Source organism: Blastococcus sp. SYSU D00868 (assembly GCF_054050575.1).
In genome coordinates this window covers 1-56,694 of record NZ_JBJGZO010000024.1, presented here as the reverse complement: position 1 = coordinate 56,694, position 56,694 = coordinate 1, and the positions used below count along the sequence as shown (strand labels likewise).

The following is a 56,694-nucleotide window of genomic DNA, read 5'->3' as shown; positions in this document are numbered from 1 at the left end:
GTCGGCTCGCGGCCGAGGTCCTGGAGCAGCTCGCGCTGGATGCGGCCGAGCTTGTTGATGACCTCGACCATGTGCACCGGGATGCGGATGGTGCGGGCCTGGTCGGCCATGGCGCGGGTGATGGCCTGGCGGATCCACCACGTGGCGTAGGTGGAGAACTTGTAGCCCTTGGTGTAGTCGAACTTCTCGACCGCGCGGATCAGGCCGAGGTTGCCCTCCTGGATGAGGTCCAGGAACGCCATGCCGCGGCCGGTGTAGCGCTTGGCGAGGGAGACCACCAGGCGGAGGTTGGCCTCCAGCAGGTGGTTCTTGGCGCGCTCGCCGTCGCGGACGATCCAGTTGAGGTCGCGGCGCATCTGCGGGGAGAGCTTCTGGCCCTCCTCCTCGACCTGGCGCAGCCGCTCGGCGGCGTAGAGCCCGGCCTCGATCCGCTTGGCGAGGTCGACCTCCTCCTCGGCGTTGAGGAGGGCGACCTTGCCGATCTGCTTGAGGTAGGCACGGACCGAGTCCGCCGAGGCGGTCATCTCGGCGTCCTTGCGCGCCTGGCGCAGCGCCTCGGACTCCTCCTCGTCGTCCCACTCGAAGTCGCCGCCCTCGGCGGTCTCCTCGGCGGCCGGCTCGTTGTCCGGGCCGTCGGGGCCGGCGACGACGGTCTCGTCGATGCTGAGACCCTCCCCGGCGTCGACGACCGCGACGGCCGACTCCTCGGTCGCGACCGCGGTCAGCACGGCGCCACCCTCGCCCGCGCCGGGCGACGGGGCGATGCTGGGCTTGGTGCGGCTCTTCGTGCCGGTCTTCGCCGGGGCCTTCTTGCTGCGGGCCGCCGCGGGGGCGGCCTTGCCGGCGGCCGTCCTCGCGCGACTGGCGGCGGTGGCGGTGTCCGGTGCGGGCGTTTCGGCGGGCACTCAGGGTTCCTTCCCGTGCTGGGTCCCGTTCCCCGGGGAACCGATCGGTCCCCGGGTAGCGGCCTCGACCGCCGTCGGTGAGCGCTGAGCGGGACCCCGGGGCCCGGCGCGTCGTTTGACCGGCGCGCGGCTGGGGGATGCCTCTCGGCTGGGAGCGACGGGGCGGGGCTCCTCCATTGTAACGACGCCTCGGCGTGGTTCCACCGTGTTCGCGGGCGCGACCTCGCCCGGACGGGGCGCACGGCGACGCCGAACGGTCACCGGTGCGGGTGACCAGGGTCCGAGGACCCGGTTCAGCGGCCGATGCCCTCCGCGGCCGCGAGCGCCGCGCCGACGATCCCGGCGTCGTTGAGCAGCTGGGCCGGCACGACCGGCGTGCGGGTGGACAGCAGGGGCACCCACTTGTCCGCCTTCTTGCTCACCCCGCCGCCCACGATGATCAGGTCGGGCCACACCCCGGCCTCGAGGACGTCGAGGTAGCGGTCGACCCGCTTGGCCCACTGCGGGTAGCTGAGGTCCTCCCGCTCGCGGGCGGCCGCGGAGGCGCTCTTCTCGCCGTCCTCGCCGTCGACCTGGATGTGCCCGAACTCGGTGTTGGGCACGAGGACGCCGTCGGTGAACAGGGCGCTGCCGATGCCGGTGCCGAACGTGAGCATGAGCACCACGCCGTCGTGGCCGCGGCCGGCGCCGTAGCGCATCTCGGCGATGCCGGCGGCGTCGGCGTCGTTGAGGCTCTGCACCGTGCCCGGGATGCGTTCCTCGACCCCCTCGGCCAGGTGCGTCCCCAGCCAGCTCTTGTCCACGTTGGCCGCGGTGTGGGCGATGCCCTTCTTGAGGACGCCGGGGAACGTGACGCCGATCCGCTCGGTCCAGCCGAACTGCCCGACGATCTGGGCGACGGTGTCGAACACCGGCTCGGGCAGGGAGGGCTGCGGCGTCGGGATGCGCACCCGCTCGCCGAGCAGCTCACCGCGCTCGAGGTCGACCACGCACCCCTTGATCCCGCTGCCGCCGATGTCCACGCCGAAGCCCTGCACGGCGTCACCCTAAGAGGCCCGCCGCGCCGCGCGCGCCCCGCGGGCCCGCGGCAGGCCCCGGAAGGGTGGGACCGGTCCGGCGGGGCAGGATCGCGGGGTGACCGCGCCCCCGCCGCCCGCCGCCCTGCTCGACCTGGCCGTCGCCACGGCCGCCGAGGCCGCCGCGCTCATCGCCCGGGAACGGGCGGGCGCGGCGGCGCAGGTGGACACGAAGTCCAGCCCGACCGACGTGGTCACCGCCGTGGACCGGGCCGCGGAGGAGCTGATCACCGGCCGGCTGCTCGGCGCCCGGCCCGCCGACGGGCTGCTGGGGGAGGAGGGCGGCGAGCGGCCCGGCACCACCGGCGTGCGCTGGGTGGTCGACCCCGTCGACGGCACGGTGAACCTGCTGTACGGCCTGCCGGCCTTCGCCGTGTCGATCGCGGCCGAGGTCGACGGGCAGGTGGTCGCCGGCGTGGTGCACAACGTGCTGACCGGGGAGCGCTACACGGCCACGGCCGGCGGCGGCGCCTTCGAGACCTCTCCGGCCCGGCCGGAGCCCGTCCGGCTGGGGGCGAGCAGCCCGGCGTCGCTGGAGCAGACCCTCGTCCTCACCGGCTTCGGCTACCGGGTGGAGCAGCGGCGCGTGCAGGGCGCGGTCGTCGCCGAGCTGCTGCCGCAGGTGCGCGACATCCGCCGGCACGGCTCCTCGGCCCTGGACCTGTGCACCGTGGCGGCCGGCCGTGCGGACGCCTATTACGAGACCGGTCTCAAGCCCTGGGACCACGCCGCCGGGGCGCTGGTGGCCGCGGAGGCGGGCGCGGTGGTCACCGGCCTGCCGGGCCGGCCGTTCGCGGAGCCGATGGCGATCGCGGTGGCCCCGTCGGTGGCCGGGCCGTTCGTCGACCTGGTGACCCGCCTGCACGCCTGACCGGCGTCCTCCCTCACCGCAGCGCGTCCTCCCTCACGCCAGCGCGTCCTCCCTCACCGCAGACCGTGAGGGAGGACGCGCCACGATCAGGGGACCTGATCGTGGCGCGGGGTCGGGCGGGGTCAGCCGGCGACGGCCTGGTCGCACTCCGCCGCGGCGCTCGACGCCGGGTTGAGCACGGCGGCGACCTCCTCCGGCGTCCGCAGCCCGGCGAACTCCGGGCCGATGACGACGTCGACGAGGTCGGTGGCGCGGGTGTCCAGCCAGTCGCCGGCGCCCTCGAGGTACACGGCCATGTAGGAGGCGACCTCGGTGCCGGGGTGGCCGTGCCGGATCTCGCCGACCCCGGTGACCTCGCGGTCGGTCGGGTCGTTGGCGATCTCCTCCACGGTGAACCCGCGGCCCTGCAGGTCGGCGGCGACCTGCTGGGCGAGCCCGGCGGTGTCGGTGGCGTTGAACACGCGCAGCCGCACCGTGGAGGGGTCCAGCTGCGGCGGGGCGGTGGAGGCGACCGCGCAGGCGGCGTCCTCCCGCTCCTCCTCGGCGGCGGCGTCCCCGAACACCTTCCACCACACGCCGAGCGCGGCGATGGCCAGCACCAGCAGGAAGATGATCGGGGGGAGGGGACGGCGTCCGCTGCGCGGGCGGACCGCCGGACGGTCGGTGGTCGTGCTCACCGCTGCTCCAGTCCCACGGCGCGGGAGTCTAGGGGCGGCCGCTCGCCCTAGATCGCATCGTCGTCCAGCGCGGCGCGTCCTCGCTCCACGCAGCCGTCGATGCGCTCGGCGAAGCCGCTGGTGTCCTTGCCGGCCATGGCGCCGGCCGCGGAGCGGGCGACGATCCCCGCCACGATCGCCGCGAACTTGAAGTAGGCGAAGCCGACGTACCAGGACAGGTCGGACAGGTCCATGCCGCTGCGCTGCGCGTACCGCTCGGCGATGTCCCGGCGGGTGGGGAAGCCGGGCAGCGCGGTGACCGCGGTCTGCACCGCCGGGGGCACCTCGCCGGGCTCGGGCCAGTAGATGAACAGCATGCCGATGTCGGTCAGCGGGTCGCCGAGCGTGGACATCTCCCAGTCCAGCACCGCGCGGATCCGGCCCGGCGTGCCCGGGTCGAGCAGGCAGTTGTCCAGCCGGTAGTCGCCGTGGACGACCCCGGACCGCTGGGTCGCCGGCACGGTCTCGGTCAGCCGGGCGGCCAGGGCGTCCATCTCCGGCCGCTCGCGGTCGCGGGTGGCGTCCCACTGCTTGGCCCAGCGCCGCACCTGGCGGGCGGTGAAGCCCTCCGGGCGGCCGAAGTCGCCCAGCCCGACCGCCGCCGGGTCGACCGCGTGCAGGTCGGCCAGCACGTCGACCAGCCCGTCGCCGATCGCCCGCCGCTGGGCCGGCTCGTCCGCGTAGCCGGGGGGCAGCGCGTCCACGACGTGCACCCCGTCGACCTTCTCCATCACGTAGAAGGGCGCCCCGAGGACGGCGGTGTCGGTGCACAGGTGCAGCGTCCGCGGCACCGGGACGGCGGTCCCGCCCAGCGCGGAGATCACCCGGTGCTCCCGCGCCATGTCGTGCGCGGTGGCCAGCACGGCGCCGGTGGGCGGCCGGCGCAGGATCACCGCGTCGTCCGCGGAACCGCCCTCGGGCGTGACCACGTACGTGAGGTTGGACATGCCCGCGGCGATCAGGTCGACGGTGACCCGCCGCCAGCGCTCGTCGCCCAGCGCGGTGGCGAGGTAGGGGCCCACGACGGCCGGATCAGCACCCACAGGAGTCGACACGGCCGCAGGGTAACCTCTGGCGCTCCGCGGCCCCCCGGGCCCGATCCGGCGCGGATGTGTCGGACGCGACCAGCCGGGCACAAACCGGGGCCGCACGGCGTTGGGGGGCCTGCCGGTCCTCCGCCGCCAGGCCCGCGAGCCGGGAACGGGGTGGCCCGGCGGCGGATCCCCAGCGCCCGGCGAGACGTGCCGGGCGCCGGGACCGACCACCCGGTCGCCCCGTGCGACCGGCCAGGACGGTGGCCCCCGGGCCACCGTCGACGAGGCGGGCGAGAGCCCGACAGCACCCCGGAGGAGGGGCACATCCCATGGCCACCGACTACGACGCCCCGCGCCGCAACGAGGCGGACGAGCTCGGCGAGGACTCGCTCGAGGAACTCAAGGCGCGGCGCGCGGAGGCACAGTCCTCGTCCGTCGACGTGGACGAGACCGACTTCAACGAGAACCTCGAGCTGCCCGGCGCCGACCTGAGCAACGAGGAGCTCACCGTCCGCGTGCTGCCCAAGCAGGAGGACGAGTTCACCTGCTCGCGCTGCTTCCTGGTGCAGCACCGCAGCCGGCTCGCCTCGACCCGCGGCGACCAGCTGTTCTGCCGGGACTGCGCTGCCTGAGGTCCGCCCGTGACGCACTCCTCCCGAACCGGCCCCGCGCGGGACGTGCCGCCACCGCGGCCCGTCCCCGCGCCGGGCGGCCCGACCCCGGACGCGCCCGAGGGCGGCGCCGCCCGGGCGGCCCGGCTGCTCGCCGACGCCGTCTCCGGTCTGCTCGGCGACCCGGGCCGCGCGACGGCGACCGACGGGACGACCGGCGGGACCGCCGGCGGCGCCCGCGCGGTGGGCAGCACGCTGCGCGACGTGGCGGCGGCGGTCACCGCGGTGCTGGGCGCCGGCCGGGCGCGCGGCGGGGCCGGGCCGTCGGCCGCCCCGGACGACGAGCGGGGGCCCGCGGGGCCGCTGGGCGGCCTGCTGGCCGCCGCCGCCCCGCGGCTGCCGATCCGCGATGCGGCCCGGCTGCGGGCCGCCCACCCCGGCGCCTCGGACGAGGAGATCGCCGACGCGCTGGTCGCCCGCGCCGGCCGGCTCACCGCCGCGGTGGGCGCGGCGACCGGCGGCCTGTCGGCGGCGCACTGGTTCGCGCCGCCGTCCCTCCTCGCGCTGCCCCTGGAGCTCGCCGCCGAGACGGTCCTGGTCGCGGCGGTGGAGGTCGTGCTGCTCGGCGAGCTGCACGAGCTGCACGGCCGGGCGCCGCACGGCGACGCCCGCGAGCGGGCCGCGGCCTACCTGGCCAGCTGGTCGGCGCAGCACGCCGTCGACCGGGCCGGCACGGCCGGGCTCGGCACGGTGCTCGGCAGCGCCGGCTTCCGGGCCCTGCGCCGCCGCCTCGGGCGCCGCCTGGCCCGCAGCGCCCCCGCCGCCGCCCCCTTCCTGCTGGGCGCCGCCCTGGGGGGCCGCGGCAACCGCAAGGCCACCGAGACGCTGGCCCGCCGGATCCTCACCGACCTGCGCCGGTCGCCGCGCTGAGCCGCGGCGGCCTCCGGTGGCCGCGGGGCGGTCCTCCTAGGATCGGGCCCGTGCTGCATCCCCCCGTCGCCGCCGGTCCCGCCGAGGTGGAGGTGCCGGTGCGGCTGTCCGGGCCGGAGGCCGTCCCGCCCCGCTACGCCCTCCCGGGCGACGCCGGCGCCGACCTGTCGGTGACCGAGGACGTCGAGCTCGCCCCGCTGCAGCGGGCCCTGGTCGGCACCGGGGTGGCCGTGGCGATCCCGGAGGGGTACGCCGGTTTCGTGCACCCGCGCTCGGGCCTGGCGCACCGGCTCGGGCTGAGCCTGGTCAACGCGCCGGGGACCATCGACGCCGGCTACCGGGGGGAGATCAAGGTGAACCTGGTGAACCTGGACCCGACGACGCCGCTGACCCTGCGGCGCGGTGACCGGGTGGCCCAGCTGGTGGTGCAGCCGGTGGTGCGCGCCCGGTTCGTGCCGGTCGAGCAGCTGCCGGGCACCGAGCGGGGCGACGGCGGGCACGGCTCCACCGGCGTGGGCGGGGAGGCCTGAGATGCCGTTCGGACGCCGGCGCAACCGGATCGACCGCAGCCTGCGGGAGAAGGGCGTCCCGCCCGAGCCGCAGATCCGGATCCGCGAGGTCGAGGAGACCACCGGCCCCTACGACGCGGCCGACGCCCCCGACGACGGGCGGAGCCGCATCGACCTCGGCTCGCTGCGGCTGCCCGCGGTGGGTGGCATGGAGCTGCGGGTCGACGTCAACCAGCAGCAGAAGGTCATCGGCGCCACCCTGCGCTACGGCGACTCGCTGCTGCAGGTGTCGGCGTTCGCCGCGCCCCGGGCCACCGGCATCTGGGACGACGTCCGCGCCGACCTCGCGCGCAGCGCCTCGGGCCAGGGCGGCAGCCTCAAGGAGGTCGACGGCCCGTTCGGGCCCGAGCTCGCCGGGCACGTCCGGGTGACGCCCGCCGCGCCGCAGGGCCAGGCCGCGCCGGCCCCGGTGCGCCGGGCCACCCGCTTCCTCGGCGTCGACGGCCCGCGCTGGTTCCTACGCGGGATGATCAGCGGCCCCGCCGCCGAGGACCCCGGCGCCGCCGCCCCGCTCGAGGACGTCTTCCGCGGGATCGTCGTCGTCCGCGGGACCGACCCCATGCCGGTGCGCGAGCAGCTCCCGCTCACCCTGCCGCCGCAGGCCGCCGCCCAGGTGGCGGCCCAGCAGGCCGCGCGGCAGCAGGCCCGGCAGCAGCCGGGACCGGACGCCGCCCGCCCGGCCACCCCGCCGCAGGCTTGAGCACGACCGTCGCCTACGGGCCGCACCCCGACCAGTTCCTCGAGCTGACGCTCCCCGGCGCCGCCCCGGCCGGCCCCGCGCCGGTGGTCGTCGTGCTGCACGGCGGCTTCTGGCGGTCCGCCTACGGCGTGGAGCTGGCCCGCCCGCTGGCCGCCGACCTGGCCGCGGCCGGCTTCGCCGCGGTCGCGGTCGAGTACCGCCGGGTCGGCGCGGGCGGGGGCTGGCCGGCGACCGTGGCGGACGTCGCCGCCGCCCTGGACACCCTGCCCGGCCTGGCGGAGGAGCACGGGCTCGACCTCGGCGACGTCGCCGTGGTCGGCCACTCCGCCGGCGGTCACCTCGCCGCCTGGGCCGCCGGCCGCGCGCTGCTGCCCGCCGGGTCGCCGGGCGCCGGCCCGCGGGTGCGGGTCGCCGCCGCGGTCCTGCAGGCCGGGGTGCTCGACCTCGGGCGGGCCGACGCGCAGGGCCTGGGCCGCGGCGCGGTGCGCGAGTTCCTCGGCGGGCCGCCCACCCCGGAGCTGCTCGCCCTCGCCGACCCGGTGCGGCTGCTGCCCACCGGCGCCGACGTCCTGTGCGTGCACGGCACCGGCGACGACGTCGTCCCGCCCGAGCAGAGCGAGCGCTACGCGGCGGCCGCCGCGCAGGCCGGGGACCGGGTGCAGGTGCGGCCGGTGCCCGGCGACCACATGGTGCTGATCGACCCGGCCGGCCCGGCCTGGGCGACGGCCCGGGACTGGCTGCGGACCCGCCGCGACCGGCGCGCCGGCGGGACTACCCTGGAGCCGTGACAGAGACCCGGCCGGCCGGCTGGTTCACCCGGACCCTCCAGCGGCTCACCGCCGACGACCAGACCCGCGACGCGGAACTGCTGCGCGAGGAGGTGGCCAACACCGGCTGCGAGGCCGTCAGCGCCTGCCGCAAGGGCGCGGTGGTCACCGTGACCGGCCGGCTGAAGTCGGTCGTCTACACCCCGCGCGAGACCGTGCCCACGCTCGAGGCGGAGCTGTTCGACGGCTCCGGCTCGGTGACGCTGGTGTGGCTGGGCCGCCGGCGGATCCCCGGCATCGAGCCCGGGCGCACGCTCACCGCGCGGGGCCGGTTCGGCTCCTTCGAGGGGCGTGAGGTCATCTACAACCCCTGGTACGAGCTGGGCCTCGGGTGACGGCTGCGGCCGGCAGCGAGCGCCCCGCGGAGGGCGCGGCGGGGGAGGAGCGGCCCGGTCCGGAGGAGGCGGTCGCCGCCACGCGGGCCGGCGTGTTCGACCGGCACCTGGTGCTCGACCAGCTGGGCGGCTGGCGCGGCATGGTCGACGCCACCCTGCCGACGGTGGCGTTCATCGTCGCCAACTCGCTCGGCGGGCTGCGGGTCGGCATCTGGAGCGCGATCGGCGCCGCCGTCCTGGTCTTCCTGCTCCGCCTGGTGCGGCGGGAGAGCGTGCAGCAGGCCTTCAGCGGGCTGTTCGCCGTCGGCATCGCCGTGGCGATCGCGGCCTACTCCGGGCAGGCCCGCGACTTCTACGTCATCGGGATCATCCGCAACGCGGCCATCGGGGTCGTGCTGCTGGGGTCGGTCGTCGTCCGCTGGCCCCTGGTCGGCGTGATCGCCGAGTTCCTGGCGCCCAGCCACCTGGGCGCGATGGCCGCGCACGCGGCGCACCCGCCGGGGCTGCGCGGCCGCCTGCACCGTGCCTCGGCGGCGCTGCGGCCCGGCGAGCGCGACCCGCACACCGGCGAGCGCGCCGCCGACCCCGAGGCGGAGTGCCACTGGCGCGACGACCCCCGCCTGGTCCGTGCCTACGGCTGGCTGACCGTGCTGTGGGGCGTCGTCTTCCTGGTCCGGGCGGCGATCACCGGCCCGCTGTACTTCCAGAGCGAGGACGGCGACGCCACGGTGCTCGGCGTCGTGTCGCTGCTCCTGGGCATCCCGGTGACCGTCGTCGAGGTCGCGGTGACCCTGTGGGTCGTCGCCCGGCTGCACCGCCACCGCTCGGCGCCGGCGCAGCCCCCGGCGGCCGGACCGGGGCCGGCGGTCCGGGAGACGGGCTCGGCCTCCTAGACGGGGCGGGCCGCGGAGAGGACCTCCTGCAGCTGCTCCTCGACGTCGGCGTGGGTGACGAACAGCAGCTCGTCACCGGCCTCCAGCGGCTCGTCCGGGCTGGGCGTGATGACCCGGTCGCCGCGCAGCACGGCTGTCAGCACCGTCTCGCGGGGCAGCGGCACGTCGCGCAGCGGCCGGCCGACCCACGGGGTGTCCTCGGCCAGGGTGATCTCCACCAGGTTGGCCGCGCCCTTGCGGAAGGACATCAGCCGGACGACGTCGCCCACGGTCACGGCCTCCTCGACCAGGGCGGCCAGCACCCGCGGGGTGGAGACGGCGACGTCCACGCCCCACGCCTCGGTGTAGAGCCACTCGTTGCGCGGGTCCTTGACCCGGGCGACGACGCGGTTGACCGCGAACTCGGTCTTGGCCAGCAGCGAGACGACCAGGTTGGCCTTGTCGTCGCCGGTGGCCGCGACCACCACGTCGCAGGTGGCCAGCTGCGCCTCCTCCAGCGAGGAGACCTCGCAGGCGTCGGCCTGCACCCACTCGGCGCCCGGCACCGCCCGGGTGCGCACCTTGCGCGGGTCCTTCTCGATGAGCATCACGGTGTGCCCGTTGCTCAGCAGCTCGCCGGCGATGGAGCGACCCACGGCGCCGGCGCCGACGATGGCGACGCGCATCAGTCCTGCCCTCCCTCGGGCCCGCGCTCGACGATCTCGTGCACCTTCGGCGTGATCGCGTCGGTCGCGGCGAGGACGAGCTGGTCGCCGTCCTGCAGGACCGTGCCGAACGTGGCCAGCTGCGCCTGCCCGAACCGGACCAGCCAGGCCGCCCGCGCGCCGGTGGCCTTCTCCAGCTCGACGAGCTTGTGGCCCACCCACGCGTCGGTGACGGTCACCCGCAGCATCAGCACCTGGCCGGTGGGCTCGCGCCACAGCTCGTTGACCTTGACCGAGAGCAGCTCGCGCAGGAGGCGGTTCACCGTCCACGGCACGGTGGCCACGCTGGGGATGCCCATCCGTTCGTAGACCTCGGCGCGCTTGGAGTCGTAGATGCGGGCGACGACGTGCTGCACGCCGAACGTCTCGCGGGCGACCCGGGCGCTGATGATGTTGGAGTTGTCGCCGCTGCTCACCGCGGCGAAGGCGCCGGCGGAGTCGATGCCGGCGTCGAGCAGCGTCTGCCGGTCGAAGCCGAGCCCGGTGACCTGCCGGCCGGCGAAGTCGGGACCGAGGCGGCGGAACGCCTCCGGGTCCTGGTCGATCACCGCGACGCTGTGGCCGACCTCCTCCAGCCGCCGCGCGATGGCCGAGCCGACGCGGCCGCAGCCCATGACGACCACGTGCACGTTGTCGCTCCCCGGATCTCGCCGTGCGGGCCCTCGCCCGTACCGCGCGCGAAGCTACACCCGCGCGGGGCGTCGGGGCGGCCCGTCGAGGTGTCCTCCCTCTCACGGGCGGTGTCGGGGCACGGCGGGCCCCGCGCTCCGTACCATCGCCGCCGTGCCATCGCTGTCCGACCTCGGACAACTCCCGAAACGGCTCGTCCTGGGGCGGCCGGTCCGCAGCGACCGCGCCGGCGAGTCGCTGCTGCCGAAGTACCTGGCGCTGCCGATCTTCGCCAGCGACCCGCTGTCCTCCGTGGCCTACGCCACGCAGGAGGTGCTGATCGTCCTCACCCTGGCCGGGACGGCGTTCCTGTTCCTCGCCCCGTGGCTGGCCGTCGGCGTCGTCGTCCTGCTGGCGACCGTGGTGCTGTCCTACCGCCAGGTGGTGCGCGCCTACCCGTCCGGCGGCGGCGACTACGAGGTTGCGATGAAGAACCACGGGCAGTTCGCGGGGCTCACGGTGGCCAGCGCCCTGCTCGTGGACTACGTGCTCACCGTCGCCGTGTCGGTCTCCGCCGGCACCGACAACATCATCTCGGCGTTCCCGGCGCTCGACGAGCACCGGGTCGCGATCGCGCTGGGCCTGGTGGCGGTCCTGGCGGCGGCGAACCTGCGCGGCGTGCGGGAGTCGGGCAAGACCTTCGCCGTCCCCACGTACCTGTTCGTCGCCGGGATCATGGTCATGATCGTCACCGGCCTGATCCGCGACTTCTTCACCGACGACCCGGTGCGCGCCGAGAGCGCCGCGTGGTCGATCACCCCGGAGCCCGGCTACGAGAACGTGGCCGGCCTGGCGCTGGTGTTCTTCGCGCTGCGCGCCTTCGCGTCCGGCTGCACCGCCCTGACCGGGGTGGAGGCCATCGCCAACGGCGTCCCCGCGTTCAAGCCGCCGAAGAGCCGGAACGCCGCCACCACGCTCGCCCTGATGGGCGGGATCGCCGCGACCATGTTCGCCGGGGTGACGGCGCTGGCGCTGCTGGCCGACGTCAAGTACGCCGAGAACGCCTGCGACCTCGAGGGCTTCGCGAACTGCGACACCGAGCCGCAGCGCACCGTCATCGCGCAGCTGGCCGCGGCCACCTTCGGCGGGGACACCTCGGTCGGCTTCTTCTACGTGCAGGCGTTCACCGCCCTGGTGCTCATCCTGGCGGCCAACACCGCCTTCAACGGCTTCCCGCTGCTGGGCTCGGTGCTCGCGCAGGACCGCTTCATGCCGCGCCAGCTGCACACCCGCGGCGACAAGCTCGTCTACAGCAACGGCATCCTGCTGCTGGCCGGGTTCGCGGCGCTGCTGATCGTGGCGTTCGAGGCCGACCCGAACCGGCTGATCCAGATGTACATCGTCGGCGTCTTCACCAGCTTCAGCATCGGCCAGTGGGGCATGGTGCGGCACTGGAACCGCGAGCTGCGGACGACGACCGACGCGGCCGAGCGCCGGCGGATCCGCCGGTCGCAGACGATCAACACGATCGGCGGCACGCTGACCACCGTCGTCCTGCTGATCATCATCGTCACCAAGTTCACCCGCGGCGCGTACCTGGTCCTGCTGGTGATGCCGGTGCTGTTCGTGCTCATGCGGGCGATCAACCGGCACTACTCGCACGTCTCCGAGCAGCTCGTCCCGGACACCGACTCGCGGCTGCTGCCCAGCCGCGTGCACGCCATCGTGCTGGTCTCCAAGGTGCACAAGCCGACGCTGCGGGCGCTCGCCTTCGCCCGGGCCACCCGCCCGGACGTGCTGACCGCGCTCACGGTCAACGTGGACGACGCCGAGCTGCGCGGCCTGCAGGCGGACTGGGAGCGCTACGACATCCCGGTGCCGCTGACGGTGCTGGAGTCGCCCTTCCGGGAGATCACCCGGCCGGTCGTCGACTACGTGAAGGCCGTGCGCCGCAAGAGCCCGCGCGAGCTGGTGGTGGTGTTCGTCCCGCAGTACGTCGTCGGCCACTGGTGGGAGAACCTGCTGCACAACCAGAGCGCCCTGCGGCTGCGCGCCCGCCTGCAGTTCCAGCCCGGCGTCATGATCACCACGGTGCCCTGGCAGCTGGAGAGCTCGGTCGGGCGCGGGGAGGACGACGGACGCCGCGGCGGGCCCGCGCCGGGCGACCTGCGCCGGGGCATCACCGACGACGCGGACGCCACTCCCTATGGCTGACCGGCGGCGCCGACCGGCCGGCCCCGCGCCCCGCGCGACCCGGCCGGACCGGGGGATGGGCTGGACCGGCCGCCGGTTCGAGGTGGCGGTCGGCCCGGTCGCGCACGGCGGGCACTGCGTGGCCCGGCACGAGGGCCGCGTCGTGTTCGTCCGGCACGCCCTGCCGGGGGAGCGGGTCGTCGTCGAGGTGACCGAGGACCGCCAGCCCGGCTACTGCCGGGCCGACGCCGTCGAGGTGCTCGAGGCCTCGCCGCACCGGGTCGAGCGGCCCTGCCCGTACAGCGGCCCCGGCCGCTGCGGCGGCTGCGACTGGCAGCACGTCGACTTCGCCGAGCAGCACCGGCTCAAGGCGGCCGTCGTCCGGGAGCAGCTGGGCCGCCTCGCCGGGCTCGGCGAGGACCCGGTGGTCGCGGGGCTGGTCGTCGAGGAGCTGCCGGGCGGGCCGCTGCGGTGGCGCTCGCGCGCCCGCTTCGCCGTCGACCGCGGCGGGGAGCCGGGGCTGCGCCGGCACCGCTCGCACGACGTCATCGCGCTCGCCGACTGCCCGATCACCATCGAGCCGGCCGCCGCCGCGGTGCTGCAGCGACGCTGGCCCGGCGCCGGGGCCGTGGACGTCGCGATCGACTCGGCGGGGGAGGTCACCACCACCCGCCTGGACCGGCGCGGGGTGCCGACCTCGTCGCGCGTCCTGCGCCCCGGCGGCGACCTGCCCGAGGAGCCGGCCTCCCGGGCCGCGCGCACCGCCGGCGGACGGGACTGGGAGGTCGAGGGCACCGGCTTCTGGCAGGTGCACCCGGCCGCCGCGGACGCGCTGGTGTCCGCCGTCGCCGGGTACGCCACGGTGCGGTCGGGGGAGACCGTCCTGGACCTGTACGCGGGCGCGGGCCTGTTCGGCGGCGCCCTGGCGCCGGCGGTGGGTGCGGCGGGCCGGGTGGTCTGCGTGGAGGCCGACCCGGGGGCCTGCGCGGCCGCCGAGGCCAACCTCGCCGGCCTGCCGCAGGCCGAGGTGTGGCAGGGCGAGGTGGACGCTGAGGGGCTGGCCGAGCTGCTGGCCGGGCTCGGCGACCGGCCGTCGGTGGTCGTGCTCGACCCGCCGCGGGCCGGTGCCGGGGCGGCGGTCAGCCGGGTGCTGGCCGGCTCCGGCGCGCGGGCGGTGGTCTACGTGGCCTGCGACCCGGCCGCGCTGGCCCGGGACGTGGCGGTGTTCGCCGCCGAGGGCTGGCGGCTGGCCGGGCTGCGCGGCTTCGACGCCTTCCCGATGACCGCGCACGTGGAGTGCGTGGCCCTGCTCGAGCCTGACCACCAAGGGCGCTGAGCGGCAGGACGATCGGTTCGAGCTATCCCGACAAGTGGGTCGTGAAGCGGTTGGGCATGAGCTGATGCCGCACGGATGCCCGGATGGGTGCACGAGAGGCAACGGCGGAAACCCCCAAGCCCTCCCGCTCCTCCCGGACGGCCGCCGCTCGTAGCCCGCATGGCGGCGTGATGGAAGACGCCGCCCGCACGCGGAGCAGCCGCGTTGCGCTTCTCGAGCGGCGAGGGTCGGCATGCCACACCACCAACGAGTGAGTTGACCGTTGCGCCATGGAGAACCGGAAGCAAGATCCGCACACTGGGAAACCGGAGACAGTCGGTACCGGATCGGAGTGGAATCCTGCACGGATACATGCCTGCGCCGCAGCGCCCCCCGCACCGCGGGCTGCGCGTCGCGGTGATGACGCTGAGCTGCCTTGCCGGGCTCATGGTCGCCGCGCTTTTGACCGCCATGGTCGTCACCGCGAAGGACGACAGAACTCCCGAGGCGGCGGCGTCTCCCACCGTCACGATCACCGCCGCAGCTCCCTCCGTCGAGGAGGAGATGACGTTCGAGCCGCCAGCCGAGACGTCCTGGTCCGACCCTCCAGCAGCGCCGCCTATGCCCTCGGCCGACGGCCACAGCCTCGAAGAGCAGGCCTACCTGATGGTCATGGGGACGGACGCGTACTGGGGTACCTACAGCGATGAGGACCTCTTGCTCGCCGGCCGTGGCGTCTGCGTCTATCTGGAGTCCGGCCGTGGGGACATCTACACGATCGGCGTCGAACTCATGAACGGCCCGGACAACGTTCCCTACGACGCCGCAGCGACGCTCGTCGGGTCGGCGGTTGCATCCTTCTGCCCAGCCTTTGAGGGCCAGCTCTAGCGACGCGGCGGAGGCGATGTCGAACTCTGCCGAGCTCCTGGCAACGCTCCGGGCGCTCGAAGTCCAGGGCTGGATCGCTACCGGCGTCGTCTCCTGATCCGGTCGCGGTCCCGCGCACCATATTGCTGGCAGCCGCCGCTGATCGATGCCTGGCCGGCGACGTCGGCGGGAGCAGCGCCCGGCCGCTGACCCGGTCGATGCCGGGCGCGGGCCGGTGTCCGGCTACGGTCGACGGGTGACCACCTGGGAGTACGCCTCGGTCATCACGGCCAACGACGCCGTCTCGGAGCGCGCGGGGGTGAGCGTGAAGCTCCCCGGCGGCAAGCTCGAGCGGCAGGCGGGGGACACCAGCTCGGTGCTCAACCGGCTCGGCGGCGAGGGGTGGGAGCTGGTCAGCTACCACTCCAGCGGCGCCGGCACCTGGGGCTTCGAGCAGTTCTGGCTGAAGCGCCCCGTCGAGTAGGCGCGCCGGTCGAACACGCGTTCGACCTCTGGGGCATCATGGTGCGGTGGACGCCGCCGAGGACCGCCTGCCGCCCGGCTGGCCCGACGCCGTGCGGCCGCCGGGTGCCCCGGACTGGGAGCGGACGGCGGTGGCCTGGCTGTTCGACCTCGTGCCGCCCGACTACCGGGCGCACGAGGTGCTGCGGCGCTACCCCGTGCTGCTCGCGCGCTTCGCCCGCGACCACGTGGCCGCCGGGCTGGAGGCCGCCCGCGCCGGGTGGCGCACCGTCCGGGTCGAGCTCGGCGACCACCTGCCCGCGGACGCGATGGAGGCGGCGATGACCGCCTACGAGCGGGAGGGCGCCCGGCTGGCCGCGGCCGCGCGTTCGGTCTCGGCCGTCGCTGCGGCGCTGCGCGGCGAGCGCTGGGTGCCCCGGTTGTGACCCGCATCCAGTCGGGTCGCTCGACCGGAAGGTGCGGTGGGTCGCGGATACAGTGGTGCGACGGCGGCGTCCGCGTTGCCCCTGCCCTGTCGCCGACAGAGAGGACGCTGACCACCTCGTGTCGCTCCTGCGCTCGCTCCGCGGTCCCGCCGACCTGCGGGCCCTGCCCGCCGACCAGCTCCCCGCGCTGGCCGCGGAGATCCGCGACGCCCTGGTGACCAGCGTGGCCCGCACCGGCGGGCACCTGGGCCCCAACCTCGGCGCGGTCGAGCTGACCATCGCGCTGCACCGGGTGTTCGACTCCCCGCGCGAGCCGATCGTCTTCGACACCGGCCACCAGGCCTACGTGCACAAGATGCTGACCGGCCGCGTCGACGACTTCGAGCGGCTGCGCCAGCGCGGCGGGCTCTCCGGCTACCCGAGCCGCAGCGAGAGCGAGCACGACTGGGTGGAGAACAGCCACGCCTCCACCGCGCTGTCCTACGCCGACGGCCTGGCCAAGGCCTTCGCCATTCGCGGCGACGCCCGCCCGGTCGCCGCCGTGGTCGGCGACGGCGCCCTCACCGGCGGCATGTCCTGGGAGGCGCTGAACAACATCGCCTCGGCCCGGGACCGGTCGGTGGTCATCGTGGTCAACGACAACGGCCGCTCCTACTCGCCGACGATCGGCGGGGTCGCCGACGCGCTGGCCTCGCTGCGGCTGCGGCCGGGCTACGAGCAGGCGCTGCTGCAGGTGCGGCACGCGCTGCACCGCGCGCCGGTGCTCGGCTCGGCGCTCTACGACGCGCTGCACGCCATCAAGAAGGGCCTCAAGGACGTCCTGTCGCCGCAGGGCATGTTCGAGGACCTGGGGCTGAAGTACGTCGGGCCGGTCGACGGGCACGACGTCGAGGTCCTGGAGTCGGCGCTGCGGCGGGCGCGGTCCTTCGGCGGGCCGGTCATCGTGCACGCCGTCACCACCAAGGGCTTCGGCTACCCGCCGGCCGAGACCGACCAGATCGACGCCTGGCACGCCACCGGGGTGTTCGACCCCGACAGCGGCGCGGCGGTGCGCAAGACCGGCCTGGCCTGGACCGACGCGTTCGCCGACGAGCTGGTGCGGATCGGGGGCGAGCGGCCCGACGTCGTCGCCGTCACCGCCGCGATGCTGCACCCGACCGGGCTCGCGCCGTTCGCCGAGCGCTTCCCCGAGCGCACGTTCGACGTCGGCATCGCCGAGCAGCACGCGCTCACCTCCGCGGCCGGCATGGCCATGGCCGGGCTGCACCCGGTGGTCGCGGTCTACTCGACGTTCCTCAACCGCGCCTTCGACCAGCTGCTCATGGACGTGGCGCTGCACCGCCAGCCGGTCACCGTCGTCCTGGACCGGGCCGGGGTGACCGGCGACGACGGCGCCTCGCACAACGGCATGTGGGACATGTCGATCCTCTCCGTGGTGCCCGGCCTGCGACTCGCCGCGCCGCGCGACGAGGCGACCCTGCGGGAGGCGCTGCGCGAGGCCGTGGCGGTGACCGACGGGCCGACCGTCGTCCGCTTCCCCAAGGGTGCGCTGCCGCCGGACCTGCCGGCGCTCGAGCGGCGCGGGCCGGTCGACGTGCTGCGCCGCGGCGAGCGGCGGGACGTGCTGCTGGTCGGGGTCGGCTCCATGGTGCCGATGTGCCTGGCCGTCGCCGAGCGCGCCGCCGACCACGGCGTCGACGTCACCGTCGTCGACCCGCGCTGGGTGCTGCCGGTGTCCGACGACCTCGCGACGCTGGCCGCCGGCTACCGGCTCGTGGTCACCGTCGAGGACGGCGGCCGGGCCGGCGGCGTCGGCACCACGCTCACCCAGGTGCTGCAGGACCGGCAGTGCGACGTGCCGGTGCGCACCCTCGGCCTGCCCCAGCAGTTCTTCGACCACGGCAGCCGCGGGCAGGTGCTCGCCGACGCGGGGCTGACCGAGCAGGACGTGGCCCGCCGGGTCGTGGAGTGGACGGCGGTGCTCGCCGACCGCGCCTCCGACGACGCGGACCGGGTGGTCGAGCCGCTGGACGGCGCGCAGCAGTGACGGGACCCACCGGCGAGTGGGTGATCGCCGAGATCCAGGTGGCGCCCTCGCCACCCGGCACCCGCGAGGACCCGCACGCGCACGTCGAGGCCGCGATCGCGGTGATCGCCGGGTCGGGGCTGCGCTACGAGGTGGGCGCGCTCGGCACCACGCTGGAGGGCGAGGCCGACGCCGTCTGGGACACCCTGCGCGCCGCGCACGAGGCGATGATGCTGGCCGGGGCGAACGGCGGCCTGTCGCACGTCAAGATCGCCTCGGTGCAGCGCGACATCGACAGCCTCACCCGCAAGTTCCGCTGACGGCCCGCGGCGGTGCCGCCGTGCCGTCGCGGGTGCCGTGCTGCAGAGCGGTGGTGACCGACCCGCCGCGGCACCGCCCGCCGGGGGCGCCGATCTCGCGGGTGTTCCCCGGACGATGCGGGTCCTGTCCGCCGGCAGGTCGGGGACAACCGCCGCGAGGTGCCTGCCGACCGCCGTAGACCCGTGGCACGGGCGGCGAGTGTGCACGTCTCCACGCAGGAAGCCGCCGAGGAGGTGGCCAAGCGCACAACGGCGGACTCACGGCCGTCACTCTGCGGGTGTACTCCGGACGATGCGGGTCCTGTAGCGCCGGCAGGGTGGGGAGAACGCCCGCAGAGTCCGTCCCGGCCGCGCAACTGGACCGGGGACGGACGACGGCCCGGGTCCCTCGACGCTGGGGGGCCCGGGCCGTCGTCCTCCCTCACCGCAGAGCGTCCTCCCTCACGGTGCACCGCGAGGGAGGACGCTCGACGATCAGGTGACCTGATCCCGGCCGGGGCGTCAGGCGGGCAGCGAGGCCTCGCCCTTCGGCAGGAACCGCGAGCCGGTGACGGCCTCGCTGACGCCGGTGCGGTCCAGGTAGGCGCTGATCCCGCCCAGCCAGAACGGCCAGCCGGCGCCCAGCAGCATGCACAGGTCGATGTCCTGCACCGCCTGCACGACGCCCTCGTCCAGCATCAGCCGGATCTCCTGGGCCAGCGCCCGCACCGCCCGCTCGCGGACCTCGTCCTCGGTCAGCGGGGAGTCGCCGGCGTCGATGCCGGCCAGGTCGGGGTCGACCACGCCGGGCTCGCTGTACACCGACGACTTGCCGAGCTCGACCATCCGCCGCAGGCCCTCGCCCACGGTGAACCGGTCGGGGAAGGCCTCGTGCATCCGCTCGGCGACGTGCAGCGCCACCGGCGGGCCGACGAGCGTGAGCAGGTCGAACGGCGACATCGGCAGGCCCAGCGGGTCCAGCGCGCGGTCGGCGACCGCCACCGGGGTGCCCTGCTCCACCGCCGAGGTGACCTCGCCGAGGAAGCGGGTGAGCAGCCGGTTCACCACGAACGCCGGGGCGTCGGCGGTCAGCACGCAGGACTTCTTCAGCGCCTTGCCGACGGCGAAGGCGGTGGCCAGCGTGGCGTCGTCGGTCCGCTCGGCGCGCACCACCTCCAGCAGCGGGAGCACCGCCACCGGGTTGAAGAAGTGCAGGCCGACGACCCGCTCCGGGTGCTCGAGCTTGGCGGCCATCTCGGTCACCGACAGCGCCGAGGTGTTGGTGGCCAGCACGCACTCGGCCGACACGACGGCCTCGACCTCGGCGAACACCTGCTGCTTGACCGACATCTCCTCGAACACGGCCTCGATGACGAGGTCGGCGTCGGCGAAGACGTCCTTGGACAGCGAGCCGGTGACCAGGCCCTTGAGCTGGTTGAGCTTGTCGGCGTTCAGCCGGCCGCGCTGGGCCAGCTTGTCGAGCTCCCCGTGCACGTAGCCGACGCCCTTGTCGACGCGGGCCTGGTCGATGTCGGTGAGGACGACGGGCACCTTCAGCTGGCGGACGAACAGCAGCGCCAGCTGGGAGGCCATCAACCCGGCGCCGACGACGCCGACCTTGGTGACCTTGCGGGCCAGGCCCTTGTCCGGCGCGCCGGCCGGCCGCTTGGCCCGCTTGTTGACCAGGTCGAACGAGTACAGCCCGGCGCGCAGCTCGTCGCTCATGAGCAGGTCGGTGAGGGCGTCGTCCTCGGCGGCGGTGCCGGCGGTGAAGGCGTCGCCGTCCACCCCGTTGCGGGCCAGGTCGAGCAGCTCGACCGAGCGGACGGCGCCGGGGGAGGCGTTGCGGGTGCGCCCGGCGACGATGCCGCGGGCCCGCTCGATCGCCGCGTCCCAGGCCGACCGGTCGACCTCGGGCCGCTGCACGGCCACCGAGCCGTCGAGCACGCCGACGGCCCACTCGAGCGACCGCTCGAGGAAGTCGGCCGGCTCGAACAGCGCGTCGGCGATGCCCAGCCCCGCCGCCTTCGGCCCCGCGGTCACCTTGTTCTGCGCGAGGGCGTTCTCGACGATCACGGTGACGGCCGGGTCGATGCCGATGAGGTTCGGCAGCAACTGCGTGCCGCCCCAGCCGGGCACCAGCCCGAGGAACACCTCGGGGAACGCGACCGCGGCGCCGCCGCTGATGGTCCGGTAGTGGCAGTGCAGGGCCAGCTCCAGGCCGCCGCCCAGCGCCACGCCGTTGACGAACGCGAACGTCGGGATCGCCGAGTCCTTGAGCCGCCGGAAGACCCGGTGGCCGGTCTCGGAGATCTCCCGCGCCGTCGCCGCGTCGGTGACCGACGGGACGCCGGAGAGGTCGGCGCCGACGGCGAAGATGAACGGCTTGCCGGTGACGGCGATGGCGGCCGGCGCCGGGGTGTGGGCGGCGATCTCGTCCAGCGCGGCGTCGAGGGACGCGAGCCCGCCCGGGCCGAAGGTCGAAGGCCGGGTGTGGTCGTGGCCGTTGTCCAGGGTGATCAGCGCGATCTCCCCGGCCAGGCCCGGGTAGGCGAGGAACCGGACCCGGGCCTCGGTGACGACCTCGTTCTCGAAGGTCGCGCTCCCAGTCGGCATGGCCATCAGGCTGCAGCCCCTTCCCAGTTCGGGTTCTCCCAGATGACGGACGCGCCCATGCCGAGGCCCACGCACATCGCGGTCAGGCCGTAGCGGACGTCGGGGCGCTCGGCGAACTGCCGCGACAGCTGCGTCATCAGCCGGACGCCCGAGGAGGCCAGCGGGTGGCCGACGGCGATCGCGCCGCCCCAGGGGTTGACCCGCTCGTCGTCGTCGGCGATGCCGAAGTGGTCGAGGAAGGCCAGCACCTGGATGGCGAAGGCCTCGTTCAGCTCGAACAGGCCGATGTCGTCGATCGACAGGCCGGTGCGGGCCAGCGCCTTCTCGGTCGAGGGCACCGGGCCGATGCCCATGACCTCGGGCTCGACGCCGGCGAAGCCGTAACCGACCAGCCGCATGCCGACCGGCAGGCCGAGCTCCTCGGCGACCTCTTCGGCGGCCAGCAGGCAGCCGGTCGCGCCGTCGTTCAGGCCGGCCGCGTTGCCGGCGGTCACGTGCCCGTGCGGCCGGAACGGCGTCTTCAGGGTGGCGAGCTGCTCGAGCGTGGTGCCCGGGCGCGGCGGCTCGTCGACGGTGGCCAGGCCCCAGCCGTTCTGCTGCGACCGGGTCGCGACGGTGACCAGCTCCGGGCCGATCTGCCCGTTGGCCACGGCCTTGGCGTACTTCTGCTGGCTGGCCAGGGCGAACGCGTCGGCGCGCTCCTTGGTCAGGTGCGGGAAGCGGTCGTGCAGGTTCTCGGCGGTGGAGCCCATGACCAGCGCGGAGGGGTCGACCAGCTTCTCGCTGACGATCCGCGGGTTGGGGTCCACGCCCTCGCCCATCGGGTGGCGGCCCATGTGCTCGACGCCGCCGGCGATGGCGACGTCGTAGGCGCCGAACGCGATGCCGCTGGCGGTGGTGGTCACGGCGGTCATCGCGCCGGCGCACATCCGGTCGATCGCGTAGCCGGGCACCGACTTCGGCAGCCCGGCCAGCAGGGCGGCGGTGCGGCCGATGGTCAGGCCCTGGTCGCCGGTCTGGGTGGTCGCGGCGATGGCGACCTCGTCGACCCGCTCGGCCGGCAGCGACGGGTTGCGTCGCAGGAGCTCGCGGATGACGCGGACGACAAGGTCGTCGGCGCGCGTCTCGGCGTAGATGCCCTTCGGGCCGGCCTTGCCGAAGGGGGTGCGCACGCCGTCGACGAAGACGACCTCGCGCAGCGAGCGTGGCCGCCGCTCTTCCAGTGACACAGGACCTCCGCAGCAGGTGGTTACCGGCCGGTAGCGGCCGACCGCGCTCAAGTTACCCGCTGGTAACCGCCGGGTCGAGCCGGCACGTGGACGCGTCCCCCCAGGAGGGCGAACTGCCCGCCGGTCACCGGTGGGAGCCCTCCCGCTCGCCGTGCGGACGGACGCGCGCGAGGCGAGGTCACGGTCCGGCAACGACCAGATGCGTCGATTGTCAACTATGTGACAGCAAGCGCATATTGGCCGCCGGCAACGTGCCGATCACCCGACGGAATTGGTGGAGATTGATGGCGCGACGGCGCATCACGATGACGGCTCTGGCGGCCTCGCTGGTCTTCGGCCTGGCGGCCTGCGGCGGCGACGACGGCGACGGCGGCGGTGACGGCGGCGGTGGTGGTGGCGGCGAGGCCGCCGGCCGGATCGGCGTGATCCTCCCCGACACGGAGTCCTCGCCGCGCTGGGAGGCCTTCGACCGCCCGCTGCTGGAGCAGGCGTTCGAGGACGCCGGCATCGACTACGACATCCAGAACGCCGAGGGCGACGCCCAGCGCATGGCCACGATCGCCGACCAGATGATCACCTCTGGCGTCACCGTGCTGGCGATCGTCAACCTGGACAACGCCTCGGGCGCGCAGATCCAGGAGCGCGCCGCGGAGCAGGGCGTCCTGACGATCGACTACGACCGGCTCACCCTGGGTGGCTCGGCCGAGTACTACGTCTCGTTCGACAACGCCCAGGTCGGCCGCCTGCAGGGCGAGGGCCTGGCCGCCTGCCTCGGCGACGTGCAGGCGAACATCGCCTACCTCAACGGCTCGCCCGACGACAGCAACGCCACGCTGTTCTCCAGCGGCGCGCACGAGGTCCTCGACGCGGTCCCGACCTACACGAACATCGCCGAGCAGGCCGTGCCCGGCTGGGACCCGGACCAGGCCGCGACGATCTTCGAGCAGATGTACACGCAGACCGGCGGCAACATCCAGGGCGTGTACGCGGCCAACGACACGCTGGCCAACGCCGCGATCCAGACCCTGGAGCGCAACGGCCAGGCCGGCCAGGTGCCGGTGACCGGTCAGGACGCCTCGGTCGAGGGCCTGCAGAACATCCTCGCCGGCCGTCAGTGCATGACGGTGTTCAAGCCGGCGTCCGAGGAGGCCAACGCCCTCGCCGAGCTGGCCATCTCGCTGATCAACGGCGAGGAGCAGCCCGACATCGTCAACGGCGAGTCCGAGGACGCCGAGGGTGGCCGGAACGTGCCGTCGGTGCTGCTCGACCCGATCAGCATCACCCGGGACAACGTCACGGAGGTCACCGAGAACGGTCAGGTGACGGCCGAGGAGCTCTGCACCGGCGAGTACGCCGCTGCGTGCAGCGAGCTCGGCATCCAGTGATCCCGACACTCGGGGCGTCCTCCGGCTCATGGGGGGCGCCCCGAGTGCGTGTCCAGAGGAGGATCTCCGCATGACCGTTCCGCAGGCCGGGGCCCAGACCCCGATCCTCGAGCTCCGCGGCGTCGACAAGCACTTCGGCGCCATCCAGGTCCTCCACGGCGTGGACCTGAAGGTCTATCCCGGTCAGGTCACCGCGCTCGTCGGTGACAACGGCGCCGGGAAGAGCACGCTGATCAAGTCCATCGCCGGCATCCACCCGATCGACGGGGGCGAGATCCTCTTCGAGGGGCAGCCGGTCACGATCTCCGGGCCCCGCGACTCCGCCGCGCTCGGCATCGAGGTCGTCTATCAGGACCTCGCGCTCGCCGACAACCTCGACGTCGTCCAGAACATGTTCCTCGGCCGCGAGCGCAAGCGGGGGATCCTGCTGGACGAGGCGTCGATGGAGCAGGCGGCCCGGGACACCCTGTCGCGGCTGTCGGTCCGCACGCTGAAGTCGGTCCGCCAGCTCGTGTCCAGCCTCTCCGGTGGCCAGCGGCAGACGGTGGCCATCGCCAAGGCGGTGCTCTGGGAGTCCAAGGTCGTCATCCTCGACGAGCCCACCGCCGCACTCGGGGTCGCCCAGACCCGTCAGGTGCTCGACCTGGTCCGCCGGCTCGCCGACACCGGACACGCGGTCGTCTTCATCAGCCACAACATGGTCGACGTCTTCGAGGTCTCCGACCGGGTGGCCGCCCTCTACCTGGGGCGGATGGCCGCCGACGTGCCCATCGACACGGTCGACCGGGCGCAGGTCGTCGAGCTGATCACCGCCGGCCGTTCCGGCAGCATCGGCATCGCGCCCGCCGCCGCCGCGGAGGTGACCATCTGATGGCGGGCACCACCGTCTCCACCAGCTCCCTCGAGCCCGGCGCGGCGCCGTCCGGCTTCGAGGCCGACCGGCCCGACGAGAGCCTCGGCGGCGCCATCCGCGGCTACGTCGACAAGGTGCGCGGGGGCGACCTCGGGGCGCTGCCGGCCGTGCTCGGCATCGTCGTGCTGACGGTGCTGTTCTTCGCGCTGCGGCCCGAGACCTTCCTGACGCCGCTGAACATCACCAACCTGCTGGTGCAGGCGGCGCCGATCACCCTGCTGGCGATGGGGCTGGTCTTCGTCCTCCTCCTGGGGGACATCGACCTGTCCGCCGGTGTGGTCAGCGGCGTGTGCGCCGCCATCTCGGCGCAGCTGCTGGCCGAGGCCGGGGTGTCGTGGCCCGTCGCGATCCTCGCCGCCCTGCTCGCGGGCCTGGTGATCGGGCTGGTCACCGGCATGCTCGTCGGCCTGATCGGGATCCCGTCGTTCGTGGTGACCCTGGCCCTCTTCCTGGGCTTCCAGGGCGTGACGCTGTGGATCATCGGCCAGGGCGGCACCGTGCCGATCCGCGAGCCGGTGATCCGGGGGCTGGTCAACGAGTACATCCCGGTGACCGCGGGGTGGATCCTCGCCTTCGTCGTCATCGCCCTGTACGCGGCGGTGCAGCTCAACCGCTGGCGGCTGCAGCGTGCCCGGGGGCTGGCCTCCCAGCCGCTCGCGGTCGTCGGGGCCCGCATCGCGGTGATCGCGGTCGTGGTGCTGGCGCTGACCGGGATCATGAACAGTGACCGGGCGCTCTCCCCGCTGGTCGACCTCGAGGGCATCCCGTACGCGGTCCCCGTGGTCGTCGTCTGCCTGCTCCTGCTGACGTTCCTGCTGGGCCGGACGACCTTCGGCCGGCACGTCTACGCGGTCGGCGGCAACGCCGAGGCGGCGCGGCGCGCCGGCATCAGCGTCACCCGGATCCGCGTCCTGGTGTTCGGGCTCTCCTCCACGATGGCCGCCGTCAGCGGCCTGGTGGCGGCGGCCCGGCTGAGCTCGGTCACGCCGGGCTCCGGCGGTGGGAACACCCTGCTCTACGCGGTCGGAGCGGCTGTGATCGGCGGGACGAGCCTCTTCGGCGGTCGCGGCCGGGTCCGTGACGCCGTGCTGGGCGGCCTGGTCATCGCGATCATCGACAACGGCCTCGGTCTGCTGCAGACCTCCGCGGCGCTGAACTTCGTCATCACCGGCGCGGTGCTGCTGCTGGCGGCGAGCGTCGACGCCCTGGCCCGGAGGCGGACCGCCGCCACAGGACGCTAGGGCCCGCGCCGGCGGCGAGGACTCCTCGCCGCCGGCGCGGGCACCGGCCGCAGACGGCCCCGGCGTTCGCGCCGGGGCCGTCGCGCGTCCAGGCGCGGCCGGCGGCGTCGGTGCCAGGCCCACCCGGGGCAGCCCGGCCAGGCGGGCGGAGTCAGGACGGCGGGAGTTCGGCGGCGACCGGGAGGACGGCCTCGAGCACCGTCCCGCCCTCCGCCCCGCCGCGCAGCGTGACGGTGCCGCCGGCCTCCTCGATCCGCTCGTGCACCAGGCGCAGCCCGAGGTGGCCCTCGCCGGGGTCCGGCCGGCCGTCCCCGTCCCCGGGCAGCCCGACGCCGTCGTCCTCCACCACCAGCCGCACCGCCGGCCCGCTCGCGACCTCCGCGGCCTCGAGCCGGACGCACACCCGGGTCGCGCCCGCGTGCTTGTGCACGTTGGTCAGCGCCTCCTTGGCGGTCCGGTAGAGCACCGCGGCGGAGGCGGAGTCCATCGCCGGCAGCGTCTCGGCCTCGACCTCCACCTCCACGCCGTCCTCGCGGAGCTTGGTGCCGAGGTCGTCCATCGCCGTCGGCAGGCCCGTGCCGCTGAGGTCGGGCGGGTAGATGTCGGTCATCAGCCGGCGCAGCGAGGCGACGGCGTTGCGGGTCGCGGTCACCATCCGGTCCAGGGAGGCCTGCTGGCGGCCCTGCAGGTGCGGCCGCAGCCCCGCCAGCCCGTAGCTGACCCCGGCCAGGTCCTGCACCGGGCCGTCGTGCACGTCGGCGGCGATCGCCCGCCGCTCCCGCTCGGACGCCGCGAAGTGCCGCCGGATCAGCTCGGTCCGTTCCGCCTCGATGCTGCTGAGCCGGCGCCCCATGGACGCGGCGATGGGGAACTGCAGCAGCTGCAGCACGATCAGCGCCCCGAGCGCCAGGGGCACGGCCTGCCAGCGCAGCAGGTCCGCGTCCTCCTCGACCATCGCCGTGTCGAAGTAGGCCTCCAGCGCGAGCCGGCGGTCGCCGGCGTCCAGGGGTGCGTACACCTCCAGCTGCGACCCCGCCTCCTGGCCGGGCCCCTCGGTCTCCGGCTCCTCGTCGATGTCCGAGCTCACCCGGCCCTCGATCGCCGCCGTGAGCTCCGGGCTCGGCGGGATCCGCCGGCCGCGGAGGTCCTCGTCGCTGGAGTAGACGACCTCGCCGTCGGCCTCCCAGACCACGATCCTCGTCATGGACCCGTCGCTCAGCCGGATGGCGACGACCTGGTCGAGGTCGCGCAGGTCCTCCTCCTCCCCGTCGAGGACGTTGGAGATCAGCGGCTCGATGAGCACGTCGGCCAGCCGGGTGACGGTGCCCTCGGCCTCGCGCAGCGCCCGGTCCCGGGCGATCCGGCCGGCGAGGAGGTAGGTGCCCGCGGCGACGAGGAACAGCGCCACGAGGGCCACGGTGACGAACGCGACGAGCTCACGGCGCAGGGTCATGCGGCTGCGGCCCGGGAGCCGGCCGAGTCGTCGTCGCATCCTCCCCCCGCCGGGCGCGTGTCCGAGACGCCGGGAACCGACGTCCGCGGAGTATGAGCGCCCGGGCGGCGGCCGCGGCCCGATCGGACGGGCGGACCGGACGCGCGGCCGGCGCCGCCGCCGCGTCGTCACGAGGCATGCGCGTCTGCCTGCGGACGGTGAGCGGCCCGTGCGCTCAGTTCGGCGGCAGGTGCGGTTCCGCGGAGGCGCTCCAGGCGGTGCCGCCCTCGGCCACCGTCCGGATCGCGGCCAGCAGTTCCGCCGGGTTGCCGTCCTTGAGCAGGAACCCGGCGGCGCCCAGGGCGTGGGCCCGGCGGACGTGGTCGACGGTGAGGCTCCCGGTCAGCACGACGACGCGGGAGCCGGGGTCCTCGAGCAGCAGCCGGCGGGCGGCCTCGAGCCCGTCGACCCGCGGCATGGCGATGTCCATGAGGACGACGTCGGGGCGGGCCTGCCGGGCGGCCTCCGGGACCTCCTCGCCGTCGCTGCACTCGGCGACCACCGAGAGGCTCGGCGCCGAGTCGAGCAGCTCCACGAGGGCATCGCGGACCAGGTCGTTGTCGTCCACGACCATGACCCTGATCATGACCGCCCCTCGCTCCCGGGCACCGGATCGGCAGCGCCGTCCCCACGACCTGGGCACGGCGCCCGTCCGAGCCTCCTCGCCGGAGCCGGACCCGGCCACTCGGGAGCAGCGGTCAGGCGCGGCCGGCGGCGTCGGTGAGCAGGTCGCGGGTGAGCTCGACCTGCCAGTCGCGGGCGCCCCCGGCGCGCAGCGCGGCGGCCAGGGAGGCGGCGTCGCGCGGCTCGGGCGGGCTCCACATGAGCCGGCGCACCAGGTCGGGGGAGAGCAGGTTCTCCACCGGGACGTCGTGCTTGGTCGACAGCTCGGCCAGGCCGGTGCGGGCCGCCTGCAGCCGGGTGGCGGCCGCGGGGTCGCGGTCGGCCCAGCGGTTCACCGGCGGCGGCCCCTCGCCGGGGCGGCTGTGCGGCGGGAGCTCGTCCTCGGGCAGCGCGCGGCCGCGGGCCAGCGCGCCGAACCAGGTGGCGACCAGGCGGCGGTTGGCGCGGCCGCGGAAGACCGGCAGCTCCAGCAGCGCGCCCTCGGTCTGCGGGTCGGCCTGCACCGCGGAGACCATCGCGGCGTCGGGCAGCACCCGGCCGGGGGCGACGTCCCGCTTGCGGGCCAGGTCGTCGCGGGCCTGCCACAGCGACCGCAGCATGCCCAGCTGGCGGCGGTTGCGCAGCCCGTGCACGCCGGAGGTCCGCCGCCACGGGTCCGGCTTCGGCGCGGGCGGGCCGGCGGCGAGGACGGCCTCGAACTCCTGCCGCGCCCACTCGGTCTTGCCCTGCTCCTCGAGCAGCGCGGCCAGCGCGTCGCGCAGGTCGACCAGCACCTCGACGTCGAGGGCGGCGTAGACCAGCCACTCCTCGGGCAGCGGGCGGGTGCTCCAGTCGGCGGCCGAGTGGCCCTTCACCAGCGAGTAGCCCAGCAGCGACTCGACGACGGCGGCCAGACCCACCCGAGGCAGCCCGGCCAGGCGGGCGGCGAGCTCGGTGTCGAACAGCCGGCGCGGCACGAGCCCGATCTCGGCGAGGCAGGGCAGGTCCTGGTTCGCCGCGTGCAGCACCCACTCGGCGTCGGCGATGGCGTCCTGGACGACGGACAGGTCCGGCAGTGGGACCGGGTCGATCAGCCCCGTCCCGGCGCCGGCGCGGCGCAGCTGCACGAGGTAGGCGCGCTGCCCGTACCGGTAGCCGGACGCGCGCTCGGCGTCGACGGCGACCGGCCCGCTGCCCGCCCGCAGGGCCTCGGCGTACTCGACCAGCGCGGTCGAGGTGTCGATGACCGCGGGGAGCCCGTCGCGGGGGGCCAGCAGCGGGGTGGCGGGGGGAGCGGTCTCCTCCGCCTCGGCGGCGGGCCCGGTCTCGAGGGGCTCGGTGCTCAGGACTGGGTCACCTTCTCGCCCTCGTCGTCGTCTGTCCGGCCCCCCGATGTTAGAGAGTCCCGCCCCCGGCCGGTCCGGTGGGACCCAGCAGGTGCACCCCGGGCGGCGGCAGCCCGGCCGCGTTGCCCATCACCTCGAGCCAGGCGGCCAGGTGCCGGTCCAGGGCCGTGTCCTCCGCCGTCCAGGACGCGCGGATCTCCACGTCGACGGTGTGCTCGGGCCCTGCGAGGTCCCCGAACCGGGTCGACGCGGTGCGGGTCACCGTGCCGCCCAGGGCGTGGTAGGTCGCCCCGGCCTCGGCGAGGGCGTCGGTCAGCCAGCTCCAGGCGACCTCGGAGAACATCGCGTCGTCGACCAGGTGCTCGTCGGTCTCGGCGGACAGGAAGCCCACGCAGCGGGTGGTGCCGTCCCACGCCGCGTGCCCGGCGGGGTCGTGCAGCACGATGAACCGGCCGCTGGCGATCTCCTCCGGGTCCTCGTCCTCGGCCGCGTCCGGGTCGCCGATCCGGGCCCCCAGCGCGTGCGCCCAGGGGGCCAGCCGCTGCGGCGCGGGGATCCGCTCGACGAGGATCTCGGGGCGCACCTGCAGACCGGCGAGGGCCTCGAGCGCGGCGCGGAAGTGCGCCGGCGGCTCCTCGCCGGAGGCCGGTCCCTCGCCGGGGCCCTCTCCCGGGCGCCCGGCCAGGCTGCGTGGCTCCACGTCCGCAGGGTAGGTCCGCACCCGGCCCGGCGTCGCCGACGCGCCGCATCCGATCTGGGAGGATCGCCGGTCGTGACCCCTGCTGCGGACCCTGCTGACTCCGATCTGGTCCGCGCGGCGCGCGGTCTCCCGGTCCGCCGGACCCCGGTGTGGTTCATGCGGCAGGCCGGCCGCTCGCTGCCCGAGTACCGCGCGCTGCGCGCCGGCACCAAGATGCTCGAGGCCTGCCAGGACCCCGACCTGGTCACCGAGATCACCCTGCAGCCGGTCCGCCGGCACGGCGTGGACGCGGCGATCCTGTTCTCCGACATCGTGCTGCCGCTGGTGGTGGCCGGCGTCGACATCGAGATCAAGCCGGGCGTCGGGCCGGTCGTGGCGAGCCCGGTGCGGTCGGTGGCCGACGTCGACGCACTGCCCGACCTGGAACCGCAGCGGCTGGAGTTCCTCGCCACCGCCGTCCGCCGGCTGGTCGCCGAGCTGGGCGCCACCCCGCTGATCGGCTTCGCCGGGGCGCCGTTCACCCTCGCCACCTACCTGATCGAGGGCGGCCCCTCCAAGGAGCACGCCCGCACCAAGGCCTTCATGTACGCCGAGCCCGAGGCCTGGGGCCGGCTGCTGGACAAGCTCGCCGTCTCGGCCGCGACCTTCCTCCGCACCCAGGTCGACGCCGGCGCCTCGGCGATCCAGCTGTTCGACTCCTGGGCGGGCGTGCTGTCGGCGGCCGACTACGCCGAGCGGGTGCTGCCGCACTCGCGGGCGGTGTTCGACGGCCTGGGCGACCGGGACGTGCCGCGCATCCACTTCGGCGTCGGCACCGGCGAGCTGCTCGCGCTCATCGGGGACGCCGGCGCCGACGTCGTGGGCGTCGACTGGCGGGTGCCGCTGGACGAGGCCGTCCGCCGGATCGGCCCGGCCCGGTCGGTGCAGGGCAACCTCGACCCGGCGGTGCTGCTGGCCGACCGGGGCACCGTCGAGCGTGAGGTGCGCCGGGTGGTCGAGCAGGGCCGCGCCGCCCGCGGGCACGTGTTCAACCTCGGCCACGGCGTGCTGCCCGAGACCGACCCGGACGTGCTCACCCGGGTGGTGGAGCTGGTCCACGACCTGACCGCGCGGTGAGCTCCGCCCCGCGCCGCCTCGTCGTCGTCGGGGCCGGGATCACCGGCCTGGCCGCGGCCTTCGAGTGGCGCCGCCGGCGGCCGGACGACGAGGTCGTCGTCCTGGAGGCCGGCGGCCGGGTCGGCGGCAAGCTGGACCGGGTCGAGCTCGCCGGGCACTGGTACGACACCGGCCCGGAGGCGATGCTCGCGCGGGTGCCGGAGGCGGTCGACCTGGTCGAGCGGCTCGGGCTGGCCGACCGGCTGGTGCGCCCGGCCACCACGCAGGCCGCCGTGGTCCTGCCGGAGGGCCGCTTCCCGCTGCCGGCGGGCACGGTGCTCGGCGTCCCCGCCTCGGCCGACGGCCTCGCCGGGGTGCTCACCCCGGACGGCGTCGCCCGGGTGGCCGCCGAGGCCGGGCTGCCGCCGCTGCGCCTGGACGGGGACGTCGCCGTCGGCGCGCTGCTGCGGGAGCGACTGGGCGACGAGGTGGTCGACCGCCTGGTCGAGCCGCTGCTCGGCGGCGTCTACGCCGGGCGGGCCGACGAGCTCTCCCTGGCCGCGGCCATGCCGCAGCTGGCCGCGCACCTGCCGGAGGCCGGGTCGGTGCTGGGCGCCGCCGCGGCCGCGCGAGACGCCGGGGCGCGCAGCCGGTTCGACGCCGACGCCCCGGTGTTCGTGACGGTCGCCGACGGCATCGGCTCGCTGCCCGCGGCCCTCGTCGCGGCCTCCGGGGCCGAGGTCCGGCTGCGCACCCCGGCGCACGGGCTGACGCGGGCCGCCGGGGGCTTCGAGCTCGCGGTCGGGCCGGCCGCGGCGCCGGAGACGCTGGCCGCCGACGCCGTCCTCGTCACCGCACCGGCGCCGAAGGCGGCGCGGCTGCTCGGCGCGGTCGCCCCCGGCGCGGTCGAGCCGCTGGCCGGGATCCCGTACGCCTCGATGGCGGTCGTCGCGATGGCGTTCCCGGCGCAGGACGTCCCGCCCGGCTCCGGCCTGCTCGTCCCGCCGGTGACCGGCCGGCTGGTCAAGGGCGTCACCGTGTCCTCGGCGAAGTGGCCGCACCTGACCGGCGAGCACCTGCTGGTGCGCTCCTCGGTCGGCCGGTTCCGCGCCGAGGAGGAGCTGCAGCGCGACGACGCCGACCTGGCCGCCGCCGTGGTCGCCGACGTCGCCGACCTGCTGCAGCTGGCCCGGCCCGAGCCGGTGGCCACCCGGGTCGTCCGCTGGGGCGGCGGGCTGCCGCAGTACCTGGTGGGGCACCGCGAGCGGGTCGCCGCCGTCCGCGCGGCGGTGGCGGGGGTGCCGGGGCTCGCGGTGGCCGGGGCGGCGTTCGACGGCGTCGGCGTCCCCGCGTGCATCCGGGACGCGACGGCCGCGGTCGAGGCGCTGCTCGCCTAGTCCGGGCCGCGGGCGACCAGCGTGGCCAGCTCGGTGCGGTTGGCCGCGCCGAGCTTGGCCAGCACGTTGCGCACGTGGCTCTCCACGGTGCGCTCGGACAGCACCAGCTCCTCGGCGATCCGCCGGTTGGTCCAGCCCCGGGCGACGAGCGTGGCGATCTCCCGCTCCCGGGCGGTCAGCGGGTCCGCCGCGCGGGCGGCCCGGCCCGCCCGCTCGGTCAGCGCGGCGGCCTGCCGCTCGGGCCCGGGCATGCCCAGCCGCCGCGCCTCGGCCGCGGCCGAGCGGGCCAGCTGCCCGGCGCGGGCCAGGTCGGCGCGCTCCCCGCGGTCGAGCAGCGCGCCGGCCAGGCCCACCCGGTCGAGCACGGTCGCCGGCCGCGCGCCGGTCCCGGTGTCGACCGCCAGGGCCTGCTCGAACCAGTCGACCGCCTCGTCGAGCCGGCCGCGCACCACCGCGAGCCGGGCCACCAGCGAGGCGTAGGAGCCCTGGCAGTAGACGCCGGCGCCGCCCGCGGCGTACGGCTCGCGGGCCAGCTGCTCGTGCAGCAGCTCGGCGGCGGCGACGTCCCCGAAGGCCTCGACCAGCGGCACGAGGTTCAGCGGCACCCCGCCGGAGGCGACGAAGTCGGGGTCGGGGAGCCGCTGCCGCAGCAGCTCGTACCGCGCCGCGGCCTCCTGCCGCCGGCCCCGCAGCAGGTCCACCAGGGCGCGGCTGACCAGCACCACCGGGACGTCGCTGGCCCGGTCGAGGGTCGCGAGCACCTCGTCGTCCCACGCGCTGCCGTGGCCGGTGACCAGCACGTGCTGCAGGCCGAACGCGTCGGACAGCCCGACGGTGGACAGGTCGCCGGCCAGCTCGCTGGACCCGATGGTGCGGGCCTCCTCGTTGAGCGCCAGCGCCTCGTCGAACCGGCCGAGCAGGGCCGCCAGCGAGGCGCGCAGCCGGCGGTCGTGCCAGCGGACCAGCGGCAGCCGGGTGCCGGCGGCCAGCGCGGAGACCCGGTCCAGCTCGTCGCGGACGACGTCCATGTCCCCGGTCTCCAGGCCGGCGTCGATCCGCCACTTCGCGCCCCACAGCTCGACCAGCGGCTGCCCGGTGCCGGCGGCGTGCTCGATCGCCAGCCGGCCCAGGTCCATCCGCTCGGCCACCCCGAGGGCGGTCGGGCTGGCCTTCATCCGGGCGCGGACCGCGTCGAGGACCGCCTCGGAGTCGCCGCAGCCCCGGGCCAGGTCCAGCGCCTCCGCGGCGTTGCGGGCCGCGGCGCCCATCCGGCCCGCATCGGCCTGCACCGACGCCAGCTGGGAGAGCAGCCGGGAGCGCAGCGCCGGGGAGCGCCCGCCGTCCACGGCGGCCAGCGCCCGCTCGCACATGCGCACCAGCGAGGGCGGGAACTCCGGTGCGCCGACGTCGTGGACGGCGAGCGCGGCCGCGGCCAGCAGCGCCGGGTCGCCGGCGGCGGCCGCGGCGTCGGAGCCGGCCAGGGCGTGCTCGAGCGCGGCGTCGAAGCGCCCGGCGCGGAACTCGGCGGTGGCCAGGTCGACGAGCAGCCCCGCGCGCTCGGCGTCGTCCGCACCCGCCCGCCGCACGCAGTCCAGCGCCGTGCCGAGGAACCGGGCGGCCTCGTCGAAGGCGAGCAGCCGGGTGGCCGTGGCGGCGGCCCGCCGGGCCCACGCCGCGGCGCGGCGCAACGTCGCCGCGTCGGCGGGGGTCCGCAGCCAGTGCCCGACCACCAGCCCGGCGACGGCGTCGTCGGTGTCGGCCAGGAGCTCCAGCGCCTCCCCGGCCCGGCGGTGCAGCTCCTCCCGGACGCTGGGGGCCAGGTCGGCGTGGACGGCGTCGCGGACGACGGCGTGGGCGAACCGCCGGCGGCCGGGGGAGTCCGGGACCGCGGTGAGCACCCCGGCGCGGACGGCGGCGTCCAGGCCGGCCGCCACCTCGGCGGGTGGCCGCCCGGTGACCGCGGCCAGCCGGCCGGCGTCGACCTCCTCGCCGAGCACGGCCGCGGCGTCGAGCAGGTCGAGGGCCGCCGGCGGCAGCGCGGTCAGCGTCGCGCGGACCAGCGCGCGCAGCTCCGACCGCCCGTCCGGCCGGCCGCCGTCGGCCGGCGCCCGGGCGACCGCGCGCAGGTAGAGGGGGACGCCGCCGCTGCGCCGGTGCACCGCCCGCACGACGTCGTCGGTCGCGGTGCCGGCGGGGAGGTAGGCCCGGACGTCGTCCTCGGTGAGCGGCGGCAGGGTCACCGACCCGGTGCCCGGCTCGCGCAGCAGGCCGGGGAGCGCGCCGTCCAGCGGCCGGCCGGACCGGGCGCCGTCGGGGTCCCGGTGGGTGGCCAGCACCAGCAGCCGCGACCGGGCCAGCTCGCCGGCGAGGTGCCGCAGCAGCCGCAGCGAGCTCTCGTCGGCCCAGTGCAGGTCCTCCAGGACGACGACCAGCCCGGCGTCCGCGGCGCAGTCGAGCAGCGCGTCGGTCGCGGTGGCGGCCAGCCGGAACCGCGCGGCGTCGGGGTCGGCGCCCCCGCCGGCCCGGTCGACCTCGGCCAGGGCGCCGGCCACCGCCGCGGCGGCGGCCGGCAGCGCCCGCAGCACCCGCCGCCACGGCCACAGCGGCGGCGCCCCCGGGTCGTCGACGCAGCGGCCCCACACCACCGGCGCGGGCGAGCCGGCGACGGCCTCCTCGACGGTCCGGGTCTTGCCGATGCCGGCCGGCCCGGACAGCAGGACGAGGCCGCCGCTGCCCGCGGCGGCCGCCGCGATCCGTGCGGTCAGCCCGGCCAGCTCGGCGTCCCGGCCGACGAAGCGGCCGCCGTCGGTGACCGCCGTCCCGGTGCCCACGGCGGGAGTATCCGCGCGCAGCGCGCCCCTGGGTACCGGTCCGCGCCGTTCCTCCGTACCGGGGATCCGTGCTGCCACGGATGTCCCGGCCCGGCCGCCGCCGGATCGTTCCCGTCGACGGGACCGGGGCCGCCGGTCCCCCGCAGGAGAGGGGCTCCCCGTGTACGCCACCATCCACACCACCAGCGGACCGACCGTCGCGGCGGCGGCCGGGACCGTCGCCCTCGCCGCCCCCGACCGCTCCGGGACGACGACCGTCGCGCTGTGGCCGGACGAGGCGGCCGCCGCGGGGACCGGGGCCCGGGTGCACCGGGTCACCGACGTCTTCCGCGGCCGCGCCGCCGGCCGCCGCCCGCTGTTCGCCCAGGTCGTCTGGGTCAACGGGGACGGCGACCGGACGCGGGCCGACGCCGCCGAGCGCGACGGGCGGGAGCGCATCTGGCCGGCCGTCCAGCACCTCGAGGGCATCGTCGAGGTGCTGGCGCTGCGCAGCGCCGACGACCGGATCGTCGTCGTCGCGCTGGCCATCGACCGGGAGACCCACGAGCAGGTGCGGCGCGCGATCACCAGCACGCCGCTGCTCCCCGACGAGGACCCGACGCTGCTCACCGGCCCCGACCGCGTCGACGTCGTCCGCGTCCTGTCGGCCGACCTGCCGACGGCGGTCCGGTCGTGACCGCCGGCCTGCGGCCCCCGGCGCTCGCGGCCGGCACCTGGGTCGCCTCCGACTGCCGCACCCGCGCCGCCTTCACCGTGCGCGGCCTCACCGGCCCGGTCACCGGCACCGTCGCCCTGACCTCCGGCGCGGTCGAGGTCGATGCCGCCGGGGGGCCGCGGCACGCCCGCGCCGAGTTCGACCTGCGCACCGTGTCCACCGGCATCGCCCGGCGCGACGCCGACCTCCGCAAGCCGCACCTGCTCGACGCCTCGGGGTACCCGGCGATGACCTGGTCGGCCGACCGCTTCACCCGGGACGAGGACGGGGCGTGGACCGCCGACGGCGTGCTCCGCCTGCGCGGCACCTCCGCGCCGCTGGCCGTCCGGGCGGTGCCCGAGGTGCGCGCCGGACGGCTGCGGCTGCGCGGCACCGCCACGATGGACCGCCGGTCGGTCGGCATCCGCGCCCCGCGGCTGCTCATCGGCCGGGAGGTCACCATCGACGTCGACGCCTGGCTGACGCCGCTGCGCGGGTGAGGCCCGGGGGTGAAGACGTGGCCGGGGCCACCGCGGCACCGGGCATGCCGGCCGGCCCGCCGCCGTTGGATCCGGGGTGAGAACTCCGCACGACCAGTCCGTCCAGATCCTCGGGACCCGTCGGCCGACCCGGTGCCTCCGGCACCGGGTCTGGATGGCCGCCTGCGACGACTGCCGCGACGCCCACCGCGACGCCCTCCGCGACGCGGTGGCCCCCGCCGGGCAGTCGCCCGCACCGGCCGCCTGACGCGCCGGCCGACGGGCGTCCTCGTCCCCCCGGGCATCCCGCCCGGGGGGACGAGTCGTCTCCGGGGCCCGGACGCCCGCCCCCTGGCGCGGGAGACAATGGCGGCATGAGCGAGCAGACGGAGCAGAAGAGCATCGGCAAGCGGGCCAACGAGCTCAACGCCCAGATCCGCTACACGATGTGGTCGGTGTTCCGGCTGACCCGCCCGCTCGTCGACGAGCAGCGCGCCGCGCTGGCCGACGAGGTGCAGGGCCTGTTCGACGAGCTCGCCGGCAAGGACGTCGTCGTCCGCGGCACCTACGACGTCGCCGGCTTCCGGGCCGACGCCGACCTCATGGTCTGGTGGCACGCGGCCAGCGCGGAGGCGCTGCAGGAGGCCTACACCCGGCTGCGCCGCACCGCGCTGGGCCGGCAGATGGAGCCGGTGTGGTCGCAGTTCGCGCTGCACCGGCCGGCCGAGTTCAACCGCAGCCACATCCCGGCGTTCCTCGCCGACGAGGAGCCGCGCCGGTTCGTGTGCGTCTACCCGTTCGTGCGGTCCTACGAGTGGTACCTGCTGCCCGACGAGGAGCGGCGGGACATGCTCAAGGAGCACGGCATGCAGGCCCGCCCCTACCCGGACGTGCGGGCCAACACGGTCGCCTCGTTCGCCCTCGGCGACTACGAGTGGATGCTCGCCTTCGAGTGCGACGAGCTGCACCGCATCGTCGACCTGATGCGCGACCTGCGCGCCAGCCGCGCCCGGCGGCACGTGCGCGAGGAGGTGCCGTTCTACACCGGCGTCCGCAAGCCCGTCGCCGAGCTCGTCACCGACCTGGCGTGAGCGGAGGGGGGGGGGGGGGGGGGGGGGGGGGGGGGGGCGGGGGGGGGGGGGGGGGGGGGGGGGGGGGGGGGGGGGGGGGGGGGGGGGGGGGGGTGCGGGGGGGGGTGCGGGGGGCCCCGACGCTGGGGGGGCGGGGGGGCCGGGCCCCCGCGCGGGCGCGGGGCCCCCGCCACCCCCTCGCCCGGGGGTCAGTGCAGCGCCTTGAGGCCGATCACGCAGCCGACGATCCCGGCCACCAGCAGCAGCCGCAGCGCGCTGACCGGCTCGGTGCCGGTGACCATGCCGATCAGCACGGTGAGTGCGGCACCGATGCCCACCCACACGGCGTACGCGGTGCCGGTGGGCAGCTCCCGCAGCGCGTAGGCGAGGCCGGCCATGCTGAGCACGAGGGCGACGACGAACACCAGCGACGGGCCCAGCCGGGAGAACCCCTCCGAGCGGCCGAGGGCGGTGGCCCAGACGGACTCCAGGACACCGGACAGGACGAGCACGAGCCAGGACACGACGGCCTCCCCACGAGGTCGCCGTCTTGTCGCTGTCCGGGTACGGCGCCGCTCGTCCGGGGGCCTGGTGGACCCACCCCCATGCTCCCACGCGGGGTGCCGGTCAGCGGGAGAAGTGGGTCACCGGCCGCTCCCGCCGGACGCCGTCGAGCACGACGTCGACCGCCTCGTCGAGGAACGCGACCAGCCCCGCGATGGGCTGCACCGCGGCGAGCGGGAAGTCGTAGCTCCAGGCGACGTCGGCGGGACCGCCGGGCACCGACCAGTAGCCGGTGGTCCGGCCCTTGTACGGGCAGGAGGTGACGGTGGCGCTCGGCGTCAGGTGCGCGAAGCGGACGTCGGTGCGGGGCAGGTAGTACCGGGTGGGCAGGCCGGTCTCGAACAGCAGCACCGGGGACGAGGACTCGGCCAGCACCACGCCGTCCAGCTCCACCCGCACCCGCCGCTGCGACCGGAGGGCGTCCACCCGGGCGTAGGGGCTGCGGGGGTGGACGAAGACCTGCTCGTCCTCCTCGAACCACGCGTCCAGGGCGGACCACTCGAACCGCAGGTGCCCGGCGAGCGGCCCGTCGGTGTAGCACCAGCCCGCGGCCGGCCGCACCGTGCCGCCCGACCGCAGCCCGTACCGCCGGGCCCGCCCCAGCGGCCGGTCCTCGTCGGCGCCCTCGTCCACCAGGACGGCGGCGTCGACGTCCTCGCGCGGAACGTGGAACTGCGGGTAGGGCGGCCACTCCCAGCCGTACCGGGCGGCGGTGGTGTCGAGCACGACCCGGCCGTCCAGCACCGCGCGCACCCGCCGCGGCACGGGCGCGACGTGCCCGGCGGGGACCAGGGTCTGCGGGTAGTCGGTCACGGCCGCGATCCTGCTCCCGCGCGGCCCGCCCGTCAGCTGTTCGGGCAGTTCTCGTCGATCCAGGTGCCGACACGCTCGAAGGCCGGGCCGACGAACGACTGGGCGTCCGCGATGAGCTCCAGCGCCTGCTGCTCGGCGTCCGGGGCGGCCGGGTCGATCGCGGCCACGGCGTCCCGCAGGTCGGCGAAGCCCGTGCGCGACTCCTCCCAGTCGTCGGCGATCTCCGCCGGCGGCTCGAGCGCGTCGAAGGCGTCCACGGCCTGCTGCAGCGCCGCGACCAGCGCCTCGACGCCCATCCCCTCGGCGTCGTCGAACGCCTCGTCCACCTCGCCGAAGACCTGCTCCCCGTCGGTGCAGAACTCGTCGAACTCGCCGCCCCCGGCCGACGGGCTCGACGAGGACGAGCTCGACGACGAGCTCGAGGGGGAGCCCGTGGTGGCCGGGCTGGCGCTGCCGTCGACCTCGTCGCTGCAGCCGGTCAGCAGCAGGGCGGCGGAGAGGACGGCGGGCGCGAGGACGCGGATCGGACGCACCCGGACACGCTAACCAGCCGGGCGGGCCCCCGCCGGATCGGCGCCCGGCCGGGACCGCGCGGCGTCGTACCGGTCGAGCAGGACGGCGGTGACCCGGGGGTCGGGCAGCAGCGGGGCGGTGACCGCGTCCGCGCCGGCGGCGGAGAGCTTGTCGGCGAAGTGCCCCGGCGCCAGCAGGTAGGCCGCGACGACGACCCGCTCGGCGCCGGCCCGCCGGGCGGCGGCGACGGCGTCGGCCACGGGCGGGACGGCCGCCGAGCCGAAGCCGGTGGTCACCGGGCCGGCCCAGGACCGCTGCAGCAGGTCGGCGGTGTCCTCCACGTCGGCGACGGCGCGCGGGTCGCTGGACCCGGCGGCCGCCAGCACGACCGCGGTCAGCGGGTCCCGCGGGTCGGCGCCGGCGGCGAGCAGCCGGTCGGTGAGGACCTCGACCAGCCGCGGGTCCGGCCCCAGCGGGCGGGCCGCGACGACCCCGGCCCGGCCCTCCACGGCGGCGGCGACGTCGACGTGCACGTGGTAGCCGCCGGACAGCAGCAGCGGGACGACGACGGCCTCCCGGCCCTCGGCGGCCAGCCCGGCGACGACGTCGGCCACCGTCGGCGGCTGGACGTCGACGAACGCGGCGGTGGTGTCCAGGCCGGGGCGCAGCGCCCGGGCGGCCAGGGCGAGCTCGGCGACCAGCCGCCGCCCGGCCGGGTTGCGGGTGCCGTGCGCGCAGGCGACCAGGACGGGATGGCCCGCTCGCAGGGGCCCGCCGCGAGCCTGCGAGGGGTGGGGGGCGAGGGGGTCCTTCACCACAGGCCGGACAGCATGCCGCCGTCGACCGGCAGCATGACGCCGGTGAGGTAGGAGGCGGCGGGGGAGAGGCAGAAGGCGGCGACCCGGCCGAACTCCGCGGGGTCCCCGTAGCGGCGCAGCGGGATCGACGCCTCCGAGGCGCGGCGGGCGGCCTCCGGGTCGCCGCTGCGGTTGTCGATCTCGACGATCCGGTCGGTGGCGATGCGGCCCGGCAGCAGGCCGAACACCCGGATGCCGCGCGGCCCGAGCTCGGTGGCCAGCGACTTGGCGGTCATCGCCAGGCCGGGCCGCAGGCCGTTGGAGATGGCCAGGTGCGCGATCGGCTCCCGCACCGAGGTGGACAGCACCAGCCCGATCGCGGCACCGTCCCCGAGCGCGGGGACCAGGGCCCGGACCAGCCGCAGCGTGCCGAGCAGCACCGAGTCGATCGCGACCCGCCAGTCGTCCTCGCTGCTGTCGAGGACCGTGCCGGGCGTCGGCCCGCCGACGCTGATCAGCGCGCCGTCGAGCCGCCCGAGGCGCTCGCGGCCCTCGTCGACCAGCCGCTGGGCGGCCGCGGCGTCGGCGAGGTCGGCCGCCGTCCCGAACGCGTCCGGCGCCCCGCCCAGCTCCTCGGCCGCGCGGGCGACGGCGTGGGGTGTGCGGGCGCTGACCAGCACCCGCGCGCCGTCGTCGACGAGGGCCCGGGCGGCCGCGAACCCCAGCCCCCGGCTCGCGCCGGTGAGCAGGTAGCCGCGGCCGCCCAGGCCCAGGTCCATCGGTGCGTCAGCCCTGCCGCAGCGAGCGCAGGACGTACTGCATGATCCCGCCGTTGCGGTAGTAGTTCGCCTCGCCGGGGGTGTCGATCCGGACCCGGGCGTCGAACTCGACGTCCCCGGCCCTGACCTTGACCGTGCGCGGGGTCTCCCCGTCGTTCAGCGCGGTGATCCCGGTGATCGAGAACTCCTCGTCGCCGCTCAGGCCGAGCGACTCGCGGTCCTGGCCCTCGGGGAACTGCAGCGGCAGCACGCCCATGCCGATGAGGTTGGAGCGGTGGATCCGCTCGTAGCTCTCGGCGATGACCGCCTTGACGCCCAGCAGCGCGGTGCCCTTGGCCGCCCAGTCGCGGGACGAGCCCGAGCCGTACTCCTTGCCGGCCAGGACGACCAGCGGGACGCCGGCGTCGGCGTAGGCGACCGACGCGTCGTAGATCGTCGTCGTCTCGCCGGTGAGGTGGTTCTTGGTGACCCCGCCCTCGGTGCCGGGCACCAGCTGGTTGCGCAGCCGGATGTTGGCGAAGGTGCCGCGGATCATGACCTCGTGGTTCCCGCGGCGGGAGCCGTAGGAGTTGAAGTCGCGCCGCTCGACGCCGTGCTCGGACAGGTACTTCCCGGCCGGGCTGTCGGCCTTGATCGAGCCGGCCGGCGAGATGTGGTCGGTGGTCACCGAGTCGCCGAGCACGGCCAGCGTGCGGGCGCCGGTGATGTCCTGCACGGGGGCCGGCTCGGCCGGCATGCCCTCGAAGTACGGGGGCTTGCGGACGTAGGTGCTCTCCGTGTCCCAGGAGAAGGTGTCCCCGGTCGGCGTGGGCAGGTTCTGCCACTGCTCGGTGCCGGCGAAGACGTCGGAGTAGCTGCGGCCGAACTGCTCGGCGGAGACCGCCTGGTCGATCGTCCGCTGGACCTCCTGCGGGGAGGGCCAGATGTCGCGCAGGTACACGTCCTGGCCGTCGGAGCCCTTGCCCAGCGGCTCGGTGGTCAGGTCGAGGTCCATCGTCCCGGCGAGCGCGTAGGCGATCACGAGCGGCGGGCTGGCCAGGTAGTTCATCTTGACGTCGGGGTTGATCCGGCCCTCGAAGTTGCGGTTGCCCGAGAGCACGGAGACGACGGCGAGGTCGGCCTCGTTGACCGCCGCCGACACCGGCTCCGGCAGCGGGCCGGAGTTGCCGATGCAGGTGGTGCAGCCGTAGCCGACCAGGAAGAAGCCGAGCTTCTCCAGGTACGGGGTGAGGCCCGACTTCTCGTAGTAGTCGGTGACGACCTTGGAGCCCGGCGCCAGCGTGGTCTTGACCCAGGGCTTGGTCTCCAGCCCGGCCTCGACGGCCTTCTTGGCCAGCAGCGCCGCACCGATCATCACCTGCGGGTTCGAGGTGTTGGTGCAGGAGGTGATCGCGGCGATCACGACGTGGCCGTGGTCGACGAAGGTCTCCCTGCCGTCCTCCAGGACCACGCGGGTCGGCTTGGAGTTCCGGTCGGCGGCCGGGGTCCCGTGGACGGCGGCGTGCGGCTTGCCGCTCTCCCCGTTGCCGGAGGCGAACGGGCTGGCCGGGTCGGAGGCGGGGAAGGTCTCCTCGACCGACTCGTCGACGCTGGAGCCGGCGTCGCGGGGCGCGTCGTCGTCGTCCTCCTGGATCTCGTCGATCGGGGCGTAGGTCGGCAGCGCCTCGCGGAAGGAGGCCTTGGCGTCGGAGAGGGCGACCCGGTCCTGCGGCCGCTTCGGGCCGGCGATCGAGGGGACGACGGTGGAGAGGTCCAGCTCGAGGTACTCGGAGAACGCCGGCTCGCGCGACGGGTCGTGCCAGAGGCCCTGCTCCTTGGCGTAGGCCTCGACCAGCGCGACCTGCGCGTCGCTGCGGCCGGTCAGCCGCAGGTAGGTGATGGTCTCCTCGTCGATGGGGAACATCGCGGCGGTCGAGCCGAACTCCGGGCTCATGTTGCCGATCGTGGCGCGGTTGGCCAGCGGCACCGCGGAGACGCCCTCGCCGTAGAACTCGACGAACTTCCCGACGACGCCGTGCTGCCGCAGCATCTCGGTGATGGTCAGCACCAGGTCGGTGGCGGTCGAGCCCTCGGGCAGCTCGCCGGTCAGCTTGAAGCCGACCACGCGCGGGATGAGCATGGACACCGGCTGGCCGAGCATCGCGGCCTCGGCCTCGATGCCGCCGACGCCCCAGCCCAGCACGCCCAGGCCGTTGACCATCGTGGTGTGGCTGTCGGTGCCGACGCAGGTGTCGGGGTAGGCGACGGTCCGGTCGCCCTCCTGCCGCGGGAAGACCACGCGGGCCAGGTGCTCGATGTTGACCTGGTGGACGATGCCCATGCCCGGGGGGACGACCTTGAAGTCGTCGAACGCCGTCTGGCCCCAGCGCAGGAACTGGTAGCGCTCGCCGTTGCGCTGGTACTCGATCTCGACGTTGCGCTCGAACGAGTCCGGGGTGCCGAACACGTCGGCGATCACCGAGTGGTCGATGACCAGCTCGGCCGGCGCGAGCGGGTTGATCCTGCTCGGGTCGCCGCCGATCTCGGCCATGGCCTCGCGCATGGTGGCCAGGTCGACGATGCACGGGACGCCGGTGAAGTCCTGCATCACCACGCGGGCCGGGGTGAACTGGATCTCCTCGCTCGGCTCGGCCGACGGGTCCCAGTTCGCCAGCGTGCGGATGTGGTCGGCGGTGATGTCCGCGCCGTCCTCGGTGCGCAGCAGGTTCTCGAGCAGGACCTTCAGGCTGAAGGGCAGCTTCTCGGAGCCCTCCACCGCGTCGAGCCGGTAGATGTCGTAGTCGGTGCCCTCGACGCTCAGCGTCGCCCGTGCCCCGAAGCTGTCCTTGCTCGCCACTGCTGTGCCTACCCCTCGCTGGTCCGTCGCGACGGGTCCCGCCGCGCTCGTTGCCACCCCCGATCATCCCAGCCGCTCCCCGCGGCGCGCAGGTGAGGCGACCCTTCCCCCACCTGTGACGTGGGGGACATCCGTGCGGGTGAGCGCGGTGCGTCCTGGCTCCACCGGGCGGGGACGGGCGTTACGGTCCGGCGCCATGACCGCGCTCGACCTCCCGGCACCGCTGCCCGCCCCCGGGGCGCCGGCGGGATCCGGGGTCGGGCCGCTCGCGGCGGCCGCGACGGTGTCACCGGCCGGACTGCCGGCCGGGCCGCTGACGGGACCCGCTCCCGGGTCGCATGGCCGACTGCTCCCCGCCGTGCTGTGGGCCGCGCTGGGCTCGGCGTTCGCCGGGACCTGCGCCGTCCACGGGCTGCCGACCGACCGGGTCGTGCTGCTGGGCTGGGTGCTCGCCGGCCTGGCCGTGCACGCGGCCACCGGGGGCCTGCGGCGGCTGGGCCGGCTGCTGGGGGACTGGCTCCCGCTGGTCGCGCTGCTGCTCGCCTACGACGCCAGCCGCGGCCTGGCCGACTCCCTCGGCATGCCGGTGCACGTGGCCGAGCTCGCCGACGCCGACCGCTGGCTCACCGGCGGCGTCCTGCCGACCGTGTGGCTGCAGGAGCACGTGCAGGCCGACTGGTGGTCGGCCCTGGCGACGCTGGTCTACAGCAGCCACTTCGTCGTCACCCCGCTGCTGCTCGCGGTGCTGTGGGTGCGCGACCGGCGGCGCTGGGCCCGCTACGCGCGGCGGGTCGTGGCGCTGTCGGCCGCCGGCCTCGTGACGTACGTGCTCTACCCCGCGGCCCCGCCGTGGCTGGCGGCGCGGGAGGACGTCATCGAGCCGGTGGCGCGGCTGAGCAGCGCCGGCTGGGAGGTGCTCGGCCTGCCCCGCGCGGGGCTGCTGCTCGACTCCGGCCAGAGCCAGGTCAACCTGGTGGCCGCCGTGCCGTCGCTGCACACGGCCTTCGCCGTCCTGGTGTGCGCCTTCCTGCTCCCGGTCGCCCGCCGCTGGTGGCAGCGCGCGGGCCTGGTGGCCTACGCGGTGCTGATGCCGCTGGTGCTGGTGTGGGGCGGCGAGCACTACGTCGTCGACACCGTGCTCGGCGCCGGCTACGCGGCCGGCGTGCTGCTGGTCCTGCCGTCCCTGGAGCGCGCCGGCCGGGCCGGGCTGCGCCGCGTGGGGTGGGGCCGGCCGGCGCCGTCCCCGGCGGGGACCGCCGCGGCCGCCCTACCGTGACGGGGTGACCGGCCCCCTCCCACCCGAGGTCCCCGACTGGCTGTCCGGCGCGCGACGGCTCACCGTGCTCACCGGCGCCGGCATCTCCACCGACAGCGGCATCCCCGACTACCGGGGGCCCGACGGCGTGTGGACGAAGGACCCGGACGCCGAGAAGCTCGTGACGCTGTCCTACTACGTCGCCGACCCCGACATCCGGCGGCGGGCGTGGCTGATGCGCCGTGACCTGCAGGCCGGCGACGTCCACCCCAACGCCGGGCACCGGGCGCTGGTCGACCTCGAGCGGCAGGGCCGGCTGCGGGCCCTGGTGACCCAGAACGTCGACGGGCTGCACCAGGCGGCCGGCTCCACGCCCGGCCTGGTCCTGGAGCTGCACGGCACCGTGCACGCCGTCGAGTGCCTGTCCTGCGGGGACCGGACGACGACGGCGGAGGCGCTGGCCCGCGTCGACGCCGGGGAGCCCGACCCGGCGTGCCTGGTGTGCGGCGGGATCCTCAAGACGGCGACGGTCAGCTTCGGCCAGGCCCTGGACGCCGCCGTGCTGGACGCCGCGGTCGCCGCGGCCGCCGACTGCGACGTCTTCCTCGCCGTCGGCACCTCGCTCGGGGTGCACCCGGCGGCCGGGCTGACCGACGTCGCGGCCGCGACCGGCGCCCGGGTGGTCATCGTGAACGCGGAGCCGACGCCGTACGACGGCCTCGCCGACCTCGTCGCGCGGGAGTCGATCAGCGCCGCGCTGCCCCGCCTGCTGGCGGCCTGACCCGGTGCTGCTGCTGGCCGTGCACCTCGCGCTGGCCGCCGCCTACGCGGGGTTCCAGTGGACGGTGCGGGCCCTGGTCTACCCGCAGATGGCGCTGGTGCCGCCGGAGGCATTCCCCGCCTACGAGCACCGGCACCAGCAGCGGGTGACCCGGGTGGTGGGCCCGCTGTTCCTCGGCCAGGCGGTCACCACGCTGTGGCTGCTGGTCGACCGGCCGGCCGGGACGCCGCTGCTGCCCGTGCTGGTCTCGGCCGTCTGCCTCGCCGCCGTCCTGGAGCTGACCGCGCTGGGCGCGGTGCCGCAGCACCGGCGGCTCGACCGCGGCTGGGACCCCGCGGTGCACCGGCGGCTGGTGCGGGTGGACACCCTGCGGGCGCTCGCCGCGACCGCCGGCGTCGCGGCCGCGCTCTGGCTGCTCCTGGCGTGACGCGGCCCGGCCCCCGCGGGGACCGGGCCGCGACGGCGGGCGGTCAGCCGACCACGTGCCCGTGGGTGAACAGGCCGGCCGGGTCGACCCTCCGCTTCACGGCCAGCAGCCGCTGACGGTCGGCGTCGTCCCACAGCCCGCCCACCTGGGCCGCGGTCACCGAGCCGGCGAAGTTGAGCAGCGACCGGCCCGTCGACCACGGGGCCAGCGCGCCGGCGACGGCGTCGACGACCCCCGGCACGATGCCGGCGACCGGCGGGAACATCGGCCCGAGCACCCAGCAGGAGAAGGCGGCGTCGCGCCCGGCGACCGCGTTCGGCCGGGCCGGGGGCCGGGCCACCGCGCCGCCGAGCTGCCGCAGCTCCACCATCACCAGCGGCACCTCCACCTCCGGGCCGGCGGCGGCGAGCAGCGCCTCCACGGTGTCGGCGGTGAGCTCGCGCAGCAGCGTGCCGCGGTCGTGGGTCGGCATCGGCTCGGTGGGGTCCATGTGGATCGCGTCGACGGCGGCGAACGGCATCTCGCCGACGCCGTCCACCAGCGCCGGCGCCACGGCGCGCATCGGGGCGAGCAGCGCGGCGCCCTCCTCGGCGCCGCCCAGGTGGGCCACCCGCAGGTGCACCACGGTCTGCCCGCGCAGCGGCTCGGGCAGCCGCGGGTCCGGCGGCATCCGCAGGACGGCGATCGACGTCGTCGTCTCCTCGGGCAGCGTCGGCGCCCAGGCGCGGTAGGCGTGCAGCAGGTCGCGGGCCGCGGCGCCCGGGAAGAACACGCCGCCGCCGTAGAGCCGGGCGACCGGCACCAGGTCGATCTCCAGCGCGGTGACGATCCCGAAGCTGCCCTTGCCGCCGCGCAGCGCCCAGAACAGCTCCGGGTCGCTGTCGCCGTCCACGGTGCGCACCTCGCCGTCGCCGGTGACGATCTCGGCGGACCGGACGTGGTCGGCGGCGAAGCCGTACCGGCGGGCCAGCGGGCCGAGGCCGCCGCCGAGGGTGTAGCCGACCGCGCCGACGTGCGAGGAGGAGCCCGACAGCGGCGCCAGGCCGTGCGGGGCGGCCGCGTCGATCACCTGCCGCCAGCGGACGCCGGCGCCGACGCGGGCGGTCCGGGCGACCGGGTCGACGGTCACCTCGCCCATCCGCGAGGTGGTGACCAGGACGGCGCCGCTCAGCGCCGAGGTCAGCCCGTGGCCGGTCGCCTGCACGGCCACCGACAGGCCGCGCGCGGCGGCGAAGCGGACCGCGGCGGCGACGTCGGCGGCGCAGGTGGCGCCGACGACGACGGCCGGGGTGGGGATGTGCGTGGTGGTGAACGGCGCGACCTCGTCGGCCAGGCCCGGGTCGCCGGCCAGCAGCACGGGGCCGGCGACGGCGAGCTCGAGCTCGGCGACGGGCAGGTAGGTGGGGTCGATCGCGGTCATGGGAGGGCTCCAGAGGGGGAGGAAGGGGGAGGAGAGGGGGGCGGGCTCAGCGCCCGGCGGTGACCTCGAGCTCGACGGCCATGCCGGGGAGGGCCAGCCGGGAGACGCCGAGCAGGGTCATGGGCGGGGTGGCGCCGGCGAGCCGCTCGCCGAGCACCTCCCAGGCCGCGAGGACGGCGTCGAGGTCGACGGCGTAGACGGTCAGCCGGAGCACGTCGGCCCAGGTCATGCCGCCGGCGGCGAGGACGGCCTCGACGTTGGCCAGGGCCAGCGCCAGCTGCGCGGCGGCGTCGCCCTCGTGCAGCAGGGCGCCGGACTCGTCGACCGGGCCCTGGCCGGCGACGGTCAGCAGCCGGGCCGGGGCTGGCCGCAGCTGGCCCTGGTCGAAGCCGAAGGCGGCGTTCCAGGTGGTCGGGTTGATCCGCTCGACCAGAGCGGGGGTCGCTGTCATGGCGACGAACCTGCTGCGCGGCGGGCGCCGCGCCCATCCCAGCGGCCTGGTGAGTCCGCCCCCCAGGTTCCTGGGGGTACCGGCGGGCCCCGGGCGGGGCCACACTGACCGGCCGTGACGACGATGCTGGCCGAGCGGGTGCGGGCGCAGGTCGACGGCCTGGCCGCGAGCGGCCTGGACGCCGGCACGTTCGCCACGGCCGCCTTCGAGGTGCTGCGCCGGGCGGTGCCGTTCGCGGCCGGCTGCCTGGGCAACGCGGACCCCGCGACCGGCCTGGTGACCGGCACCGTGAAGTACGGCGGCCTCACCGACGAGACCGACGACCAGTGGGCCGTGTTCGAGTACGAGGTGGACGACCCGTCGGCGTTCCTGCGGCTGGGCGCGCTGCCCGGCGGCGTCGCCGCGGTGTCGGCCGACGAGGAGGGCCCGCTGGTCCGCTCGCCGCGGCTGCAGGAGTTCCTCCGCCCGGTCTGGAACCTGACCGAGGAGGTGCGCGTCGCCCTGCGCACCGACGACTGCACCTGGGGCTTCCTCGCGCTGCTGCGCGACGGCCCCGGCTCGTTCACCGCCGGCGACCAGGAGTTCCTCAGCAGCGTGGCCCCGTCGCTGGCCACCGGCCTGCGCGCCGGGCTGCTGGTCTCCGCGGCCGGCCGCGCACCCGAGGTCGACGGGCCGGCCGTGGTCGTCGTCGACGCCCGCGGCGAGGTCGTGTCGGCCAGCCTCGGCGCGCAGGCGCGGGTCGCCGACCTCGGCGGCGGGCCGGTCGGCCGGTCGCCGCTGCCGATGCCGCTGCTCACCCTGGTGCGCGCGGCCCGGCGGGCGACCAGCGACGGGCGGCCGGCGGTGCCGCGGCTGCGGTTGCGCACGAAGTCCGGGCACTGGGTGGTCGCGCACGCCTCGCCGCTGGTCGCCCGGGACGGCGCGGCCACCGACGTCGTCGTCACCATCGAGGAGGCCCGGCCGCCGGAGATCGTGCCGCTGGTGGTGGCCGCGTTCGGCCTGACCCCGCGGGAGCGGGACGTCGTGGCGCTGGTGCTGCAGGGCGTGGACACCACCGCGATCGGGCGGGCCCTGCACCTGTCGGCCTACACGGTGCAGGACCACCTCAAGTCGATCTTCGCCAAGGCGGGGGTGCGCAGCCGCCGCGAGCTCACCGCCCGCGTCTTCTACGACCAGTACGCCCCGCGCCTCGCGGCCGGCGCCGAGGTGGGGTCCACCGGGTGGTTCACGGGCCCGGCCGGGGACTGAGGGACGGGGTCGTCAGGCCCTGCCGGGCGGCGCTCCGGGCGCTACCGTCCGGCACATGCGCGTGCCCCTGACGACCCGCGACTTCCTCGACCGCGCCGAGCTGGTCTACGGCGACCGCGTCGGCATCGTGGACGAGCCGAACCAGCCCGCACCCTCCCTGGGCGAGGTGACGTGGCGGGAGGTGGCCCGCCGCGGCCGCGCGCTGCAGGCGGGTCTCGACGCGCTCGGCGTCGGCGCCGGCGAGCGGATCGCGGTGGTCAGCCACAACGCCGCCCGGCTGCTCGAGGTGCTGCTCGCCGTCCCCTCGTCCGGCCGGGTGGCGGTGCCGGTCAACTTCCGGCTGGGGGAGGAGGAGGTGCGCTACATCGTCGGCCACTGCGGCGCGCGCGTCCTGATGGTCGACCCCGAGCTGGAGACGACGCTGAAGGGGGTCTCGGCCGAGCACCGGTTCAACACCGGTGAGGAGTACGAGCAGCTGCTGCGGTTCGACGCCGAGCCGGTGCCGTGGGCGGAGCCGGACGAGGACGCCACCGCCACGATCAACTACACCAGCGGGACGACGGCCCGGCCCAAGGGCGTGCAGATGACCCACCGCAACGAGTGGGTCAACGCGGTCACCTTCGGCATGCACATGCAGGTCAGCGACCGCGACGTCTACCTGCACACGCTGCCCATGTTCCACTGCAACGGCTGGGGTCTGCCGTACTCGATGGCCGGCGTCGGCGCCCGGCAGGTCGTGCTGCGCAAGGTCGACGGCGCGGAGATCCTCCGCCGGGTCGAGCAGCACGGGGTCACGGTCATGGCCGGGGCGCCGGCGGTCTGGAACGCCGTCCTCGACGCCGCCGCGGAGTGGGACGGCGAGATCCCCGGCCGCGACCGCGTGCGGGTGATCGTGGCCGGCGCGCCGCCGCCGTCGCGGACCATCGCGCGGATCGAGGGCGAGCTAGGCTGGGAGTTCAACCAGATCTACGGCCTCACCGAGACCGCGCCGCTGCTCACCATCAACCGGCCGCGCGCCGAGTACGACGACCTGGCGCCGGAGGAGCGGGCGAAGCGGCTCTCCCGCGCCGGCGTGCCCGCGCTGGGCAACCGGATCTCGGTCAGCGACTCCGGGGAGGTCCTCGCCCAGGGGAACGTGGTGCTCGCCGGCTACTGGGAGAACCCCGACGCCTCGGCCGAGGCCCTCGAGGGCGGCTGGTTCCACACCGGCGACGGCGGCTCGCTCGACGACGGCGGCTACCTCACGATCTCCGACCGGAAGAAGGACGTGATCATCACCGGCGGGGAGAACGTCTCCTCGATCGAGGTGGAGGACGTCGTCTTCAGCCACCCCGCCGTGGCCGAGGTCGCCGTCATCGGCGTCCCGGACGAGAAGTGGGGGGAGATGGTGACCGCGCTGGTCGTCCTGGCCGAGGGCGAGCAGGCCGACGAGGCCGCGATCATCGCCCACTGCCGGGGGAAGCTGGCCGGCTACAAGGTGCCCAAGCGGGTGGAGTTCCGCGACGAGCTGGCCCGCACCGCCACCGGCAAGATCCAGAAGTTCAAGCTGCGGGAGAGCTTCTGGGCCGGCTCCGAGCGCCAGGTGAACTAGGTCGCCGGCCCGCCCTCCCGGGCGGGCCGACACCACCGGCGCTACGGGTGCGTCCCGTCCGGCGTCAGCTCCCAGCGCCAGACGGCGCCGACCTCGGGGTCCGTGAGCTCGGCGGTGCGCCGGAAGCCCAGCCGCCGCAGGACCGCCGTCGAGGGGTTCTCCTCGGCCAGGGTGTGGGCGCGCACCAGCGTCACCCCGCGGGCGGTGGCGAGGTCGATCCAGCGGCGGGCGGCCTCGGTGGCGTGGCCCCGTCCGCGGTGGGCCGGGGCGATGCTGTAGCCGATCTCGACGGCCCCGTCGGCCGGGGGACCGGTGAAGCCGCCGAGGCCGACGACCGTCCTCGTCGTGGGGTCGACGACCAGGTGGCTGAACCAGTCGGGGTCCATCCCGTCCCGGAGCGCGTGCACGGTGGCCGGCAGGGCCTCGGGGAACGCCAGGTAGCCCTCGGCCACCCGGTAGCCGAACCTGCGGGTGAAGGCGTCGGCCCCCTCGAGCAGCGCCTCGGCGCGGTCGAGCGTCAGCGCCTCGACGGCGGTGGGCTGCGCGTCCATGACCTCCCCCGGTTCCGTGCCGGCGCGCGCGGGGCGCGTGCGCCGGGGCGCCGACATCCTCACCCGCAGGGGTGAGGAGGGGTCAAGGCCGCCCCCGACGGCGCCGTTGGCGCACAGGTGAGCAGCGGAACGCAGACGACGCGACGGACGACCCGGTGGCTGGCGCGCGGCGCCGGCGCAGGCATCGCCGCTCTGGTCGCGGTCGGGCTCGCCCCCGGCGTGGCCGCGGCCGCCCCCAGTGACGCCGACGTCGCCGCGGCGCAGGCCGAGCGCGACGCCGCCGCCGCGCAGGTCGGCCAGCTGTCCGCCGAGCTCGCCGCCGCCGAGGCCGCCGCCGCGCAGGCGAGCCAGGCCTCGCAGTTCGCGCTGCAGGAGTACCTGGAGACCCAGGCCGCGCTGGAGGCCGCGCGCGCCGCGCAGGCCGCCGCCCAGGCCGCCCTCGACGAGGCCCGCGCCGAGCTGCAGCAGGGCCGGGACGACGTCGCCGACTTCGCCCGCACCAGCTACATGCAGGGCAGCACGTCCCCCGGGATCACCGCGCTGATGAGCTCCGGCGGCCCGGCCGAGCTGCTCGAGCGCGCCGCCCTGCTGGACGCCGCCGGCACCCACCGCGTCGACGTCGTCGGCCAGCTCACCGTGCTCGAGCAGCAGGCCACCACCGCCGAGCAGGAGACGACCGCCGCCGCCACGCAGGCCGAGGAGCTGGAGTCCCAGGCGGGCGAGCAGCTCGCCGCCGCGGAGGCCCAGGAGGCCGCCGCCCGGGAGCAGACCGCGGCCCTCACCGACCAGCGCGCCGCGGTGCAGCAGCAGCTCGCCGCCGCCGAGGCCGAGTACGGCCAGCTCGCCGCCGAGAACGCCGCGGCCGAGCAGGCCGCCCGGCCCGCGCCCAGCGCGCCCTCGACCGGCACGAGCCGGCCGTCGCAGTCCGCCGGCGGCGGGTCGACCCCGTCCACGCCGTCCACCCCGTCGGCCCCGTCGGGTCCGGGGAGCGCGCCGGCCCCGGCGCCGTCCGGTTCGGGCGGGGGCGGCACCCCCGCCCCGGTGCCCACGACCGCCGGTGCCCCGTCGGCCTCGGCCGTCGACATCGCGATCGACGCGGCGATGGCCCAGCGCGGGACGCCCTACTCCTACGGCGGGGGCAGCACGCGGGGCCCCGGGCCGGGGATCGGCAGCGACTCGGGCGTCGTCGGGTTCGACTGCTCCTCGCTGGTGCAGTTCGCCTACGCCCGGGCCGGCGTCTCGCTGCCGCGGACCAGCCGCGACCAGTACTACCGCTTCCGCAACCAGACGGTGGCCCGCGCCGACCTGCAGCCCGGCGACCTGGTGTTCTGGGGGTCCGGCTCCTCGTACACCTCGATCTACCACGTCGCGCTCTACATCGGCGGCGGCAAGGTGGTGCAGGCGCCCGAGAGCGGCGACGTCGTCAAGGTCTCGACCATCTGGTCCTACGACTACTTCGGCGCCGTCCGCCCCACCGCCTGAGGACCGCCCCCGAGAACGGAACAGGGCCCCGGCGCTGCCGCGCGGGGGCCCTGTGACGTAGGGCGTCGGGCAGCCACGGGGGGAGCTGCCCGACGCACAGCGAGGTTAGCAGCCCTCCCGCCGTGCGGGCAGGGGGCGGCGCGCGTGTCTCGACGCGGCTGTCCCGACCGGATCGGGGCTCCGGTGTAGGACACTGGGCCGGGAACGGGCACGCAGCCCCGTCGCCGGCCTCTGCGAGGCCGTGAACAGGCACGAGCAGGGAGCGCAGTGACTCAGGCCGCCAGCACCTCGTCCGAGATCCCCCAGGGCGCGACCGCGTCCGGGGGGCAGCCCGTCCCGCCCGCGGCCGACGCCGCCCGCCTGGAGCGGGCGCTGTTCGAGATCAAGCGGGTCATCGTCGGCCAGGACCGGCTGGTCGAGCGGATGCTCGTCTCGCTGCTGGCCCGTGGGCACGTGCTGCTCGAGGGCGTGCCGGGCGTCGCGAAGACCCTGGCGGTGGAGACGCTGGCCACCGTCGTCGGCGGCAGGTTCGCCCGCCTGCAGTTCACCCCCGACCTGGTGCCGGCCGACATCATCGGCACGCGCATCTACAAGGCCGGGCAGGACACCTTCGACACCGAGCTGGGGCCGGTGTTCGCCAACTTCGTGCTCACCGACGAGATCAACCGCGCGCCCGCCAAGGTGCAGTCGGCGCTGCTGGAGGTCATGGCCGAGCGGCAGGTGTCCATCGGCGGGGTCACCCACCCGCTGCCCGACCCGTTCCTCGTGCTGGCCACGCAGAACCCGATCGAGTCCGAGGGCGTCTACCCGCTGCCCGAGGCGCAGCGCGACCGGTTCCTGATGAAGGTGCTCGTGGACTACCCGAGCCCCGAGGAGGAGCGCGAGATCATCTACCGGATGGGCTCCACCCCGCCGGTGCCCGAGACCGTGCTCGGCCCGGAGGACCTGCGCCGCATGCAGCGCACGGCCTCGCAGGTGTTCGTGCACCACGCGCTCGTCGACTACGTCGTCCGCCTGGTGGTCGCCACCCGCGCGCCGCGCGAGCACGGCATGGACGACGTCGCCTCGTGGGTCTCCTACGGCGCCAGCCCGCGCGCCTCGCTCGGGCTGATCGCCGCGAGCCGGGCGCTGGCGCTGGTCCGCGGCCGCGACTACGTCCTGCCGCAGGACGTCCTGGACATCACCGTCGACGTGCTGCGCCACCGCCTGGTGCTCTCCTACGACGCGCTGGCCGACGGCGTCCCGGCCGACCACGTGGTCAAGCGGATCCTGCAGACGGTGCCGCTGCCCCAGGTGACCCCGCGGCAGCGGGCGGGCGGCTTCGGCCCCTCGGTCCCCGGCGGGCCGGCGGTGCCCGGCTTCGGCGGGCCGGGCGGTCCCGGGCCGCAGTTCGGCCCGCCCCCGGTCCCCGGTCAGGCACCCCAGTTCGGCCCGCCGGCCCAGGGCCCGCAGAGCCCCGCCGCGCAGGCGCCCGGCGGCCTCGGCGCGCCGGGCGCACCCGGCGCGCCGCAGGGCCCGGCGGCCAACGGCTACGGGCGCGGGCCGCAGTCGGCGTGAGGCTGCGGCGCAGGGCGGCCGCCGCGGCGGAGCCGCCCGAGCAGGACGCCGCCGAGGCGTCCCGCGACGACACGCCCGACGGTGCCCCGGCGGCGGAGGACACCACCCCGCCGGGCCCGCCGGACACCCCCGGTTCCGGCATCGACCCCGGCCGCGGCGACGGCGCCCCGCCCAACTTCGCCGAGGGCCCGGCCGACGTGCTGCTCCAGCGACTGGAGCTGACCGTCCGCCGCCGCCTCGACGGGCTGCTGCAGGGCGACCACCTGGGGCTCGTCCCGGGCTCGGGCACCGAGGCCGGCGACTCGCGGACCTACCACCCGGGCGACGACGTCCGGCGGATGGACTGGCCGGTCACGGCGCGCACCCAGGTGCCGCACGTCCGCGAGACGATCGCCGACCGGGAGCTGGAGACGTGGGCGGTGGTCGACCTGTCGGCCAGCCTGGACTTCGGCACCGCCAACTGCCAGAAGCGCGACCTCGCCATCGCCGGCCTGTCGGCGGTCAGCCACCTCACGGTGCGCGGCGGCAACCGGCTGGGCGCGATCGTCACCACCGGCGAGCGGGTGGACCGCTACCCGGCCGCCGCCGGTCGGCTGGCCGCCGACCGGCTGCTGCGCAACGTCGTGGCCACGCCGCGGGCGGCGGGCGGACGCCGCGGGGACCTGGCGGCGGCGCTGGAGAGCCTGCGCCGGCCGCCGCGCCGCCGCGGGCTGGTCGTCGTCGTCTCGGACTTCCTCGGCGACAGCGACTGGGAGCGGCCGTTCCGGCTGCTGTCGGCCCGGCACGAGCTGCTCGCGATCGAGGTCGTCGACCCGCGCGAGCTGGAGCTGCCCGACGTCGGGCTGCTGACCGTCGTCGACCCGGAGACGGGGGAGACGCTGGAGGTGCCCACCGGGGACGCGGAGTTCCGCGCCCGGTTCGCCGCCGGGGCCGCCGCCCAGCGGCAGGCCATCGCGCGGGCGCTGCGCCGCGCCGGCGCCGGGCACCTGCAGCTGCGCACGGACCGGGACTGGCTCATGGACGTGGTGAGGTTCGTCGCCGACCGCCGGCGCGCCGGTAGTGGGGGGGCTTCCCGATGACGTTCCAGGCTCCGGTCTGGCTGCTCGGCCTGGTGGCGGTGGCGGCGCTGGTGGCGCTGTACGTCGTCCTCCAGCTGCGGCGCAAGAAGTACGCCGCCCGGTTCACCAACGTGGCGCTGCTCGGCACGCTCGTGCCCAAGCGCCCCGGCTGGCGGCGGCACGCGGCCTTCGGGCTGGTCGCCCTGGCGCTGGGGGTGCTGATCGTCTCGCTGGCGAAGCCGAGCACCGAGGTCCGGGTGCCGCGGGAGCGGGCGACGGTGGTCATGGCCGTGGACGTCTCGATGTCGATGGAGGCCACCGACATCGAGCCGACCCGGTTCGAGGCGATGCAGGTGGCGGCGAAGGAGTTCGTCGACGTCCTGCCCGAGCAGATCAACCTCGGGCTGGTCGCCTTCTCCGGGACCGCCACCACGCTGGTCACGCCGACCACCGACCGCGGCCAGGTGCGCGCCGCCATCGACAACCTCGAGCTGTCGGAGGCCACCGCGATCGGCGAGGCGATCTTCACCTCGCTGACGGCCATCGCCAACTTCCAGACGGCGCTGGGGGAGACCGAGGAGGACGTGCCGGCGCGGGTCGTGCTGCTCTCCGACGGCACCAACACGGTCGGGCGCAGCACCACCCAGGCGATCGACTCGGCGCTGGACGCCGACGTGCCGGTGTCGACGATCGCCTTCGGCACCGACTACGGCACCGTCGAGATCGAGGGCGAGGCCGTGCCGGTGCCGGTCGACCGCGCGGCGCTGGAGGACATCGCCGAGCAGACGGGCGGCAGCTACTCCGAGGCGGCCAGCGCCTCGGAGCTCGAGGAGGTCTACGCCGACCTCGGCAGCCAGATCGGCTACACGACCGAGCCGCAGGACGTCAGCTACTGGTTCGTCCGCGGCGGGGTGCTGCTGGCGCTGCTCGGCGCCGTCATGAGCCTGGTCTTCACCAGCCGCCTGCTGTAGATGCGAACGGAGTCGCGGGGGGGGGGGGGGGGGGGCCCCCCCCCCGGGGCGCGGCGCCGGGGGCCGGGGGGGGGCGGGTGGGGGGGGGGGGGGGGGCGCCGGGGGCGGGGGCCGCGGGGGG

54 protein-coding genes and 1 riboswitch (1 of these 55 only partly in view) are annotated in these 56,694 nt (G+C 75.9%); of the genes, 32 read left to right on the top strand and 22 right to left on the bottom strand.

The annotated features are described in order from the left end of the window. Both ACI79F_RS18235 and ppgK read right to left on the bottom strand, forming a co-directional pair. On the bottom strand, window positions 1–905 hold the 5' portion of the coding sequence (locus tag ACI79F_RS18235) for an RNA polymerase sigma factor (protein WP_456546504.1). The gene continues 403 nt to the left of window position 1, outside the view; 905 of the gene's 1,308 nt are visible here — the first part of the coding sequence; its start codon is at window positions 903–905; its stop codon lies beyond the left edge, outside the window. A 293-nt stretch (window positions 906–1,198) separates the two neighbouring features. Next, the gene (gene ppgK / locus ACI79F_RS18230) at window positions 1,199–1,942 is read right to left on the bottom strand and encodes a polyphosphate--glucose phosphotransferase (protein WP_456546503.1); all 744 of its coding nucleotides are present in this window, start codon (window positions 1,940–1,942) and stop codon (window positions 1,199–1,201) included. Between the two features lie 97 nt (window positions 1,943–2,039). Between ppgK and ACI79F_RS18225 the strand changes: the two genes are divergently transcribed. Then, the gene (locus tag ACI79F_RS18225) at window positions 2,040–2,852 is read left to right on the top strand and encodes an inositol monophosphatase family protein (RefSeq protein WP_456546502.1); all 813 of its coding nucleotides are present in this window, start codon (window positions 2,040–2,042) and stop codon (window positions 2,850–2,852) included. A 122-nt stretch (window positions 2,853–2,974) separates the two neighbouring features. Here the strand turns inward: ACI79F_RS18225 and ACI79F_RS18220 are convergent, their stop codons facing one another. Together ACI79F_RS18220 and ACI79F_RS18215 are read right to left on the bottom strand one after the other, a co-directional pair. Next, window positions 2,975–3,529, bottom strand: coding sequence for a LytR C-terminal domain-containing protein (locus ACI79F_RS18220; RefSeq protein WP_456546501.1), 555 nt, complete (start codon window positions 3,527–3,529; stop codon window positions 2,975–2,977). Between the two features lie 47 nt (window positions 3,530–3,576). Continuing rightward, window positions 3,577–4,623 (bottom strand): phosphotransferase family protein, encoded by a 1,047-nt coding sequence (locus tag ACI79F_RS18215; RefSeq protein WP_456546500.1) that lies wholly within the window; start codon window positions 4,621–4,623, stop codon window positions 3,577–3,579. Window positions 4,624–4,931: 308 nt separating this feature from the next. On the opposite strand from ACI79F_RS18215, the gene ACI79F_RS18210 reads away from it, so the two are divergent. The 7 genes from ACI79F_RS18210 to ACI79F_RS18180 are packed head-to-tail and all read left to right on the top strand — an operon-like array spanning window position 4,932 to window position 9,467. Beyond that, on the top strand, window positions 4,932–5,234 hold the full coding sequence (locus ACI79F_RS18210; RefSeq protein WP_456546499.1) for a DUF4193 domain-containing protein: 303 nt from the start codon (window positions 4,932–4,934) through the stop codon (window positions 5,232–5,234). 9 nt (window positions 5,235–5,243) lie between these two features. After that, entirely contained in the window at window positions 5,244–6,143 is a 900-nt protein-coding gene (locus ACI79F_RS18205; protein ID WP_456546498.1) for a hypothetical protein, read from the top strand. A gap of 50 nt (window positions 6,144–6,193) precedes the next feature. Further along, window positions 6,194–6,673 (top strand): dUTP diphosphatase, encoded by a 480-nt coding sequence (dut, locus tag ACI79F_RS18200; RefSeq protein ID WP_456546497.1) that lies wholly within the window; start codon window positions 6,194–6,196, stop codon window positions 6,671–6,673. 1 nt (window position 6,674) lies between these two features. After that, window positions 6,675–7,412 (top strand): DUF3710 domain-containing protein, encoded by a 738-nt coding sequence (locus tag ACI79F_RS18195; RefSeq protein ID WP_456546496.1) that lies wholly within the window; start codon window positions 6,675–6,677, stop codon window positions 7,410–7,412. Further along, window positions 7,409–8,200 (top strand): alpha/beta hydrolase family protein, encoded by a 792-nt coding sequence (locus tag ACI79F_RS18190; protein ID WP_456546495.1) that lies wholly within the window; start codon window positions 7,409–7,411, stop codon window positions 8,198–8,200. The genes ACI79F_RS18195 and ACI79F_RS18190 overlap by 4 nt, the downstream gene beginning before the upstream one ends. Beyond that, window positions 8,197–8,574, top strand: coding sequence for an OB-fold nucleic acid binding domain-containing protein (locus tag ACI79F_RS18185; RefSeq protein ID WP_456546494.1), 378 nt, complete (start codon window positions 8,197–8,199; stop codon window positions 8,572–8,574). Before ACI79F_RS18190 ends, ACI79F_RS18185 begins: the two co-directional genes overlap by 4 nt. Continuing rightward, on the top strand, window positions 8,571–9,467 hold the full coding sequence (locus tag ACI79F_RS18180) for a DUF3159 domain-containing protein (protein ID WP_456546493.1): 897 nt from the start codon (window positions 8,571–8,573) through the stop codon (window positions 9,465–9,467). The genes ACI79F_RS18185 and ACI79F_RS18180 overlap by 4 nt, the downstream gene beginning before the upstream one ends. Here ACI79F_RS18180 and ACI79F_RS18175 read toward each other — a convergent pair. Beyond that, window positions 9,464–10,132, bottom strand: a complete 669-nt coding sequence (locus ACI79F_RS18175; RefSeq protein ID WP_456546492.1) for a potassium channel family protein — start codon at window positions 10,130–10,132, stop codon at window positions 9,464–9,466. The two genes, ACI79F_RS18180 and ACI79F_RS18175, sit on opposite strands and share 4 nt — an antisense overlap. After that, window positions 10,132–10,800 carry a potassium channel family protein gene (locus ACI79F_RS18170; RefSeq protein ID WP_456546491.1) on the bottom strand — a complete coding sequence of 223 codons (669 nt, stop codon included), beginning with the start codon at window positions 10,798–10,800 and terminating at the stop codon, window positions 10,132–10,134. The genes ACI79F_RS18175 and ACI79F_RS18170 overlap by 1 nt, the downstream gene beginning before the upstream one ends. Before the next feature lie 154 nt (window positions 10,801–10,954). On the opposite strand from ACI79F_RS18170, the gene ACI79F_RS18165 reads away from it, so the two are divergent. The 7 genes from ACI79F_RS18165 (at window position 10,955) to ACI79F_RS18135 (ending at window position 18,409) form a co-directional block, all read left to right on the top strand. Then, entirely contained in the window at window positions 10,955–12,994 is a 2,040-nt protein-coding gene (locus ACI79F_RS18165) for an APC family permease (protein ID WP_456546490.1), read from the top strand. 55 nt (window positions 12,995–13,049) lie between these two features. After that, window positions 13,050–14,309 (top strand): class I SAM-dependent RNA methyltransferase, encoded by a 1,260-nt coding sequence (locus ACI79F_RS18160; RefSeq protein WP_456546489.1) that lies wholly within the window; start codon window positions 13,050–13,052, stop codon window positions 14,307–14,309. Window positions 14,310–14,708: 399 nt separating this feature from the next. Then, window positions 14,709–15,176 (top strand): DUF732 domain-containing protein, encoded by a 468-nt coding sequence (locus tag ACI79F_RS18155; protein WP_456546521.1) that lies wholly within the window; start codon window positions 14,709–14,711, stop codon window positions 15,174–15,176. A 235-nt stretch (window positions 15,177–15,411) separates the two neighbouring features. Then, a complete protein-coding gene (locus tag ACI79F_RS18150; RefSeq protein WP_456546488.1) occupies window positions 15,412–15,639 on the top strand; it encodes a DUF4177 domain-containing protein in 228 nt (75 codons plus the stop codon). A 46-nt stretch (window positions 15,640–15,685) separates the two neighbouring features. Beyond that, the gene (locus tag ACI79F_RS18145; RefSeq protein ID WP_456546487.1) at window positions 15,686–16,063 is read left to right on the top strand and encodes a hypothetical protein; all 378 of its coding nucleotides are present in this window, start codon (window positions 15,686–15,688) and stop codon (window positions 16,061–16,063) included. Window positions 16,064–16,181: 118 nt separating this feature from the next. Next, window positions 16,182–18,110, top strand: a complete 1,929-nt coding sequence (gene dxs / locus ACI79F_RS18140; protein WP_456546486.1) for a 1-deoxy-D-xylulose-5-phosphate synthase — start codon at window positions 16,182–16,184, stop codon at window positions 18,108–18,110. Beyond that, complete coding sequence (locus ACI79F_RS18135; RefSeq protein ID WP_456546485.1) at window positions 18,107–18,409, top strand: thiamine-binding protein; 303 nt, start codon at window positions 18,107–18,109, stop codon at window positions 18,407–18,409. Before dxs ends, ACI79F_RS18135 begins: the two co-directional genes overlap by 4 nt. Window positions 18,410–18,910: 501 nt before the next feature. Here ACI79F_RS18135 and ACI79F_RS18130 read toward each other — a convergent pair. Together ACI79F_RS18130 and ACI79F_RS18125 are read right to left on the bottom strand one after the other, a co-directional pair. Further along, window positions 18,911–21,004, bottom strand: coding sequence for a 3-hydroxyacyl-CoA dehydrogenase NAD-binding domain-containing protein (locus tag ACI79F_RS18130; protein ID WP_456546484.1), 2,094 nt, complete (start codon window positions 21,002–21,004; stop codon window positions 18,911–18,913). A gap of 5 nt (window positions 21,005–21,009) precedes the next feature. Beyond that, a complete protein-coding gene (locus ACI79F_RS18125; RefSeq protein WP_456546483.1) occupies window positions 21,010–22,233 on the bottom strand; it encodes a thiolase family protein in 1,224 nt (407 codons plus the stop codon). A 284-nt stretch (window positions 22,234–22,517) separates the two neighbouring features. On the opposite strand from ACI79F_RS18125, the gene ACI79F_RS18120 reads away from it, so the two are divergent. The 3 genes from ACI79F_RS18120 (at window position 22,518) to ACI79F_RS18110 (ending at window position 25,772) form a co-directional block, all read left to right on the top strand. Further along, the gene (locus ACI79F_RS18120; protein WP_456546482.1) at window positions 22,518–23,618 is read left to right on the top strand and encodes a sugar ABC transporter substrate-binding protein; all 1,101 of its coding nucleotides are present in this window, start codon (window positions 22,518–22,520) and stop codon (window positions 23,616–23,618) included. Window positions 23,619–23,688: 70 nt separating this feature from the next. Continuing rightward, a complete protein-coding gene (locus ACI79F_RS18115) occupies window positions 23,689–24,489 on the top strand; it encodes an ATP-binding cassette domain-containing protein (RefSeq protein ID WP_456546481.1) in 801 nt (266 codons plus the stop codon). Then, complete coding sequence (locus ACI79F_RS18110; protein WP_456578928.1) at window positions 24,489–25,772, top strand: sugar ABC transporter permease; 1,284 nt, start codon at window positions 24,489–24,491, stop codon at window positions 25,770–25,772. The genes ACI79F_RS18115 and ACI79F_RS18110 overlap by 1 nt, the downstream gene beginning before the upstream one ends. Window positions 25,773–25,923: 151 nt before the next feature. Here ACI79F_RS18110 and ACI79F_RS18105 read toward each other — a convergent pair whose 3' ends face one another. From ACI79F_RS18105 to ACI79F_RS18090, 4 genes are all read right to left on the bottom strand, one after another. Next, window positions 25,924–27,225, bottom strand: a complete 1,302-nt coding sequence (locus ACI79F_RS18105) for a sensor histidine kinase (protein WP_456546479.1) — start codon at window positions 27,223–27,225, stop codon at window positions 25,924–25,926. Window positions 27,226–27,439: 214 nt separating this feature from the next. Beyond that, complete coding sequence (locus ACI79F_RS18100; RefSeq protein WP_456546478.1) at window positions 27,440–27,850, bottom strand: response regulator; 411 nt, start codon at window positions 27,848–27,850, stop codon at window positions 27,440–27,442. A 112-nt stretch (window positions 27,851–27,962) separates the two neighbouring features. Then, complete coding sequence (locus tag ACI79F_RS18095; protein WP_456546520.1) at window positions 27,963–29,213, bottom strand: ribonuclease D; 1,251 nt, start codon at window positions 29,211–29,213, stop codon at window positions 27,963–27,965. Window positions 29,214–29,262: 49 nt separating this feature from the next. After that, entirely contained in the window at window positions 29,263–29,913 is a 651-nt protein-coding gene (locus ACI79F_RS18090; RefSeq protein WP_456546477.1) for a DUF3000 domain-containing protein, read from the bottom strand. A gap of 72 nt (window positions 29,914–29,985) precedes the next feature. On the opposite strand from ACI79F_RS18090, the gene hemE reads away from it, so the two are divergent. Next, on the top strand, window positions 29,986–31,029 hold the full coding sequence (hemE, locus tag ACI79F_RS18085) for a uroporphyrinogen decarboxylase (RefSeq protein ID WP_456546476.1): 1,044 nt from the start codon (window positions 29,986–29,988) through the stop codon (window positions 31,027–31,029). Then, on the top strand, window positions 31,026–32,405 hold the full coding sequence (hemG, locus tag ACI79F_RS18080) for a protoporphyrinogen oxidase (RefSeq protein ID WP_456546475.1): 1,380 nt from the start codon (window positions 31,026–31,028) through the stop codon (window positions 32,403–32,405). Before hemE ends, hemG begins: the two co-directional genes overlap by 4 nt. Here the strand turns inward: hemG and ACI79F_RS18075 are convergent. Then, a complete protein-coding gene (locus ACI79F_RS18075) occupies window positions 32,402–35,236 on the bottom strand; it encodes an ATP-binding protein (protein ID WP_456546474.1) in 2,835 nt (944 codons plus the stop codon). The genes hemG and ACI79F_RS18075 overlap by 4 nt on opposite strands. Window positions 35,237–35,396: 160 nt before the next feature. Between ACI79F_RS18075 and ACI79F_RS18070 the strand changes: the two genes are divergently transcribed. The 3 genes from ACI79F_RS18070 (at window position 35,397) to hemQ (ending at window position 37,500) form a co-directional block, all read left to right on the top strand. Beyond that, window positions 35,397–35,912, top strand: a complete 516-nt coding sequence (locus tag ACI79F_RS18070; protein WP_456546473.1) for a hypothetical protein — start codon at window positions 35,397–35,399, stop codon at window positions 35,910–35,912. Beyond that, a complete protein-coding gene (locus tag ACI79F_RS18065; RefSeq protein WP_456546472.1) occupies window positions 35,909–36,430 on the top strand; it encodes a YceI family protein in 522 nt (173 codons plus the stop codon). The genes ACI79F_RS18070 and ACI79F_RS18065 overlap by 4 nt, the downstream gene beginning before the upstream one ends. A gap of 353 nt (window positions 36,431–36,783) precedes the next feature. Beyond that, entirely contained in the window at window positions 36,784–37,500 is a 717-nt protein-coding gene (gene hemQ, locus ACI79F_RS18060) for a hydrogen peroxide-dependent heme synthase (RefSeq protein WP_456546471.1), read from the top strand. Between the two features lie 188 nt (window positions 37,501–37,688). Here hemQ and ACI79F_RS18055 read toward each other — a convergent pair whose 3' ends face one another. From ACI79F_RS18055 to ACI79F_RS18030, 6 genes are all read right to left on the bottom strand, one after another. Further along, the gene (locus ACI79F_RS18055; protein WP_456545774.1) at window positions 37,689–38,003 is read right to left on the bottom strand and encodes a DMT family transporter; all 315 of its coding nucleotides are present in this window, start codon (window positions 38,001–38,003) and stop codon (window positions 37,689–37,691) included. A 15-nt stretch (window positions 38,004–38,018) separates the two neighbouring features. Continuing rightward, window positions 38,019–38,083: riboswitch (guanidine-III (ykkC-III) riboswitch) on the bottom strand. A gap of 23 nt (window positions 38,084–38,106) precedes the next feature. Then, the gene (locus tag ACI79F_RS18050) at window positions 38,107–38,856 is read right to left on the bottom strand and encodes a DUF427 domain-containing protein (RefSeq protein ID WP_456545773.1); all 750 of its coding nucleotides are present in this window, start codon (window positions 38,854–38,856) and stop codon (window positions 38,107–38,109) included. 32 nt (window positions 38,857–38,888) lie between these two features. Then, window positions 38,889–39,389: a hypothetical protein gene (locus tag ACI79F_RS18045; protein ID WP_456545772.1), complete on the bottom strand. Its 501-nt coding sequence runs from the start codon at window positions 39,387–39,389 to the stop codon at window positions 38,889–38,891. A gap of 9 nt (window positions 39,390–39,398) precedes the next feature. Continuing rightward, window positions 39,399–40,187 (bottom strand): sirohydrochlorin chelatase, encoded by a 789-nt coding sequence (locus ACI79F_RS18040; RefSeq protein ID WP_456545771.1) that lies wholly within the window; start codon window positions 40,185–40,187, stop codon window positions 39,399–39,401. After that, window positions 40,181–40,945, bottom strand: a complete 765-nt coding sequence (locus ACI79F_RS18035) for an SDR family oxidoreductase (protein WP_456545770.1) — start codon at window positions 40,943–40,945, stop codon at window positions 40,181–40,183. The genes ACI79F_RS18040 and ACI79F_RS18035 overlap by 7 nt, the downstream gene beginning before the upstream one ends. 7 nt (window positions 40,946–40,952) lie before the next feature. Further along, window positions 40,953–43,781 (bottom strand): aconitate hydratase, encoded by a 2,829-nt coding sequence (locus tag ACI79F_RS18030; protein WP_456545769.1) that lies wholly within the window; start codon window positions 43,779–43,781, stop codon window positions 40,953–40,955. A gap of 196 nt (window positions 43,782–43,977) precedes the next feature. Between ACI79F_RS18030 and ACI79F_RS18025 the strand changes: the two genes are divergently transcribed. From ACI79F_RS18025 to ACI79F_RS18015, 3 genes are read left to right on the top strand one after another with little or no spacing between them, the layout of a single operon-like run. Beyond that, window positions 43,978–45,057 carry a phosphatase PAP2 family protein gene (locus ACI79F_RS18025; protein WP_456545768.1) on the top strand — a complete coding sequence of 360 codons (1,080 nt, stop codon included), beginning with the start codon at window positions 43,978–43,980 and terminating at the stop codon, window positions 45,055–45,057. A gap of 4 nt (window positions 45,058–45,061) precedes the next feature. Continuing rightward, window positions 45,062–45,817: an SIR2 family NAD-dependent protein deacylase gene (locus ACI79F_RS18020; protein WP_456545767.1), complete on the top strand. Its 756-nt coding sequence runs from the start codon at window positions 45,062–45,064 to the stop codon at window positions 45,815–45,817. Window positions 45,818–45,821: 4 nt separating this feature from the next. Further along, on the top strand, window positions 45,822–46,244 hold the full coding sequence (locus ACI79F_RS18015; protein ID WP_456545766.1) for a DUF1772 domain-containing protein: 423 nt from the start codon (window positions 45,822–45,824) through the stop codon (window positions 46,242–46,244). Between the two features lie 43 nt (window positions 46,245–46,287). Here the strand turns inward: ACI79F_RS18015 and ACI79F_RS18010 are convergent, their stop codons facing one another. Next, complete coding sequence (locus ACI79F_RS18010) at window positions 46,288–47,664, bottom strand: FAD-binding oxidoreductase (protein ID WP_456545765.1); 1,377 nt, start codon at window positions 47,662–47,664, stop codon at window positions 46,288–46,290. Between the two features lie 46 nt (window positions 47,665–47,710). Further along, entirely contained in the window at window positions 47,711–48,115 is a 405-nt protein-coding gene (locus ACI79F_RS18005; RefSeq protein WP_456545764.1) for a Rid family hydrolase, read from the bottom strand. A 123-nt stretch (window positions 48,116–48,238) separates the two neighbouring features. On the opposite strand from ACI79F_RS18005, the gene ACI79F_RS18000 reads away from it, so the two are divergent. Together ACI79F_RS18000 and ACI79F_RS17995 are read left to right on the top strand one after the other, a co-directional pair. Then, entirely contained in the window at window positions 48,239–49,363 is a 1,125-nt protein-coding gene (locus tag ACI79F_RS18000; RefSeq protein WP_456545782.1) for a response regulator transcription factor, read from the top strand. Between the two features lie 55 nt (window positions 49,364–49,418). Further along, window positions 49,419–50,954: an AMP-binding protein gene (locus ACI79F_RS17995; protein ID WP_456545763.1), complete on the top strand. Its 1,536-nt coding sequence runs from the start codon at window positions 49,419–49,421 to the stop codon at window positions 50,952–50,954. A 41-nt stretch (window positions 50,955–50,995) separates the two neighbouring features. On the opposite strand, the gene ACI79F_RS17990 is transcribed toward ACI79F_RS17995, so the two are convergent. Then, window positions 50,996–51,505, bottom strand: a complete 510-nt coding sequence (locus tag ACI79F_RS17990) for a GNAT family N-acetyltransferase (RefSeq protein ID WP_456545762.1) — start codon at window positions 51,503–51,505, stop codon at window positions 50,996–50,998. Between the two features lie 117 nt (window positions 51,506–51,622). On the opposite strand from ACI79F_RS17990, the gene ACI79F_RS17985 reads away from it, so the two are divergent. The 4 genes from ACI79F_RS17985 (at window position 51,623) to ACI79F_RS17970 (ending at window position 56,573) form a co-directional block, all read left to right on the top strand. Next, the gene (locus ACI79F_RS17985; protein WP_456545761.1) at window positions 51,623–52,987 is read left to right on the top strand and encodes an NlpC/P60 family protein; all 1,365 of its coding nucleotides are present in this window, start codon (window positions 51,623–51,625) and stop codon (window positions 52,985–52,987) included. A gap of 267 nt (window positions 52,988–53,254) precedes the next feature. Beyond that, entirely contained in the window at window positions 53,255–54,544 is a 1,290-nt protein-coding gene (locus ACI79F_RS17980; protein ID WP_456545760.1) for an AAA family ATPase, read from the top strand. After that, window positions 54,541–55,623: a DUF58 domain-containing protein gene (locus ACI79F_RS17975; RefSeq protein WP_456545759.1), complete on the top strand. Its 1,083-nt coding sequence runs from the start codon at window positions 54,541–54,543 to the stop codon at window positions 55,621–55,623. Before ACI79F_RS17980 ends, ACI79F_RS17975 begins: the two co-directional genes overlap by 4 nt. After that, window positions 55,620–56,573: a VWA domain-containing protein gene (locus tag ACI79F_RS17970; protein WP_456545758.1), complete on the top strand. Its 954-nt coding sequence runs from the start codon at window positions 55,620–55,622 to the stop codon at window positions 56,571–56,573. The genes ACI79F_RS17975 and ACI79F_RS17970 overlap by 4 nt, the downstream gene beginning before the upstream one ends. Window positions 56,574–56,694: the final 121 nt, after the last annotated feature.

What these genes read in the sequence shown, in the direction of transcription:
- ACI79F_RS18210 (WP_456546499.1), top strand. Translation starts at nt 4,932, where the DNA reads ATGGCCACCGACTACGACGCCCCGCGCCGCAACGAGGCGGACGAGCTC.
- ACI79F_RS18195 (WP_456546496.1), top strand. Translation starts at nt 6,675, where the DNA reads ATGCCGTTCGGACGCCGGCGCAACCGGATCGACCGCAGCCTGCGGGAG.
- ACI79F_RS18175 (WP_456546492.1), bottom strand. Translation starts at nt 10,132, where the DNA reads ATGCGCGTCGCCATCGTCGGCGCCGGCGCCGTGGGTCGCTCCATCGCC.
- ACI79F_RS18160 (WP_456546489.1), top strand. Translation starts at nt 13,050, where the DNA reads ATGGGCTGGACCGGCCGCCGGTTCGAGGTGGCGGTCGGCCCGGTCGCG.
- ACI79F_RS18155 (WP_456546521.1), top strand. Translation starts at nt 14,709, where the DNA reads ATGACGCTGAGCTGCCTTGCCGGGCTCATGGTCGCCGCGCTTTTGACC.
- ACI79F_RS18130 (WP_456546484.1), bottom strand. Translation starts at nt 21,004, where the DNA reads ATGCCGACTGGGAGCGCGACCTTCGAGAACGAGGTCGTCACCGAGGCC.
- ACI79F_RS18120 (WP_456546482.1), top strand. Translation starts at nt 22,518, where the DNA reads ATGGCGCGACGGCGCATCACGATGACGGCTCTGGCGGCCTCGCTGGTC.
- ACI79F_RS18115 (WP_456546481.1), top strand. Translation starts at nt 23,689, where the DNA reads ATGACCGTTCCGCAGGCCGGGGCCCAGACCCCGATCCTCGAGCTCCGC.
- ACI79F_RS18110 (WP_456578928.1), top strand. Translation starts at nt 24,489, where the DNA reads ATGGCGGGCACCACCGTCTCCACCAGCTCCCTCGAGCCCGGCGCGGCG.
- ACI79F_RS18105 (WP_456546479.1), bottom strand. Translation starts at nt 27,225, where the DNA reads ATGACCCTGCGCCGTGAGCTCGTCGCGTTCGTCACCGTGGCCCTCGTG.
- ACI79F_RS18100 (WP_456546478.1), bottom strand. Translation starts at nt 27,850, where the DNA reads ATGATCAGGGTCATGGTCGTGGACGACAACGACCTGGTCCGCGATGCC.
- hemQ (WP_456546471.1), top strand. Translation starts at nt 36,784, where the DNA reads ATGAGCGAGCAGACGGAGCAGAAGAGCATCGGCAAGCGGGCCAACGAG.
- ACI79F_RS18035 (WP_456545770.1), bottom strand. Translation starts at nt 40,945, where the DNA reads ATGGACCTGGGCCTGGGCGGCCGCGGCTACCTGCTCACCGGCGCGAGC.
- ACI79F_RS18025 (WP_456545768.1), top strand. Translation starts at nt 43,978, where the DNA reads ATGACCGCGCTCGACCTCCCGGCACCGCTGCCCGCCCCCGGGGCGCCG.
- ACI79F_RS18010 (WP_456545765.1), bottom strand. Translation starts at nt 47,664, where the DNA reads ATGACCGCGATCGACCCCACCTACCTGCCCGTCGCCGAGCTCGAGCTC.
- ACI79F_RS18005 (WP_456545764.1), bottom strand. Translation starts at nt 48,115, where the DNA reads ATGACAGCGACCCCCGCTCTGGTCGAGCGGATCAACCCGACCACCTGG.
- ACI79F_RS18000 (WP_456545782.1), top strand. Translation starts at nt 48,239, where the DNA reads ATGCTGGCCGAGCGGGTGCGGGCGCAGGTCGACGGCCTGGCCGCGAGC.
- ACI79F_RS17995 (WP_456545763.1), top strand. Translation starts at nt 49,419, where the DNA reads ATGCGCGTGCCCCTGACGACCCGCGACTTCCTCGACCGCGCCGAGCTG.
- ACI79F_RS17990 (WP_456545762.1), bottom strand. Translation starts at nt 51,505, where the DNA reads ATGGACGCGCAGCCCACCGCCGTCGAGGCGCTGACGCTCGACCGCGCC.
- ACI79F_RS17970 (WP_456545758.1), top strand. Translation starts at nt 55,620, where the DNA reads ATGACGTTCCAGGCTCCGGTCTGGCTGCTCGGCCTGGTGGCGGTGGCG.